This is a genomic window from Sinobaca sp. H24 (assembly GCF_023845525.1).
This window is the reverse complement of the sequence record NZ_JALBWT010000013.1, coordinates 57672-115342: the sequence shown is the minus strand read 5'-3', so window position 1 is coordinate 115342 and position 57671 is coordinate 57672. Positions and strand designations below refer to the sequence as shown.

At 45.4% G+C, this 57671-nt stretch carries 44 protein-coding genes and 19 pseudogenes (1 of these 63 only partly in view); 61 read left to right on the top strand and 2 right to left on the bottom strand.

The window, feature by feature from the left end; translation table 11 throughout:
* The 5 genes in view from rlmN to rpe are tightly spaced (at most 14 nt apart) and all read left to right on the top strand, a layout consistent with a single transcriptional unit that may run on beyond the window.
* Nucleotides 1–719, top strand: the 3' portion of a protein-coding gene (rlmN, locus tag MMY81_RS17385; protein WP_252313840.1) for a dual-specificity RNA methyltransferase RlmN. Its footprint begins 364 nt before the window's first position; the window shows 719 of its 1083 coding nt (coding positions 365–1083); its start codon lies beyond the left edge, outside the window; its stop codon occupies nucleotides 717–719.
* Nucleotides 720–733: 14 nt separating this feature from the next.
* Entirely contained in the window at nucleotides 734–1489 is a 756-nt protein-coding gene (locus MMY81_RS17380; protein WP_252313839.1) for a Stp1/IreP family PP2C-type Ser/Thr phosphatase, read from the top strand.
* Complete coding sequence (gene pknB / locus MMY81_RS17375; protein WP_252313838.1) at nucleotides 1489–2871, top strand: Stk1 family PASTA domain-containing Ser/Thr kinase; 1383 nt, start codon at nucleotides 1489–1491, stop codon at nucleotides 2869–2871. Before MMY81_RS17380 ends, pknB begins: the two co-directional genes overlap by 1 nt.
* An 11-nt stretch (nucleotides 2872–2882) precedes the next feature.
* On the top strand, nucleotides 2883–3761 hold the full coding sequence (rsgA, locus tag MMY81_RS17370; protein WP_252313837.1) for a ribosome small subunit-dependent GTPase A: 879 nt from the start codon (nucleotides 2883–2885) through the stop codon (nucleotides 3759–3761).
* Nucleotides 3762–3765: 4 nt separating this feature from the next.
* Complete coding sequence (gene rpe / locus MMY81_RS17365) at nucleotides 3766–4410, top strand: ribulose-phosphate 3-epimerase (RefSeq protein ID WP_252313836.1); 645 nt, start codon at nucleotides 3766–3768, stop codon at nucleotides 4408–4410.
* 94 nt (nucleotides 4411–4504) lie between these two features.
* Here the strand turns inward: rpe and rpmB are convergent.
* Nucleotides 4505–4691 (bottom strand): annotated as a pseudogene (rpmB, locus tag MMY81_RS17360) (50S ribosomal protein L28).
* 248 nt (nucleotides 4692–4939) lie between these two features.
* On the opposite strand from rpmB, the pseudogene MMY81_RS17355 reads away from it, so the two are divergent.
* The 9 genes and pseudogenes from MMY81_RS17355 (at nucleotide 4940) to rnc (ending at nucleotide 13919) form a co-directional block, all read left to right on the top strand.
* Nucleotides 4940–5301, top strand: a pseudogene (locus MMY81_RS17355) (Asp23/Gls24 family envelope stress response protein).
* A gap of 21 nt (nucleotides 5302–5322) precedes the next feature.
* The gene (locus tag MMY81_RS17350) at nucleotides 5323–6996 is read left to right on the top strand and encodes a DAK2 domain-containing protein (protein ID WP_374562207.1); all 1674 of its coding nucleotides are present in this window, start codon (nucleotides 5323–5325) and stop codon (nucleotides 6994–6996) included.
* 248 nt (nucleotides 6997–7244) lie between these two features.
* Nucleotides 7245–9292: pseudogene (gene recG / locus MMY81_RS17345) on the top strand (ATP-dependent DNA helicase RecG).
* 70 nt (nucleotides 9293–9362) lie between these two features.
* Nucleotides 9363–9917 carry a transcription factor FapR gene (fapR, locus tag MMY81_RS17340; RefSeq protein WP_252313835.1) on the top strand — a complete coding sequence of 185 codons (555 nt, stop codon included), beginning with the start codon at nucleotides 9363–9365 and terminating at the stop codon, nucleotides 9915–9917.
* Nucleotides 9918–9939: 22 nt separating this feature from the next.
* Nucleotides 9940–10938: a phosphate acyltransferase PlsX gene (gene plsX, locus MMY81_RS17335; protein WP_252313834.1), complete on the top strand. Its 999-nt coding sequence runs from the start codon at nucleotides 9940–9942 to the stop codon at nucleotides 10936–10938.
* Entirely contained in the window at nucleotides 10935–11876 is a 942-nt protein-coding gene (fabD, locus tag MMY81_RS17330) for an ACP S-malonyltransferase (RefSeq protein ID WP_252313833.1), read from the top strand. The genes plsX and fabD overlap by 4 nt, the downstream gene beginning before the upstream one ends.
* A pseudogene (gene fabG / locus MMY81_RS17325) lies at nucleotides 11876–12613 on the top strand (3-oxoacyl-[acyl-carrier-protein] reductase). The gene fabD and the pseudogene fabG overlap by 1 nt, the downstream one beginning before the upstream one ends.
* An 81-nt stretch (nucleotides 12614–12694) precedes the next feature.
* Nucleotides 12695–12950: pseudogene (gene acpP, locus MMY81_RS17320) on the top strand (acyl carrier protein).
* 165 nt (nucleotides 12951–13115) lie between these two features.
* The gene (gene rnc, locus MMY81_RS17315; RefSeq protein ID WP_252313832.1) at nucleotides 13116–13919 is read left to right on the top strand and encodes a ribonuclease III; all 804 of its coding nucleotides are present in this window, start codon (nucleotides 13116–13118) and stop codon (nucleotides 13917–13919) included.
* Between the two features lie 54 nt (nucleotides 13920–13973).
* Here rnc and MMY81_RS17310 read toward each other — a convergent pair whose 3' ends face one another.
* Complete coding sequence (locus MMY81_RS17310) at nucleotides 13974–14201, bottom strand: DUF1128 domain-containing protein (RefSeq protein WP_252313831.1); 228 nt, start codon at nucleotides 14199–14201, stop codon at nucleotides 13974–13976.
* Between the two features lie 203 nt (nucleotides 14202–14404).
* On the opposite strand from MMY81_RS17310, the pseudogene smc reads away from it, so the two are divergent.
* The 47 genes and pseudogenes from smc to flhA all read left to right on the top strand — a co-directional run bounded on the left by smc (nucleotide 14405) and on the right by flhA (nucleotide 57659).
* Nucleotides 14405–17966, top strand: a pseudogene (smc, locus tag MMY81_RS17305) (chromosome segregation protein SMC).
* Between the two features lie 20 nt (nucleotides 17967–17986).
* A pseudogene (gene ftsY, locus MMY81_RS17295) lies at nucleotides 17987–18963 on the top strand (signal recognition particle-docking protein FtsY).
* Nucleotides 18964–19072: 109 nt separating this feature from the next.
* Complete coding sequence (locus MMY81_RS17290; RefSeq protein WP_252313828.1) at nucleotides 19073–19417, top strand: putative DNA-binding protein; 345 nt, start codon at nucleotides 19073–19075, stop codon at nucleotides 19415–19417.
* Nucleotides 19399–20815, top strand: a pseudogene (ffh, locus tag MMY81_RS17285) (signal recognition particle protein). The gene MMY81_RS17290 and the pseudogene ffh overlap by 19 nt, the downstream one beginning before the upstream one ends.
* Nucleotides 20816–20828: 13 nt before the next feature.
* A complete protein-coding gene (gene rpsP / locus MMY81_RS17280) occupies nucleotides 20829–21113 on the top strand; it encodes a 30S ribosomal protein S16 (protein WP_120192278.1) in 285 nt (94 codons plus the stop codon).
* Between the two features lie 28 nt (nucleotides 21114–21141).
* The gene (locus tag MMY81_RS17275) at nucleotides 21142–21372 is read left to right on the top strand and encodes a KH domain-containing protein (protein ID WP_252313827.1); all 231 of its coding nucleotides are present in this window, start codon (nucleotides 21142–21144) and stop codon (nucleotides 21370–21372) included.
* A 103-nt stretch (nucleotides 21373–21475) separates the two neighbouring features.
* Nucleotides 21476–21892 carry a YlqD family protein gene (locus MMY81_RS17270; protein ID WP_252313826.1) on the top strand — a complete coding sequence of 139 codons (417 nt, stop codon included), beginning with the start codon at nucleotides 21476–21478 and terminating at the stop codon, nucleotides 21890–21892.
* Nucleotides 21879–22379, top strand: a complete 501-nt coding sequence (gene rimM / locus MMY81_RS17265) for a ribosome maturation factor RimM (RefSeq protein ID WP_252313825.1) — start codon at nucleotides 21879–21881, stop codon at nucleotides 22377–22379. The genes MMY81_RS17270 and rimM overlap by 14 nt, the downstream gene beginning before the upstream one ends.
* Nucleotides 22379–23089: a tRNA (guanosine(37)-N1)-methyltransferase TrmD gene (gene trmD, locus MMY81_RS17260; RefSeq protein ID WP_252313824.1), complete on the top strand. Its 711-nt coding sequence runs from the start codon at nucleotides 22379–22381 to the stop codon at nucleotides 23087–23089. Before rimM ends, trmD begins: the two co-directional genes overlap by 1 nt.
* A 115-nt stretch (nucleotides 23090–23204) precedes the next feature.
* The gene (gene rplS / locus MMY81_RS17255; RefSeq protein ID WP_120192273.1) at nucleotides 23205–23549 is read left to right on the top strand and encodes a 50S ribosomal protein L19; all 345 of its coding nucleotides are present in this window, start codon (nucleotides 23205–23207) and stop codon (nucleotides 23547–23549) included.
* A gap of 104 nt (nucleotides 23550–23653) precedes the next feature.
* Nucleotides 23654–24518, top strand: a pseudogene (gene ylqF / locus MMY81_RS17250) (ribosome biogenesis GTPase YlqF).
* 46 nt (nucleotides 24519–24564) lie between these two features.
* The gene (locus MMY81_RS17245) at nucleotides 24565–25329 is read left to right on the top strand and encodes a ribonuclease HII (protein WP_252313823.1); all 765 of its coding nucleotides are present in this window, start codon (nucleotides 24565–24567) and stop codon (nucleotides 25327–25329) included.
* Between the two features lie 21 nt (nucleotides 25330–25350).
* Nucleotides 25351–27057, top strand: coding sequence for a hypothetical protein (locus MMY81_RS17240; protein WP_252313822.1), 1707 nt, complete (start codon nucleotides 25351–25353; stop codon nucleotides 27055–27057).
* Nucleotides 27054–27344 carry an EscU/YscU/HrcU family type III secretion system export apparatus switch protein gene (locus tag MMY81_RS17235; RefSeq protein WP_252313821.1) on the top strand — a complete coding sequence of 97 codons (291 nt, stop codon included), beginning with the start codon at nucleotides 27054–27056 and terminating at the stop codon, nucleotides 27342–27344. Before MMY81_RS17240 ends, MMY81_RS17235 begins: the two co-directional genes overlap by 4 nt.
* Before the next feature lie 182 nt (nucleotides 27345–27526).
* Nucleotides 27527–28660: pseudogene (gene sucC, locus MMY81_RS17230) on the top strand (ADP-forming succinate--CoA ligase subunit beta).
* 18 nt (nucleotides 28661–28678) lie between these two features.
* Nucleotides 28679–29595 (top strand): annotated as a pseudogene (gene sucD, locus MMY81_RS17225) (succinate--CoA ligase subunit alpha).
* An 89-nt stretch (nucleotides 29596–29684) separates the two neighbouring features.
* Nucleotides 29685–30562 (top strand): annotated as a pseudogene (dprA, locus tag MMY81_RS17220) (DNA-processing protein DprA).
* Nucleotides 30563–30748: 186 nt separating this feature from the next.
* Nucleotides 30749–32825 (top strand): annotated as a pseudogene (gene topA, locus MMY81_RS17210) (type I DNA topoisomerase).
* 124 nt (nucleotides 32826–32949) lie between these two features.
* Nucleotides 32950–34257 carry an FADH(2)-oxidizing methylenetetrahydrofolate--tRNA-(uracil(54)-C(5))-methyltransferase TrmFO gene (gene trmFO, locus MMY81_RS17205; protein ID WP_252313818.1) on the top strand — a complete coding sequence of 436 codons (1308 nt, stop codon included), beginning with the start codon at nucleotides 32950–32952 and terminating at the stop codon, nucleotides 34255–34257.
* A gap of 69 nt (nucleotides 34258–34326) precedes the next feature.
* A complete protein-coding gene (xerC, locus tag MMY81_RS17200) occupies nucleotides 34327–35250 on the top strand; it encodes a tyrosine recombinase XerC (protein ID WP_252313817.1) in 924 nt (307 codons plus the stop codon).
* A 3-nt stretch (nucleotides 35251–35253) separates the two neighbouring features.
* Nucleotides 35254–35811, top strand: coding sequence for an ATP-dependent protease subunit HslV (gene hslV, locus MMY81_RS17195; RefSeq protein WP_252313816.1), 558 nt, complete (start codon nucleotides 35254–35256; stop codon nucleotides 35809–35811).
* A gap of 31 nt (nucleotides 35812–35842) precedes the next feature.
* Nucleotides 35843–37236 (top strand): annotated as a pseudogene (gene hslU, locus MMY81_RS17190) (HslU--HslV peptidase ATPase subunit).
* Between the two features lie 20 nt (nucleotides 37237–37256).
* Nucleotides 37257–38038, top strand: a pseudogene (codY, locus tag MMY81_RS17185) (GTP-sensing pleiotropic transcriptional regulator CodY).
* A 280-nt stretch (nucleotides 38039–38318) separates the two neighbouring features.
* A complete protein-coding gene (flgB, locus tag MMY81_RS17180) occupies nucleotides 38319–38717 on the top strand; it encodes a flagellar basal body rod protein FlgB (RefSeq protein ID WP_252313815.1) in 399 nt (132 codons plus the stop codon).
* A gap of 3 nt (nucleotides 38718–38720) precedes the next feature.
* Nucleotides 38721–39173 (top strand): flagellar basal body rod protein FlgC, encoded by a 453-nt coding sequence (flgC, locus tag MMY81_RS17175; protein WP_252313814.1) that lies wholly within the window; start codon nucleotides 38721–38723, stop codon nucleotides 39171–39173.
* Nucleotides 39174–39191: 18 nt separating this feature from the next.
* Nucleotides 39192–39494, top strand: coding sequence for a flagellar hook-basal body complex protein FliE (gene fliE / locus MMY81_RS17170; RefSeq protein WP_252313813.1), 303 nt, complete (start codon nucleotides 39192–39194; stop codon nucleotides 39492–39494).
* A 27-nt stretch (nucleotides 39495–39521) separates the two neighbouring features.
* Nucleotides 39522–41105, top strand: a complete 1584-nt coding sequence (fliF, locus tag MMY81_RS17165) for a flagellar basal-body MS-ring/collar protein FliF (RefSeq protein ID WP_252313812.1) — start codon at nucleotides 39522–39524, stop codon at nucleotides 41103–41105.
* 18 nt (nucleotides 41106–41123) lie between these two features.
* Nucleotides 41124–42140 (top strand): annotated as a pseudogene (fliG, locus tag MMY81_RS17160) (flagellar motor switch protein FliG).
* Nucleotides 42141–42239: 99 nt separating this feature from the next.
* A complete protein-coding gene (locus MMY81_RS17155; protein WP_252313811.1) occupies nucleotides 42240–42608 on the top strand; it encodes a FliH/SctL family protein in 369 nt (122 codons plus the stop codon).
* Complete coding sequence (locus tag MMY81_RS17150; protein WP_252313810.1) at nucleotides 42580–42726, top strand: hypothetical protein; 147 nt, start codon at nucleotides 42580–42582, stop codon at nucleotides 42724–42726. Before MMY81_RS17155 ends, MMY81_RS17150 begins: the two co-directional genes overlap by 29 nt.
* A 168-nt stretch (nucleotides 42727–42894) precedes the next feature.
* Nucleotides 42895–44214 carry a flagellar protein export ATPase FliI gene (fliI, locus tag MMY81_RS17145; protein ID WP_252313809.1) on the top strand — a complete coding sequence of 440 codons (1320 nt, stop codon included), beginning with the start codon at nucleotides 42895–42897 and terminating at the stop codon, nucleotides 44212–44214.
* Nucleotides 44211–44657, top strand: coding sequence for a flagellar export protein FliJ (fliJ, locus tag MMY81_RS17140; RefSeq protein WP_252313808.1), 447 nt, complete (start codon nucleotides 44211–44213; stop codon nucleotides 44655–44657). The genes fliI and fliJ overlap by 4 nt, the downstream gene beginning before the upstream one ends.
* 3 nt (nucleotides 44658–44660) lie before the next feature.
* A complete protein-coding gene (locus tag MMY81_RS17135) occupies nucleotides 44661–45263 on the top strand; it encodes a MotE family protein (RefSeq protein WP_252313807.1) in 603 nt (200 codons plus the stop codon).
* 33 nt (nucleotides 45264–45296) lie between these two features.
* Complete coding sequence (locus tag MMY81_RS34230; protein WP_252313806.1) at nucleotides 45297–47093, top strand: flagellar hook-length control protein FliK; 1797 nt, start codon at nucleotides 45297–45299, stop codon at nucleotides 47091–47093.
* A gap of 7 nt (nucleotides 47094–47100) precedes the next feature.
* On the top strand, nucleotides 47101–47580 hold the full coding sequence (gene flgD, locus MMY81_RS17125; RefSeq protein WP_252313805.1) for a flagellar hook assembly protein FlgD: 480 nt from the start codon (nucleotides 47101–47103) through the stop codon (nucleotides 47578–47580).
* 15 nt (nucleotides 47581–47595) lie between these two features.
* The gene (locus tag MMY81_RS17120; protein ID WP_252313804.1) at nucleotides 47596–47985 is read left to right on the top strand and encodes a TIGR02530 family flagellar biosynthesis protein; all 390 of its coding nucleotides are present in this window, start codon (nucleotides 47596–47598) and stop codon (nucleotides 47983–47985) included.
* 79 nt (nucleotides 47986–48064) lie between these two features.
* Nucleotides 48065–48856: a flagellar basal body rod protein FlgG gene (gene flgG, locus MMY81_RS17115; RefSeq protein WP_252313803.1), complete on the top strand. Its 792-nt coding sequence runs from the start codon at nucleotides 48065–48067 to the stop codon at nucleotides 48854–48856.
* A 57-nt stretch (nucleotides 48857–48913) separates the two neighbouring features.
* Nucleotides 48914–49129 (top strand): flagellar FlbD family protein, encoded by a 216-nt coding sequence (locus tag MMY81_RS17110; RefSeq protein ID WP_252313802.1) that lies wholly within the window; start codon nucleotides 48914–48916, stop codon nucleotides 49127–49129.
* Nucleotides 49130–49573: a flagellar basal body-associated protein FliL gene (fliL, locus tag MMY81_RS17105; RefSeq protein ID WP_252313801.1), complete on the top strand. Its 444-nt coding sequence runs from the start codon at nucleotides 49130–49132 to the stop codon at nucleotides 49571–49573. It begins immediately after the preceding gene.
* A 59-nt stretch (nucleotides 49574–49632) separates the two neighbouring features.
* Nucleotides 49633–50582 (top strand): annotated as a pseudogene (gene fliM, locus MMY81_RS17100) (flagellar motor switch protein FliM).
* Nucleotides 50575–51684, top strand: coding sequence for a flagellar motor switch phosphatase FliY (gene fliY, locus MMY81_RS17095; RefSeq protein ID WP_252313800.1), 1110 nt, complete (start codon nucleotides 50575–50577; stop codon nucleotides 51682–51684). The pseudogene fliM and the gene fliY overlap by 8 nt, the downstream one beginning before the upstream one ends.
* Nucleotides 51685–52192: 508 nt before the next feature.
* Complete coding sequence (gene fliO / locus MMY81_RS17090) at nucleotides 52193–52783, top strand: flagellar biosynthetic protein FliO (RefSeq protein ID WP_252313799.1); 591 nt, start codon at nucleotides 52193–52195, stop codon at nucleotides 52781–52783.
* Nucleotides 52780–53459: pseudogene (gene fliP / locus MMY81_RS17085) on the top strand (flagellar type III secretion system pore protein FliP). The gene fliO and the pseudogene fliP overlap by 4 nt, the downstream one beginning before the upstream one ends.
* Nucleotides 53460–53472: 13 nt before the next feature.
* Nucleotides 53473–53742: a flagellar biosynthesis protein FliQ gene (fliQ, locus tag MMY81_RS17080; RefSeq protein WP_120192242.1), complete on the top strand. Its 270-nt coding sequence runs from the start codon at nucleotides 53473–53475 to the stop codon at nucleotides 53740–53742.
* Between the two features lie 10 nt (nucleotides 53743–53752).
* Entirely contained in the window at nucleotides 53753–54526 is a 774-nt protein-coding gene (gene fliR / locus MMY81_RS17075; RefSeq protein WP_253076002.1) for a flagellar biosynthetic protein FliR, read from the top strand.
* A 1-nt stretch (nucleotide 54527) separates the two neighbouring features.
* On the top strand, nucleotides 54528–55607 hold the full coding sequence (flhB, locus tag MMY81_RS17070; RefSeq protein ID WP_252313798.1) for a flagellar biosynthesis protein FlhB: 1080 nt from the start codon (nucleotides 54528–54530) through the stop codon (nucleotides 55605–55607).
* 19 nt (nucleotides 55608–55626) lie between these two features.
* Nucleotides 55627–57659, top strand: a pseudogene (gene flhA, locus MMY81_RS17065) (flagellar biosynthesis protein FlhA).
* The last annotated feature ends 12 nt before the right edge of the window (nucleotides 57660–57671 follow it).

Here is a 57671-nt window from a genome sequence, read left to right as displayed (position 1 = left end):
AGGTAGGCTGCCGGCTGGGCTGTACGTTCTGTGCCTCCACGCTTGGCGGTTTGAAGCGTAATCTGGAAGCCGGGGAAATTACGGCACAGGTGCTTGCTTCCCAGCGTGCTCTTGACGAAAAAGGTGAACGGGTCAGCTCTGTTGTTGTTATGGGTATTGGAGAACCATTTGACAACTATAAAGAACTAATCGGCTTTTTAAAGGTTATTAACCACGACAAAGGCTTAAACATCGGCGCGCGTCATATTACGGTTTCCACCAGTGGTGTCGTGCCAAAAATTTACGATTTTGCAGATGAAAAACTGCAGATTAACTTTGCTGTTTCTCTTCATGCGCCGACAACAGAAATAAGAAGCCGTCTGATGCCTGTAAACCGTGCGTGGCCGCTTGATAAACTTATGGAGTCCATTAAATATTACCAGGAGACAACAAACCGCCGGGTGACGTTTGAATACGGCCTGTTCGGAGGAGTTAATGATCAGGTGGAACACGCAAAACAGCTCGCCGAACTCATTAAAGGCCTGAAGTGCCACGTGAACTTAATACCGGTCAACTACGTGCCAGAACGCGATTACGTACGGACAAAGCGTGAAGATATTTTTGCCTTTGAAAAAACGCTTAAAGAAGCAGGAGTCAATGTAACAATCCGCCGTGAGCAGGGCCATGATATTGATGCAGCATGCGGCCAGCTCCGTGCGAACGAAGGAAAAAAGAAGTGAGGTGAACCGCTCCCTTGAAGCAGGCGTATAAGACCATTACCGGCAGAGTGAGAAAACACAATGAAGATGCCGCAGGTATTTTTGAAAATCAAAGCGGCGAGTATTTGGCCGTCGTTTGTGATGGAATGGGCGGACACCAGGCAGGTGACACAGCAAGTGCAGCCGCTCTGGACATACTAAAACGGGAATGGGAGCATGAACCGCTTCCGATGTTCCCCGAACAAGCCAGAGCCTGGCTTGTCACCCGTATGGAAAAAGTGAATGCAGCTATCTTTGAACTGTCCCGACAGAACCCCTACCTGCAGGGAATGGGAACAACGGCCGTAGCTGCTATATGCACCCGGGGATTTATAGCTATCGGTCACGTAGGAGACAGCCGTGCTTATTTATTTGATGAGGTCGGTGTGTATCAGAAAACCGAGGATCACTCTCTTGTAAATGAGCTGCGTCTAAGGGGCGAATTGACGGAAGAAGAAGCAGAAAGCCATCCGAGAAAAAACGTGCTCACCCGCGCGCTCGGTACGGAAAAAACCGTTAAATGTGATGCTACGGTCATAGAATGGGAGAACGGGGAAGGCGTCTTTTTATGTTCAGACGGCCTTTCCAATAAAGTAACAAGCCTGGAAATCGCTGATTTTCTGCAGAATAAAGATTCTGTAGAAGAGGCGGTGGAAGGGATTGTACATAAAGCAAACGACCGGGGCGGAGAAGACAATATTACCATTGCTGCTGTTATTAATTCCTTTTCAATGGAAAGGAGGCCGCAGTAATGAATTTAATCGGCAAACGAATGAACGACCGTTATGAAATCCTCAGCCTTATCGGTGTAGGTGGAATGGCTCATGTGTATAAAGCCAACGATATCATTCTGGAACGATTTGTCGCTGTCAAAATTCTGCAGCCTCAATATAACGCAGATAATGACTTTATTAGACGTTTCCACCGGGAAGCACAGGCAGCCACAAGCCTGCATCATCCCCATATCGTAAATATTTATGATGTAGGCGAAGACGAGGACACCTATTACATCGTGATGGAATACGTAGAAGGTATGACCCTCAAGGAAAAAATAACGAAAGAAGGACCGCTTCCGATTGATGAGGCTGTGGATATTATGAAACAAGTCCTGGGCGCGATGGAGCAGGCCCATGCCAATAGAGTGGTCCATAGAGACCTGAAGCCGCAGAACATATTAATGAAAGGCCGGACGGCTAAAGTAGCTGATTTTGGAATTGCGAGGGCAGCTTCTTCTGCTACGATCACACACACTAATTCTGTACTCGGCTCCGTCCATTATTTATCACCGGAGCAGGCAAAAGGAAGCGTCATCACTCACCGGGCGGATATATATTCTCTTGGCATTCTTTTGTTTGAAATGGTCACAGGCAGCCTTCCATTTAAAGCGGAGTCTGCCGTAAGCATTGCGCTTATGCACATTCAGGAAAGCATACCGATGCCCTCAGACAGCCGGGCCGGCCTGCCTCAAAGCATAGAAAATATTATACTTCGTGCGGTGGAAAAAGATCCGGATGACCGTTATCAGACGGCGTTCTCCATGAAAGAAGATCTGCAGACATCGCTTCAGGAAGCCAGGAAAAATGAAGCTCCGTATATCGGATTTTATCAGACGCTGGCTATGGCTTCCGTGCATACTGGTTCTGCTGCGGAGAGTGAAGAAACCAAAATACTGCCGGTTCAGGCCGTCACAGGTCCAAGAGAGGACAGCGGCGGACGGCAGAAGAATCCGCCTAAAAAAAACAGCTGGTTTTTATCCTTTCTTATTGTAGCACTCCTGGTGTTCGCGTCGATTATTGCCGCATTTACGTTTGTTCCAGAAATACTTAGCGTGGAGGATGTCAATGTTCCTGAGGTAGAGGGGCTTCAGGCAGACGATGCACTGGAGCGGCTGGGGAATACAGGTCTTGCTGCGGTACCGGAAGAAGTTTCGATCGAAGATAGAGCCAGCGGCGAAACGACCGGTCAGCAGCCAGCAGCAGGTTCTTCTGTGAAAAAACACTCGGAAGTGACAATTTACGTTAATGATCTTTCTACAGTGGAACTGGCTGAAGAAGACGGCGCCGGACAGGAAAGCGGCTGGGGCTCTATTTGGACAGAGCTGCTGCTCCCGGGTATCGTGCAGGCAGAGGATTAAAAGGAGGAAGCATGCGAGAAGGACTTATTATTAAAGCACTCAGTGGGTTTTATTATGTGAAAAATGAAGATGGGGTGTTTCAGTGCAGGGGCAGAGGATTATTTCGAAAGCAGAAAATCTCTCCTCTTGTAGGGGATCGTGTGGAGTTTGACGCCGATAATGACAAGGAAGGCTACGTCCAGGAAATTAAAGAACGCAAAAATGAGCTCGTTCGCCCTTCAGTAGCCAATATTGATCAGGGAATTCTCGTTTTCTCAGCTGTTGAACCTGTATTTTCGACAATGCTGCTGGATCGGTTTCTCGTTCATTTGGAGGCCCACGACATAGAGCCCGTCATTGTCGTAACAAAAAAAGACCTGGCGTCTCCTGCCGAGCAGGAGAATATAGAGACGTTCGCCGATATGTACCGCGACATCGGCTACCCGGTTTACTTTCTAAGCGTCCAGGCGCCGGAAAGCCTCGAACAGATTTCCCATTTGTTTGCGGATAAGCTTTCTATCTTTGCAGGTCAGTCCGGAGTAGGCAAGTCTACGCTGCTTAATTATCTAAACCCAAAGCTGCAGCTGGAAACAGGCGTCATATCTGATCATTTAAAACGCGGGAAGCACACGACGCGCCACGTAGAGCTTGTAGAAGTATTTGACGGGCTGGTGGCAGATACACCGGGCTTCAGCTCTTTAGAGTTTACCGGACTACTCAAAGAGAACGTGGATATCTATTTTCCAGAAATGGCAGAGCGGATGCCGGACTGTAAGTTCAGGGGCTGTACGCACGTGAAAGAGCCGGGCTGTGCCGTGACGGCTGCCTGGAAAGAAGGCGCCATTGCCGACCACCGATATCAGCATTATTTACAATTTTATAAAGAAATTTCAGACATCCGGAGGTACTAAATCAATGACAAAAATAGCACCGTCTATTCTAGCGGCAGATTTTGCTCGTTTAAAAGAAGAAATTGAAGAAGTAGATAAAGGAGGAGCGGAATACATTCATATCGATGTAATGGACGGTCACTTCGTACCTAATATTACAATCGGTCCGCTGATTGTAGAAGCCGTGCGCCCTCATACAGATAAAGTACTGGACGTTCACTTAATGATCGCCCAGCCGGACCAGTACATTGAAGCATTTGCCAGTGCAGGAGCCGACATTATTTCCGTTCACGTAGAAGCCTGCGCTCACCTGCATCGTACGATCGAACTTATTAAGAAGTCCGGTAAAAAAGCAGGTGTCGTATTAAATCCGGCAACCCCGGTCCAAAGTATACTGCCTATTTTAAAAGAAGTAGATCTTGTATTATTTATGACAGTCAACCCCGGCTTCGGCGGTCAGGCCTTTATTCCGGAAGTAATGGATAAAGTAAAAGAGCTCCGCAGTATTATTGATGAAAAACAATACAAAGCGGAGATCGAAATTGATGGCGGTGTGAACGAAAAAACCGCAAAGCTCTGCGTAGAAGCAGGAGCAGACGTCCTTGTGGCAGGATCGGCCATTTACAGCCAAAAAGACCGTGCCGGGGCTATAGCAGCTATCCGCGGCTGATAACATGTAATAATATTATGTAAACTAAATGCAGACAAAAAAGAACAACGGCTGTTAGGCCGCTGTTCTTTTTTAATGCACAGGCAATATATGATTATACGCGCTGCACTTTGCCGGATTTAAGAGCACGAGCAGAAACGTATACACGTTTTGGTTTGCCATCTACTAGGATTCTAACTTTCTGAACGTTAGCATTCCAGCGTCTTTTCGTAGCATTATTAGCGGGAACGGTTGTGGCCGGATTTAGGACCTTTACCGGTAATAAAACATTTGCGAGCCATGAAACGCACCTCCTTTATGTTTCTCTGTACCAATTAATTCATACTAAATGATTTTAGCACAACCTTTTCTGCATTGCAATCCTTGTTAAGAAAAGATCTTGACAAGCTCAGCAGGGAACAGCAGGTCTCATCTATTTTACAGCCGTGTTTTGTAAAAATATTGTATCATTTAGCCAACGCTTTCAAAAACCGCGGGCCTATAGTAAACTATAAGGCAGAATGTTTTAAGAGACCGAGGAGGAATATGTATGGCAATAGAAGTTTCATCAAAGCTTGGAAAGATTGAAATATCGGATGATGCAATATCCACAGCTGCCGGCGGAGCTGCTGTTGACTGTTACGGTATTGTAGGCATGGCCTCTCAAAAGCATTTCAAAGATGGGATTTCCGATCTGCTCAAAAAAGAAAATGTAGAAAAAGGAATTGTTCTTCGGAGAGAAAAGAAGAAGTACATATTGATATGTACATTATAGTGAGCTACGGCATTAAAATATCCGAAGTGGCCTCGAATGTACAAAGTGCTGTGAAGTATCAGGTCAAGCACATGCTCGGAGTAGATGTGAAAGCTGTTAATGTATATGTACAGGGTGTTAGAGTGATTGATGCGTAACAGAAATGAGGAGGAAGCAGCGTGTTGGAAAATGAGTTAAAAGCTTCAAAGCTTGCAGACATGCTTGGAGAAGGAGCTGCAATGCTTCATAAGCATGCCCAGGAAGTAGATGCATTAAATGTGTTCCCGGTTCCTGACGGTGATACAGGAAAAAACATGAACCTTACCATATCTTCCGGAATAAAAGAAGTACTGGCAGCTGATAATAGTGAATCCGCTGGAAAAACGGCGAAGGCTTTCTCTAAAGGCCTCCTTATGGGAGCCCGGGGAAATTCGGGTGTCATTTTATCCCAGCTTTTCAGAGGGTTCAGCCAGGTCCTTGATAAAGAAACGAGCGTAACGGCTTCACAGCTTGCCGCTGCGTTTAATGAAGGAGTACATACCGCCTACAAGGCCGTTATGAAGCCGGTGGAGGGCACTATTCTAACCGTAGCCAGGGAAGGTGCAGCTTATGCCGAATCCCGTCTGGAAAGCAGTACAACGCCGGTTGAATACTTTCGTTACCTGGTGGAAGGTTCAGAGCAGTCGCTCGCCGGCACGCCTGAGCTGCTTCCAATTTTAAAAGAAGTAGGCGTAGTCGATTCAGGAGGCCAGGGTCTCGTTTATATTTACACAGGAATGTACAACGTCCTCGCTGGTCTGGCGTCTGCAGATTCAAGGGAAGAAGTGCCTTCTTTGGATGATCTCGTGAAGCTGGAGCATCATCAGCAGGCTCAGACCCAGCTCTCCACCGAGGACATGGAATATGGCTACTGTACGGAAGTGATGATCCGTTTTGAAGAAGATAAACTGAAAAAAACACCATATGATGAAACAGCCTTCAGGGAAGAACTTTCTGAGTGGGGTGATTCTTTATTAGTTGTGCACGATGAGGAGCTGCTGAAGATACATATTCACGCAGAATACCCGGGTGAAGTGATTAATAAAGCGCAGCGTTACGGCTCCCTTCGCCATATTAAAGCAGAGGATATGCGCGAACAGCATCAGGCTATCGTAGAAAAGGAAGCCGGACAAAAAGCCCGGCCCGTTAAGCCGAAAAGCCGGTACGGAGTAGTAGTTGTATCCGCAGGCCCGGGAATGGATGAGCTTTTTCAAGGCATGGGGGCCCACGAGATTATCAGCGGCGGACAAACCATGAACCCAAGCACGGAAGATTTCCTGCAGGCGATAGAACGGGTGAATGCCGAGCATATTTTCCTGCTTCCTAATAACGGAAACATCATTATGGCGGCAGGTCAGGCAGCAGAAGTGGCTGAAAAGCAGGCAACGGTTATTGAAACAAAAACGATACCGGAAGGGTTAAGCGCGCTTTTAGCTCTCGATGAATCAAAAGATGTATCAGTGAACAAACGCGCTATGACCGAGGCTAAGAGTCATGTAAAAAGTGGAGAGGTTACTTTCTCCGTTCGGGATACGGTTATTAATGGCCGTACGATCGCCAAAAATGACTATATGGGTATATGCGGCAAAGAAATTATCAGTGCAGGCCCCGATATACAAACAGTCGCAAATGAGCTTCTTGGAAGCATGATTGATGAGGATACTGAAATCGTTACTATTATTGAGGGAGAAGACAGCGATGAAGCAACATCGGATGCTCTTCAGGCTTTCATTGAAAGCCATTACGAAGATGCAGAAGTAGAGCGCCATCAAGGCGGACAGCCGCTCTATCCTTATATAATATCTATCGAGTAGAAAAAGAAATAATTACAGCGCCAGAGGAGAGCCTTTTCGTTAAAGAAAAGGCTTTTTTACTATGAACGGGTTTTCTCCTGTAAAACAGGGGATGTAGAATGCTATAATAAAGGCGAACGTACATTTCCACTTTTGTTTTCCGCAGTCCTCGAAAAGCAGGGAGGCAGACTTATGAATATGCAAATTCATTTATTATATAAAAATAAAATAGGCTGTACCGCCAACCAAAAAGAAAGCGGGTGGGTACAATGAGCACGATTCATTTAAATGATCCAACAGCTGTGCTGCATGGAGTGGGAAAAGAAAAAGAGCTGGAACTCCAGCAGATTGGAATTCATACTGTACAGCAGCTGATCGAGCACTTTCCATATAGATATGAAAATCATGAGATTGTTCCGATTCATGAGCTGGAACATGAGCAGAAAGCCACTATTACCGGTACGGTACAGGGAGAGCCGCTGCTACGTTATTTTGGCAGAAAAAAATCGAGGCTGACCGTGCGTCTCGTATGCGATGGTATTCTCGTGACAGCTACCTTTTTTAACCGGGCTTTTTTAAAAAACAAAATAAAGCAAGGAGAGGCTGTGACACTAACGGGCAAATGGGACAAGCACAGGCTGACAATGACTGTGCAGGGATTCCAGGAGGGAGAGCCGGATCCGTCCAAAAGTCTGGCTCCAGTTTATTCCATTGGCGGTAATCTCTCCATGTTTCAGTTAAAAAAATTTATTCAAACAGCGCTGAAGGAATACAGCAGCGGAATAACAGAAATCCTGCCGGAGGCGTACTTAAAAAAGTACAAGCTGCCTGGCAGGCAAAGTGCCTACTGGAGCATTCATCAGCCGGGCAGCCATGAAGAATTAAAGCATGCCAGGCGCCGAATTGTTTACGAGGAGCTGCTGTTATTCCAGCTTGGAATGCAGGCGTTAAAACGCTCTAAACGGATGGCAGCCCGGGGAAATAAACTAGATTACGATAAACAGAAGTTAAAGGATTTTATTCAGACCATCCCATTCTCTTTAACCGGTGCGCAGAAAAGATCTGTAAATGAAATAGTAACCGATATGCTGCAGCCGGGAAGAATGAATCGGCTTCTGCAGGGGGATGTGGGATCCGGAAAAACGGTAGTGGCTCTTATCGTTATGTATGCCCAGTATTTGGGCGGGAAGCAGTCTGCCCTGATGGTGCCGACTGAAATACTCGCCGAACAGCATTTTCAATCACTGCAGCCATTTTTTGAACATACCGGAGTAAAGGTCGGTCTTTTAACAGGTTCTGTTAAAGGGAAAAAGAGACAGGCAGTTTACGAAGCCATTCAAACCGGCGACGTTGATATTGTGGTAGGTACACATGCATTAATACAAGAAGGAGTCGAGTTTCAGCGGCTTGGTCTTGTTATTACCGATGAGCAGCACCGGTTTGGGGTCAATCAGAGGAGAACGCTGCAGAATAAAGGCGAAAAGCCGGATGTTCTCTTTATGACAGCGACGCCTATTCCTCGTACGATGGCTATTTCCGTATTTGGAGATATGGATGTTTCCGTCATCGACGAGATGCCGGCCGGCAGGAAGCCGATCCAGACATTTTCAGCGAAACATACAATGCTTGAACGTGTGCTCGGTTTTATGAAAAAGAGCTGGATCAAGGAAGGCAGGGATATGTGATCTGCCCATTGATCGAAGAGTCGGACATGCTGGATGTGCAGAATGCCATTGATGTGCATGCCCAGCTCAGTGCTTACTACAAGAATTACGAAGTAGGATTAATGCATGGACGGCTTTCAGCGGATGAAAAGGAATCTGTCATGGCCTCCTTTGCCGACGGACAGGTGTCGGTTCTCGTCTCGACAACGGTAGTTGAAGTAGGCGTGAACGTACCGAACGCTTCGGTAATGGTAATATATGATGCAGACCGGTTCGGGCTTGCCCAGCTCCATCAGCTGAGAGGAAGAGTCGGACGAGGGAAGGATCAGTCCTATTGTATCCTGCTCGCTGATCCTAAATCAGAAACTGGTAAAGAAAGAATGCGTATTATGGAAGATACAAATGATGGATTTGTCGTCTCGGAAAAGGACCTGGAGCTCAGAGGTCCTGGTGATTTTCTCGGCAGTAAGCAAAGCGGACTTCCGTATTTTAAACTGGCTGATGTGGTTCTTGATTACCGGGCGCTGGAAACGGCCAGACAGGATGCCCAGGACCTGATTAACAGCACCGCGTTCTGGGAGGAAAAAGAATACAGTCCGCTTCGTGATTATCTTCACAATAAGGGCGCCTTAAGTGGTGAAAAGCTCGACTAACGGTTGCAAAAACAAACCTGGAATTATATACTACCTTTATTACCTAGTCATAACATTGGATGGTGTCCTGATGAAATACACTAAAAAGCAGCGCCAGGAAAAATTAAAAAATAAAATTTTGGAAAATCCTTTTATTACGGATGAAGATCTGGCTGATTTTTTCAGCGTAAGCGTTCAGACCATCCGACTTGACCGGCTGGCTTTATCGATCCCTGAATTGAGGGAGCGTATTAAGCATGTTGCCAGGGAGCACCTTGATGATATTAAAGCACTTCCCGAAGAAGAAGTAATTGGGGAAATAATCGATCTTCAGCTTGATAAAGAGGCTATTTCCCTTCTTGATATAGGAAAAGAACATGTGTTTTCAAGAACCGGTATCGCACGCGGCCACTATTTGTTCGCTCAGGCGAATTCGCTGGCGGTTGCGATTATAGATGAAGAAATGGCTTTGACGGCTAAAGCCTCCGTTCTTTTTCACCGCCGGGTAAAAGAGGGAGAGCGTGTTATTGCAAAAGCTGAAGTAAAAGGTACAAAAGATGGAAAGACCATTGTACATGTAGTAAGTACAGTTAAAGAAGAAATGGTATTTTATGGAGAATTCTCCATGTACCGTTCTGGAAAATAAATCAATTAAAGGAGCCAGTACAATGAGAATTGCTATTGATGTGATGGGGGGCGACCATGCGCCAAAAGCGCAGATTGCCGGTGCCATGGCAGCCGTCCGCTCTTTTAAAGATATAGAGTTCACCCTCATTGGAGACGAAACAGAGATTTTGAAACATTTATCCGATAAAAAGCAAATGACGATTCTACATACAACAGAAATGATCGATGATGAAGATACGCCGACGAAAGCCGTACGTAAAAAGAAAGATTCGTCGATGGTGCTTGCTGTACGTGAAGTGAAAGAAGGACGGGCGGATGCGTGTATTTCTTCAGGAAATACTGGGGCACTGATGACGGCAGGCCTGCTCCATATAGGACGAATTCCAGGCATTGAGAGACCATCTCTGGCGCCGATGCTGCCAACCATAAGCGGCGAAGGTTTTCTGCTTTTGGATGTAGGAGCGAATATGGATGCAAAAGCTTCCCATTTGCTGCAAAACGCCATAATGGGAAGTATTTACATGGAAAAAGTAAAAAAAATGGACCGGCCGAGAGTCGGCCTTGTTAATGTAGGTACGGAGGAAGGGAAAGGAAATGAACTCACTAAACAGGCTCATCAGCTCTTATCCGCCGCTCCGATTAACTATATCGGAAGTGTGGAAACAAGAGGACTGCTTGAAGGCGGCTGCGATGTAGTAGTATGTGATGGTTTTTCCGGAAATCTGCTGTTAAAGTCTATCGAAGGCACGGCAAAAACGATTTTCAACCTTCTCAAACAGGAAATGAACTCCAGCCTGCCGAATAAATTGGCGGCTGGCGTGTTAAAAAACAGCTTCAAAAGTATCGGTGAAAAAATGAATTACGTTCACTACGGCGGCGCCGCATTGTTTGGGTTAAAAGCACCTGTTATTAAAGCGCACGGTTCTTCGGACCACGTGGCTATTTTTCACGCCATACGACAGGCAAGGCAGATGGTAGAGGAAAATGTAACATCAGTTATTCAAAAAGAAGTCCAGCAGCAACAGGAGGAATCACAATGAAAAAAACAGCCTTTTTATTTCCAGGTCAGGGATCCCAGTATGTAGGAATGGGAAAACAATTGTATGAAAGCTCGGCAGATGCGAAACGTCTTCTTGACCGCGCGGATGAAGTGCTCGGCTACTCGTTAACGGGTTTAATGTTTAACGGACCGGAAGAAGAATTGAAGCAGACACAGCACGCACAGCCGGCTCTTTTAGCAGCGAGCATTATCGCCTGGAAAGAGCTGGACAAGCTGGGGGTGACTGCTGATTTTACGGCAGGTCACAGCCTTGGGGAATATTCAGCAGCAGTTGCATCCGGGGTTCTTTCTTTTGATGATGCTGTTCAGGCTGTTCACCAGAGAGGTCTTTTCATGGAAGAGGCCGTGCCGGAAGGTAAAGGCGCAATGGCTGCTGTCATGGGAATGGAAAGACAGGCGCTTGAAGAGCTGACCCGCTCTATTACGGCAGGAAACGTGCAGCTGGCTAATATTAATGCTCCAGGGCAAATTGTCATTTCAGGTGATAAGGAAGCCGTAGAGCAGGCGGGAGAAGCCGCTAAAGAGCAGGGGGCCAAAAAGGTCATTCCTCTTTCTGTAAGCGGCCCATTTCATTCAAAAGGGATGGAACCTGCTAAAGAAAAGCTGACGGGTGTGCTGGCTGAGATTACATTTACTGATGCAGAGATTCCTCTCGTGTCAAACGTATCAGCAGATCCCGTAACAAATAAAGACCAAATAAAATCCCAGCTGATTGAGCAGGTCACATCTCCCGTACTCTGGGAAGATTCGATGAAAAAGCTTATAGAAGAAGGCACGGTTTCGTTTATTGAAGTAGGGCCGGGCAAAGTGTTGAGCGGTCTTATGCGCAGAATTCAACGCCGCGGTATCGAGGTTATGGCTGCAGAAGACACGGACACGATTAATAAAGCAGCCGATTCATGGAAGGGAGAGGTATAATGCTAAAAGGCCAGTCCGCCCTTGTAACCGGAGGGTCCAGAGGAATTGGAAAAGCCATCGCTATTGAACTTGCAAAGCAAGGTGTCAATGTAGCAGTAAACTATTCAGGAAACAGGGAAAAGGCAGAGGAAGTAGCTAATTCATGCCGAAAGTATAAGGTGGAAGCCTTCACCTGGAAAGCCGATATTTCCAAAGAAGACGAAGTAAAACCATGCTTAAGGAAGTAACCTCTGCTTTTGGAGGACTCGACATTCTCGTGAATAATGCAGGCATCACCAGAGACAATCTTATGATGCGAATGAAAGAGGATGATTGGGATGATGTCATGGACATTAATCTGAAGGTGTCTTTTTCTGTTCAAAGCTGCGGCGCGCACGATGTCGAAGCAGCGGAGCGGAAAGATTATTAATATCGCTTCTGTCGTGGGTCTTACGGGTAATCCGGGACAGGCGAATTATACAGCCGCAAAAGCGGGAGTTATCGGACTGACGAAAACAATGGCAAAAGAATTTGCCTCGCGGAATATTCAGGTGAATGCCGTAGCGCCAGGGTTTATTGCAACCGATATGACCGAACAGATGTCAGAGGAAGCGCGGGATGCTGTGCTGGCCCAAATCCCTGCAGCTCATCTTGGAAAACCAGATGACGTGGCAAATGCTGTGATGTTTTTAGCATCAAGCCAGGCAGGTTATATTACTGGACAGACCATCAACGTGGACGGCGGCATGGTTATGTAGAGTTTCTTTCTGTGCCTGCAGAAAAAGGGTGGTTTTTTCAAAGGACATCTTCTATAATGTCTAATAGTGTGTGAGAATAATATATTCTCACGAGGAGGTGAAAAGCATGGCAGATGTGAAGAACGCGTAAAAGGTATTGTAGTAGAACGCCTTGGTGTAGAAGAAACAGAAGTAACCAGAGAAGCAGATTCAAAGAAGATCTAGGCGCTGACTCATTGGACGTAGTCGAGCTTGTAATGGAGCTTGAAGATGAGTTTGATCTGGAAATTTCTGATGAAGATGCAGAAAAATTGTTACTGTGGCTGATGTAGTAGATTACATACAGGCTCAGCAATAATATCCCTTGTGATTATCCTTTTATTCATAAAAGGTATTTGGTATAATATATATGAATAAGCCAAGTTCTATAAAGAACTTGGCTGTTTCTATATAAGCCTGAAGAAAATGAAAAGGAAACATAGCTGATTATGGACGCTGTGTTTTCGCAGAGGAGAAAAGAGTGATGCCAAAAGATATGTCACGTTCATCAAACCAAAAACCGCCGGTATCAAAAAAAAGAAAAAAAACGGGTGCGCAAACGGTATTTCCCCCTGAACAAAAACAGCGTATTAAAGAGAAAATGGCGCAGCTCGGATTTACATTTGAAGCAGAACATTTATTATTGCAGGCTTTTACGCATTCATCCTATGTGAATGAGCATCGGATCCGGTCTGTACAGGATAATGAAAGACTGGAATTTCTAGGTGATGCAGTAGTCGAACTCGCTGTTTCCCGGTATTTATTTACACACTTTCCGGATATGAGTGAAGGGGAAATGACAAAGCTCAGAGCGGCCGCTGTATGTGAACCATCCTTATCGAAGCTTGCTAAGGAACAGGGATTTGGTGAGCTTGTCTTCATCGGAAAAGGGGAAGAAATGACGGGTGGACGGCTGCGTCCGGCTCTGCTTGCCGATGTATATGAATCGTTCCTGGGTGCTTTGTATCTTGATCAGGGAATGGAGCAGGCTCAGCTATTTCTAAATGAGTCGATGTTTACAAAGCTGAAAAACGGTGCTTTTTCGCATATGATGGATTTTAAAAGCCAGCTTCAGGAGACGATCCAAAAAGAAAACGGCGGGACCCTTCTCTATGAAATACAGGACGAGCGGGGGCCTGCTCACAGCAGGGAGTTTTTTGCTGTACTTAAACTCGACAATACGGTGCTTGGGGAAGGCACCGGCCGCTCTAAAAAAGAAGCAGAACAGCAGGCAGCTGAAAATGCACTGAAATACCTTGAACAGAATCAGGGAAACACCTCCGGGTAACAAAAGACCGCCGCTCTTTCCAACGAAAGAGCGGCGGTCTTCTATTAATAATAATTATTTGCTTTTGGTTAGTTTTCCGAGCTCCGATACGATAGCGTCCATTTCACTTACGCTGATCTTGCTTTTATTGCTCACCATATCATATAGTTCTTTGATTTCATCATAACGATTCAGATCAAAGTTCTCAGCGTCAAGCGCTGCCGGGTTTACAATTTGAAGCTTCATTCTCATTACGTCCATCATTTCATGAACATTTTCTGTTGTTGGTTCTTGTAAACTCACACTATCTCCTCCAGATTGTTCAATAATTATTTATTGTAGGGGTTTTTTGTGAAAAGAGCAAAGGTAAATTACAGGATGAATGCTTCTGAACCCTCAAAGATTATGATAAAATAAAGTGTTGAAGCGAAATATCAGCGCAGAATTGGACAAAGATCCATCATATGCCGGCTGAAATAAAATAAGAATAATAGAGGGGGAATTGGATGTTCCTCAAACGATTGGAAATTCAAGGATTTAAATCCTTTGCTGAAGAGATGGACATAGAATTTACGCCGGGAATGACAACTGTAGTCGGTCCCAATGGAAGCGGAAAGAGTAATATTGCAGATGGAATACGCTGGGTGCTCGGAGAGCAGTCGCCCCGGTCGCTGCGCGGTGCAAAAATGGAAGATGTTATTTTTGCAGGAAGTGATACGAGAGCGCCGCTGAATATGGCAGAAGTAACGCTTGTACTTGATAATGAGCAGGAAGAGCTCGGTATGGAATGGAGAGAGATCAGCATTACCCGGAAGCTTTACCGCTCCGGGGAGAGTGAATACTTAATGAACCGGCAGCCCTGCCGGCGCAGAGATATTGTTGATTTATTTATGGACTCCGGGATGGGAAGAGAAGCTTTCTCTATTATCGGCCAGGGCAGAGTAGAAGAAGTACTTTCAAGCCGCCCGGAGGAACGGCGCTCTATATTTGAAGAAGCGGCCGGTGTTCTTAAGTACAAACAAAGAAAACAGCAGGCCGGCAGAAAACTTGAAGACACAGTAGAGAACCTGCAGAGAGTGGAGGATATTCTCCACGAACTCGAAAGTCAGATTGAGCCTTTAAAAGAACAGGCATCGCTGGCTAAAGAATACCTGGAAAAGTCTGAAGAGCTCGAACAGCAGGAAGCAGCTTTGACAGTGTATGAAATAGAAGAACGTCACGCGATGTGGGAAACGCAGACAGCCAGAGCAGAAGAACTGGAAAAAAAGTATAAACAAACAGAAAAAGAATGGGCCGGGCTGCAGGAAGAACGTGAGCGGTTAACGGGCAGAATAAAAAAACACGCTATTGAACTGGAAAAAAATCAGCAGAAATATATGATGCACCGGGAGCAGCTTGAAAAAGAAGAAGGAAGACGCCTGCTTTTTCAGGAAAAAGAGAAAAATATTGAAGAAAAAAAGGCAGAGCTGCAGCAAAGAATAGAGCAGCTTTATATACAGGTTGACTCGAGCCAAAAAGCATGGGAAAACGCAAAGGAAGAACTGGATCAGCTGAAAGGTAAAGAGGAGCAGGTAAAAGAGTCGCTCCTGCTTATTCAAAAGCAGATTACCGAAAATACCAGCTCCCTGCAGCCGCAGATAGAAGATATGAAATCGGATTATATCGAAAAACTCAATGCCCGAGCGGCGATTCGCAATGAAGAAAAATACCTTCAGGATCAGCAGGCAGGAATGCGCCGCAAGGCAGGTTCGGCTGATGCAGAAAATGAAGCTTTCCTAAACGAACGTAAAGAAGCAGAAGCGGCATTTGCAGAAAAGCAGAAAGAAAGCAGTGAGTGGAGCACTCAGGATCTTGTCTGCAAAGAAGCGGAGGAACAGGCTGAAACGAACAGCAGGCTGACAAGCGCGGAAGCCTCAGAAAAAGAAAAACAAATGTATAAAGCCTACCGCTATCTGGATGAGGCTAAATCAAGACTGTCGCTGTTAAAAGAAATGGAAACCGATTATTCCGGTTTTAATCAGGGTGTAAAGGAAATATTAAAAGCACGCAGTTCAAAACTCAAAGGCATTATTGGCGCCGTGGCAGAACTAATAACCGTGCCGGAGAAATATGTAACAGCTGTTGAAACCTCCCTTGGGGCTGCTATGCAGCATATTGTTGTAGAAGAGGAAGCGGACGCACGTGGAGCGATAACTCATTTGAAACAGCAGAAAAAAGGAAGAGCGACTTTTCTTCCGATAACATCCATCCGACGTAAAGAAGTACCGGCTCATATAAAAAAACAGCTTGAACAAATGACCGGCTACGAAGGAGTGGCAGCAGAACATATTTCTGCCGAGTCCACATATCGTGAGATCGTCCATTCCCTTCTCGGACACGTCATTTTAGCGTCGGATCTGGAGGCTGCCAACCAAATGGCCAGGCAGTCAGGGTTCCGGGTGAGGATAGTAACGCTCGAAGGAGATGTAGTAAACCCGGGAGGCTCTATGACCGGTGGTGCTGTGCAGCGTCAGGGGTCAGCTCTTCTCGGCAGAAAACAGGAAAGAATCAAGCTGGAAGAATCATTAAAAGAGATGCAGGAAAAAACCATTCAGCTTGAAAAAGAAGCAGAGCAGGCAAAGCAGGAAGCAGCAAAACAATACGAAGACTGGCAGGATGCAAAGGCAAAACGGGAACAAGCCCGACTGAAAGCTGAAGAGGCAAGAGAGGCTGCCCATGAAGCCAAAGCAAAGCTGGACAGCGTCACTTCCAAGCTTTCTCATTATGATCGGGAAGCCCTTTCCCTGCAGGCGGAGCTGAACCGGATCCAGGAGAGAGAAGCACTGCTTCAGGAAAATAAAGAGTCGGTGCAGGCGGCAATCGAAAAGCTGGATGAAGACATTTCAGCCGCTGAGAAGAAAGAAGAAGTCCGAACAGCCGCAGTCAGCGAAGCAAAAGAAAAAGAAACAGCCTGGAAAATGGAATGGTCGGCTCTTCACGAAACAGTCGTCAACCAGGAAAGAGAAGTCAGCCGTCTCCAAAAGGAATATGAGCAAAAGAAAATAGAACTGGAGCGCTCGGCAGATGATCTGGAGTACTTCACTAATGATATTGTTTCGATGCAGGGCGGCGAAAAGCAGCTGCAGTCCGACATAAATCAGGTAAAAGAAGCAATTGAAGAGCTTTCTGCCAAAATAGAAGCCGAGCGGATGGACCAGCAGCGCAGGTCGGAAAAAAGCGAAGAAATCGAACAAACACAGATAAGGCTTCAAAAAAAGCAGGCAGAGGAACAGAACAGCCACCACGAAGCAAAAGTACAGGTGAATCGTCTGGATGCTGAATTAGAAACGAGGCTTCAGTTCATTCAGGATCATTTGTCCATGAGCTTTGAACGGGCGAAAGAAACGTACACACTCGACGGTGAGCCGGAAGCGGTTCGTGATCGGATCCACCTGTTGAAATTGGATATTTCCGAGCTTGGAACGGTGAACCTGGGCGCTGCGAAGAGTATGAACGGTGCATGAACGCTTTACCTTTCTCTCCAGTCAAAAGCAGGACTTAACCGGGGCCAAAGAATCGCTTGATGAAGTAATGGCGGAAATGGATGAGGAAGTAACCCGCAGGTTCAGCGAAACATTTACAGCTATTAAAAAAGAGTTCCACCAGATTTATGCAGAATTATTCGGAGGCGGGGAGGCTGATCTGTACCTGACCAATCCAGATGAACTGCTGACAACAGGAGTAGATATCATGGCCCGTCCGCCGGGTAAAAAGAGACAGCATTTATCACTGCTCTCCGGGGGCGAAAAGGCACTGACCGCTATTGCGTTGTTATTTGCCATTGTAAAAGTGAAGCCGGCTCCATTCTGTGTGCTTGATGAAGTAGAGGCGGCTCTTGATGAAGCAAACGTAACGAGGTTTGCGAGGTATCTCCGGACATTCAGTGAAACGACCCAGTTTATTGTGATCAGCCACCGCAAAGGAACGATGGAAGAAGCGGATGTGCTTTACGGTGTTACAATGCAGGAGTCCGGCGTCTCGAGGATGGTTTCTGTCAAACTCGAAGAGGCAATGAAAGCAACGGTATAAGACAAAAGAGGAGGCAGACGATGAGCTTTTTTGATAAATTAAAAAATAAATTTACCAATCAGTCAGACGGTGTAACGTCCAAATTTAAAGACGGCCTGACTAAAACAAGAGATAATTTCACCGGCCGCATGAATGAATTATTTGCTCAATACCGCACAGTAGATGAAGACTTTTTTGAAGAACTGGAAGAGATTCTAATCGGAGCTGACGTAGGGGTAACCACTGTAATGGAGCTTGTTGAAGAGCTCGAGCATGAAGCACGTATCCAGAACATTACCGATACGAGAAAGCTGGCACCGGTTATCAGCGAAAAGCTGGCTGCAAAGCTGGAGAAACGGGAAGACGACACCCGTCTTAACGTGCAGAAAGAGGGACTTACCGTCTTTTTTTTGTAGGAGTAAACGGTGTGGGCAAAACGACCACGATTGGGAAAGTCGCCCATTCCTTTAAGAAGGAAGGGAAAAAAGTCATGCTTGCTGCAGGCGATACGTTTCGTGCCGGAGCAATTGAACAGCTTGAAGTCTGGGGAGAGCGGGTCGGCGTCGATGTCGTAAAGCAGCAGGCGGGCTCTGATCCTGCAGCGGTAATGTATGACGCGATCCAGTCTGCCCGTTCAAAGAATGCAGATATTCTTCTCTGCGACACAGCCGGACGTCTGCAGAACAAAGTAAATTTAATGAATGAGCTGGAAAAAGTTAAACGGGTAATCAGCAAAGAAATTCCGGATGCTCCGCATGAAGTACTGCTCGTGCTGGATGCTACGACCGGGCAGAACGCATTGAGCCAGACGAAAACGTTCAAGCAGGTAACCAATATCACTGGTATTGTCCTTACAAAGCTGGATGGAACGGCGAAAGGCGGTATTGTTCTCGCTATTCGAAACGAGCTTGATGTACCGGTGAAATTAATCGGTCTCGGAGAAAAAATGGAGGATCTGCAGCCGTTTGACGCCGAGCAGTTTGTATACGGGCTTTTCAAAGAACTGGTGGAGGCATAGGCTGTTAAGTTTTTAACTTGACGGAATAAATAGGATACGTTAAAATAAAATCGTCCTTTCCATCCAAAAGCTTAAAGTGATAGATATTTTGCAGAAGAAGGTGGAGACCATGTTAGAAAAAACGGTCCGAATTAATGCCCTGTTTGATTTTTACCAGCTTCTTTTAACCGACAAACAACAAAAATATGTAGAACTTTACTTTTTAGATGACTACTCACTAGGTGAAATTGCAGAATGGTTTAAAGTGAGCCGTCAGGCTGTTTTTGATAATATCAAGCGCACAGAGGCGATGCTTGAAGAATACGAACAGAAACTTGGATTATACAGTAAATATATAGCAAGGTCTGAACTGTATGAAAAGATCAAAACAGACAGCTCACGCGTCCTGCATTATGTAGAACAGCTGGAATCAATGGAAGAGGGGGGAATAAGCGAATGGCATTTGAAGGATTAGCTGAACGACTCCAGGGAACCTTTGACAAAATAAAAAGCCGCGGCGTCGTGACCGAAGCAGATGTAAAAGAAATGATGCGCGAAGTAAGGCTTGCTCTTCTTGAAGCCGATGTTAACTTTAAAGTCGTTAAAAAGTTTGTTAATGACGTGAAAGAGCGGGCAACGGGCCAGGAAGTGATGAAAAGCCTCACGCCGGGTCAGCAGGTTATTAAAGTAGTTAACGAAGAGCTGACCAACCTGATGGGGAAAGAGCAGAGTAAAATTGCGGTTTCCTCCAAGTCACCAACCGTTGTTATGATGGTCGGCCTGCAGGGTGCGGGTAAGACGACGACGACGGCAAAGCTTGCTCAGTTCCTCCGCAAAAAGAATAACCGCAATCCGCTGATGGCTGCAGCCGACATTTACCGTCCGGCTGCCATTAAGCAGCTTGAGACGCTCGGCACCCAGCTCAGCATGCCGGTGTTTTCGATGGGAGACCAGGTAAGCCCGGTTGAAATTGCCAAACGTTCTGTGGAACAGGCCAAGGAAGATCATCAGGACTATGTGCTGATTGATACAGCCGGCCGGCTGCATTTGGATGAAACGCTGATGGATGAGCTGGTAAACATCAAAGAAGCAGTAAATCCGGATGAAATTCTTCTTGTTGTCGATGCGATGACGGGCCAGGATGCAGTGAACGTTGCTGAAAGTTTCAATGAACAGCTCGGCATTACGGGCGTTGTGTTAACGAAACTGGACGGCGATACACGTGGCGGTGCAGCGATCTCGGTTAAAGCTGTTACCGATAAACCGATTAAGTTTGCCGGTACCGGGGAGAAGATTGATGCCCTTGAAGCGTTTCACCCTGAACGAATGGCATCCAGGATTTTAGGAATGGGGGACGTGCTGTCTCTTATTGAAAAAGCAGAGTTCTCGGTGGACGAAGAAAAAGCCAAAGAAATGGAACGGAAGATGCGTACCGCTGATCTCACGTTCGATGATTTTCTTGAGCAGCTCGAGCAGGTCAGAGGCATGGGGCCGCTTGATGAATTGTTAAATATGATTCCGGGCGCCGGCAAAATGAAAGGTCTTAAAAATGCACAGGTGGATGAAAGCCAGATCGGCCGAGTAGAAGCGATTGTGCGTTCTATGACCAAAAAGAAAAATCCGAGCCTTCCATCATTAACGCAAGCCGGAAACGGCGTATTGCAAAGGCAGCGGTACGACGATCCAGGACGTGAATCGTCTGCTCAAACAGTTCGAAGATATGAAGAAAATGATGAAGCAGATGAGCACGATGAACAAAGGAAAGAAAAAGGAAAAGGCAATATGTCCTTCCCTTTTATGTAGTGAAAAGGAAAACCCCTTTACAGCGTTACAATTTTTTATTATAATAAGCAAATGTGCGAAAATAATCTAGGAGGTGCCTATATATGGCAGTTAAAATCAGACTTAAAAGAATGGGTTCAAAAAAGAGACCTTTTTACCGTGTAGTAGTGGCGGATTCCCGCGCTCCGCGTGATGGACGTTTTATCGAAGAAATCGGAACGTACAATCCTTTGGAGAAGCCGGCAGCTGTAAAGCTTGACGAAGACAAAGCTCTTGCATGGATGCAGGATGGTGCAAAACCTTCTGACACTGTAAGAAACTTGTTCTCCCGTGAAGGCCTTATGCAGAAGCTTCATGAAGCAAAAAGCGAAGCAAAAAAAGCTAAATAGTTTATGAAGATAGAAAGGCGGTAACAGGATGAAAGAACTTGTGGAAACAATTGCGCGAGCTTTAGTTGACCACCCTGAACATGTAAATGTGAGCGAAGAGCAGCAGCGCCAGACCAGAGTGATTACCCTGTCTGTACACAAAGAGGATATGGGGAAAGTAATCGGAAAGCAAGGCAAAGTAGCTACCGCGATAAGGTCTGTCGTGTATGCTGCAGCGTCGCAGCAGCATCAGCATGTCCGTCTTGAAATTGCGGATTAAACGAAACGACTGAAAAAGAGCGGGGGAGACTCCGCTCTTTTTTTGTATTTACATAGAAACAATAGAGAAAAACCTATATAATTTTAATAGAAGAGGTGAGCTAATGAATATAATCAAAAAAGTAACAGTCAAACATGTTTTAACGGAATCGCTCCGGGAAAAAATGCTGGCCGATTTTGGGAAGCAGAAAAAAAAGCTCCAGACAGAAATCGAACAGCTGCGTTTTCAGCTGCAGAAATATAAAAAATCAAACGGCCAGTCCAACCAACAGGCGGTAGATCGTCTTGGCCAGGAAGCAAAAAAGCGGGAAGATAAAAACGATAAGCTGGATAAGCAGATCACAAGGCTTCAGGACCTGGGTCTTGGCACGGAAATATCTTTCGGCCAGGTGGACCAGGTGAAAGATGTTCAGGTTGGGGATGCGTGGATCGGCGGAAGCCGCGAGGAAATTATCGTAAAAGATCAGCGCGTGATAGAGATCAGGGCAGTGGAGGCAGAAGATACGAATGGAATGGTTTAATGTAGGCAGAATTGTTAATACGCACGGCGTAAGAGGCGAAGTGCGGGTGATACCAGTAACTGACTTTGAAGAAGAACGATTTCGTACCGGCAATGTCCTGTATGTCGGAGACCGTCCCCTTACTATTAAGGCGGTACGGCCCCACAAACAGTTTCAGCTGTTAACATTTGAAGAGGTCACTTCACTGGATCAGGCACAGGAAATTAAAGACACGGTGCTCCAGATTCCGGAGACAGAACGCGGCGAGCTTGAAGACGGGGAGTTTTACTACAGTGATATTATCGGATGCGAGGTATGGAGCGACGAAGGAGACTACTTAGGGAAAATCAAAGAAATTCTTTCTCCTGGTGCGAATGATGTATGGGTTTTGTCTGCCGGCCAGAATAAAAAAGACATTCTGCTTCCTTACATTGACGACGTCGTCAAAAAAATAGACATTGAATCTAAACGAATTGAAGTTCATGTGTTAGAGGGGCTGCTTTCCTGATGCGGATTGATTTTCTTACGTTATTTCCGGAAATGTTCGAAGGTGTTCTGCATTCTTCCATGCTCAAGAAAGCACAGGAAAAAAACGCCGTTCAATATGGTCTTCATAATTTCAGGGAGTACACTGAAAATAAACACAATCGCGTAGATGACTATCCATACGGCGGCGGGGCTGGAATGGTGCTTTCAGCCCAGCCTGTCTATGATGCCCTGGAAGCTGTTAAAAAGGCAGCAGGAGATACAAAGCCCAGGGTCGTTCTCTTGTGTCCACAGGGAGCCCGCTATACGCAGGGAAAAGCAAGAGAGCTTGCCGGAGAACAGCATCTGATTCTCATCTGCGGTCATTACGAAGGCTATGACGAGCGGATCCGGGAACATATGGTAACAGACGAAATATCGATCGGCGATTTTGTTCTTACCGGAGGAGAGCTCGGCGCAATGGTTATTGCAGACAGCGTCACCCGCCTTCTTCCTGAAGTACTGGGCAATGAGGAGTCCGCGAAGAAAGATTCATTTGAAGAAAACAGGCTTGAACATCCCCACTATACAAGACCTGCGGAATTCAAGGGCTGGAAGGTGCCGGATGTGCTGTTATCCGGCCATCATAAAAATATTGAAGCGTGGCGGCAGAAAGAATCGTTAAAGCGCACGCAGGAACGGCGTCCGGATTTACTGGCTGATGAAACAGGCAGCGAAAATAATAAAAAATAGCATTGAAGTCAAGCTTCCGCTGTGCTATGATGTAATTTGTGGCGAAAGCCGATTGAATACGATGTTCCGCTGCCGATGAACGGGCAAGAGCATGGGGAAAAGGAGGCGAATACAAATGCAAGAACTTATTCGCGAAATTACAAAAGACCAAATTAAAACGGATTTACCAGAATTTCGTGCGGGTGATACGGTTGTCGTACACGTGAAAGTAGTTGAGGGAACGCGTGAGCGTATCCAGCTATTTGAAGGTGTCGTTATCAAAAGACGCGGCGGCGGAATCAGCGAAACGTTTACAGTTCGTAAGATCTCTTACGGTACTGGCGTAGAGCGTACATTCCCAGTCCATTCACCACGTATTGATAAGATCGAGCGTAAACGCCGTGGTAAGGTTCGTCAAGCGAAACTATTCTACTTGCGCAAACTACGCGGAAAAGCAGCCCGTATTAAAGAAATTCGTTAATAGGATGCATGTAAAGACTGCAGCGGTATACCGCTGCAGTCTTTTTTCCAATAGGCACATATACATAGAAAACCAAACGTAAGTTAAAGAGAGTAGGAATACAGATGCACATTCAATGGTATCCCGGCCATATGGCGAAAGCAAAACGAGAAGTAACCGAGCAGTTGAAAAAAGTAGATATTATTATCGAGCTGGCTGACGCAAGAATTCCATTTTCATCAAGAAACCCTATGCTGGATTCGATCACGCAGCATAAACCACGGCTCATTATTTTAACAAAAAGCGATAAGGCAGATCCTAAGCTGACATTAAAGTGGACAGAACTGTGGAAGAACGACCACACAGAAGTGCTGTCAATGAATGCACTCGAACAGAGAGGTGTAAAAGAGCTGACCGAATGCCGCACAGCGTCTGGCAGCACCTATGTTTGAAAAGATGAGAAAAAAGGGCATCAGGCCCCGTGCGATTCGTGCCATGATTATCGGTATCCCTAATGTGGGGAAGTCGACGTTAATTAACCGGCTTGTCGGCAGAAAGACAGCAAAAACGGGTGATCGTCCCGGCGTAACGAAAGCCCAGCAGTGGCTGAAAGTAGGAAATGACCTGGAACTGCTTGATACACCCGGTATTCTCTGGCCTAAATTTGATGATCAGCGCGTAGGCTACCATTTGGCCGCGACAGGGGCTATTAAAGATGAGCTGCTCGATTTTCAGGATATTGCCCTATTTATTATTAAGGAATTAAGAATAAAGTACCCGGATGCCCTTCAGAGCCGCTACAACCTTATAGAAGAGCTCCCGGAGGAAAATACGGAGCTGTTTGAGATGATCGGCCGAAAGCGGGGCTGCCTGCTTCAGGGAGGCTTTGTGGACTATGATAAAGCGGCGGAGCTGATTATTAACGATCTGCGGAAAGACAAACTCGGAGCGATTACGATGGAGCATCCTGAAGATCTTCCCGAAGCCTAAATAAAAGTTAACATTATAAATACAAAGTCGATATAAGGAGTAGAGAATGTCAGAATCCACGATAGCGCAGATAAAAGAACTACTGGATACAAACAAAGCGACGAATGAACAGCTCCAGACCTGGAAGCACGATACCCGAGCAGGTGTACGCCGCGCATTGAACAGCTACGAAAAAAAGCAGCAGCTCATAAAAAAGGAGCTGCAAATGTATGCAGATATGAGTCAATTTGAAAAAGAATACTATCAGCAGGGCATACAGTTCGTTGCAGGCGTGGATGAAGTAGGTAGAGGGCCTTTGGCCGGACCGGTGACAGCAGCCGCGGTAATTCTTCCGGAATCGCTCATTCTTCCAGGGCTGACAGATTCTAAAAAATTGTCAGAAACGAAGCGGAACTACTATAGTGAAATAATAAAAGAAAAGGCATTGGCCTACTGTATTCGTCATGTTGGAGCTGCGGATATCGATAAATATAACATCTATCAAGCCTCTAAAATGGCAATGACCTGGGCAGTCGAAGGGTTGGAGACCAAGGCAGAAGCACTGCTGGTTGATGCGATGAAGCTCCCGGTATCCCTTCCGCAGCAGTCTTTAATTAAAGGAGATTCGAGAAGCGTATCTATTGCAGCGGCTTCTGTTATTGCTAAAGTGGAACGGGACGAAGCCATGAAGAAAATGGCTGAAGCTTATCCGGAGTATTCTTTTGAAGACCATAAGGGGTATGGGACAAAGGCTCATTTAGAAGCATTAAAAACACATGGCCTGACAAGACATCATAGGAAAAGTTTCAAACCGGTCAGCGATTTATTATAAAAAGAGGAGGGCAGGGATGGCATGGTTGTACAACACATTAAAGGAAGCGGTTTACAAAACCAGCCTGCCGCCTCAGGTCTTCCGTCTCTGCAGAAAGGAGACTTATTTCAGGCCAAAGCTGCGAAACTTCTCCCTAATCAGCAGGTAATACTTCAAATTGGAAAAAATAGTATATCGGGAAAGTTATCCGCGCCGCTGAGTGTGAATGTTCATTACTTGTTCCGGGTGGAAAAAAATCAAGAAACGCTGCACCTAAAAGTAATAGGTCCCCTGCCTGCCGAAGGCCGCGGAAAAACCCCGGAGGTGCTGACCTCGATTCTGCAGAAAGCGGGCATGACCGGTCCGAAAACAACGCAGATGCTTGTGCAGTCTTTATTACAAAAAAACATTCCTTTTTCCCAGACGTTTATCGAACAAAGCACCAGGCTTTTAAAAGAAACCGGAGGGGCTGCTTTGGAAAAAAGCGTAGAGGCATTGACCGCCATGGCAGCCCAAAAAATCATGCCGGATAGATCGCTTTTGGCTTCTGCCATAACCCCAAAAAATACAGCGTCTGTTTTCCAGGATACGCAGCAGGCGCTGCAGAACATACAAAACCAGGCCTCATCAGACAGCCGCCCTGCCGGCGCTCTTCAACAACAGCTCAGGGAAGTGGAAGCCCTTCTGCAGGTAAATAAAAGTCAGGTTCCTGTTTCTCCAGGTCTTATCGATGCCGCAAAAGCGGTCCTCGCTAAAGAATCCGGTCCAGATCTAAAAGCAGGCGCTCTTTCTCTGCTTGTGAAAGCAGGAGCGGCCTCCCCGGGACAGACCCCTGCAGGATGGACAGCCGCTTTATACCGTGCAGTGGTGCCCGAATCTTCCGCTCCTGCCCAGTCTCCTGCTGTCCAGCAGCAGTTTTTACATACATTTCTCAAATCGCTTGAATCCCTGCCTGCAGAAGTACAGTCGGCAAGGGCGGAAAGGCTTTTTTCAGCGCTTACCTCCGGTGAGGCAAGGCCGCTGACTTCCCTTATCCAGCCGGGAGGTTCTGTACTGCAGCCGATAGAACAGGAAGCAATGGCACGGCTGTTTCATGCAAAAGCAGTGGCGGATATGTTTTGGAATCCGTCGTTTGAGTCGCTTTCCAAACAATGGATGCAGCTCCAGCAGAAGCTGGGGTTATTTCATGAATCCGCACTAACCAGGACACCGGCCCAGCTGCGGGAGGGATCTGCAGAAGGTGAAGCGAAACAGTGGCTGCTGCAGGCACAGACCGAACTCAGCTCTTCGGGCAGACAGCAGCTGGACCCTCTGCTTGGACGAATTACTTCCCAGCAGCTCCAGGCTTTGGAGCAGCCCGGCATTCTTCAGCAGCTTCAGACACAGATTCCTTTATTTCTCGGAGCGTTTGCGACAGATTTAATGATCGACTGGGAAGCCAAAAAAACACCGGATGGTACGCTCGATCCCGATCACTGTCGAATGCTTCTGCACGTAACCTTGGAAAGACTTGGGGAGACCGCGGCGGATATTACGATACAAAATCGAAAGCTGCAGCTGACGATTTTCAACGGGCAGGCAAAGCCCGAAGGCCTGTTTGAAATGCTTAAACCATTTCTGGAGACGCAGCTTGGTAAAATGAACTACGAGCTGTATGCGATAAACTGGAAGCAGACAGAAGAAATAAAAAAACAAATTCAGCCTTCTGTTACGCGGCTTGATAATAAAGGAGTGGATGTTAGAGTATGAACGGCAGAAAACCGGAAACTAAAAAGATGGCAGCGGCTTTAAAGTATGATCCGGCGCTCTGGCAGTCCCCAGTTATTAAAGCAAAAGGCAGAGGACAGACAGCTGATGAAATTCTGGCACTGGCCGAAGCGAACGGAATTCCTATCCAAAAGGATCCAATGCTTGTTGAAATGCTGGCGCAGCTGGAGATCAATCAGACGATCCCGGAAGAGCTGTACGAGGTGGTTGCCGAGGTGTTTTCTTTTCTGTACCGGCTTGATCGGCAGTCCTATACAAATAATGAATAAACATTCATAAAAAGAAAATAAATAAAGTTTTGACGAATTGTTGAATTTGTTGCGTTTTTTTTATACGATAATACATGTGTGCGAGATGTTGTTTGTATAACTCAATGTTTCCGCCCATCCTTGCCCACAGGATAAATGAATGTGGTACTTCGTACAGAATCGTTAAGGAGGATGGAGAATACATGAATATTCATGAGTATCAGGGAAAAGATCTCCTCAGAAAATACGGCGTCGCTGTACCTAACGGAAAAGGCTTTCTCAGTGGAAGAAGCTGTAGAAGCTGCAAAAGAATTAGGAACAGAAGTCAGCGTAGTGAAAGCCCAGATCACGCGGGCGGCAGAGGAAAAGCGGTGGAGTAAAAGTAGCTAAAAATCTGGATGAAGTTCGTGAATATGCGAATGAAATTCTTGGCAAAACGCTTGTTACACATCAAACGGGACCAGAAGGCAAAGAAGTAAAGCGCTTACTTATTGAAGAAGGCTGCGATATTAAAAAAGAATATTATGTAGGCCTTGTCCTTGACCGCGAAACATCTAAAGTCGTTATGATGGCTTCAGAAGAAGGCGGCACGGAAATTGAAGAAGTGGCGGAAAAAACGCCCGAGAAAATTTCAGGGAATATATTGATCCTGCTGTCGGCATGCAGGCTTTTCAGGCACGCCGTTTAGCTTTTAATATTAACATTCCTAAAGAGCAGCTTGGACAGGCAGTTAATTTATGCTTGGTCTTACCAGGTATTTGTTGAAAAAGACTGCTCGATTGCTGAAATAACCCTCGTTACAACAGGAGACGGAACGTTATGGCACTTGACCAAATGAACTTTGATTCCAACGCATTATACCGTCAAAGGATATTGTGGAATACAGAGACCTTGATGAAGAGGATCTAAAGAAATTGAAGCATCCAAGCACGATTTAAGCTATTGCGCTTGATGGAAATATCGGTTGCATGGTAAATGGTGCCGGCCTTGCTATGGCTACAATGGATATATCAAGCACTATCACGGCGATCCCGCCAACTTCCTTGACGTTGGGGGCGGTGCAACTGCTGAAAAAGTAACGGAAGCCTTTAAAATCATCTTTCCGATGAGCAGGTAAAAGGTATTATGTAAACATTTTCGGCGGCATCATGAATGTGACATATTGCTGATGGTGTTGTGGAAGCAACTAACAATTGGACTTGAAATTCCGCTCGTTGTCCGCCTGAAGGTACAAACGTGGAACGTGGAAAAGAAATTCTTAAAGAATCAGGTCTTAACATTACCGCGGCTGATTCATGGCTGATGGCGCACAAAAAATTGTATCTCTAGTAAAATAGAAAGGCGGGTCAATAATCATGAGTATTTTTATCAATAAAGATACAAAGGTAATTGTTCAGGGTATTACAGGCGCAACCGGCTTGTTTCATACCAAACAGGCTGTTGAATATGGCACGCAGATCGTAGGCGGAGTAACCCCTAAAAAAGGCGGTACGGAAGTAGAAGGCATCCCTGTTTTTGATACAGTGACAGATGCAGTCAATGCTACCGGCGCTACTGCCTCGGTTATTTATGTGCCGCCGGGTTTTGCAGCGGACGCTATTATGGAAGCGGTCGATGCTGAGCTTGATCTGGCAATCTGCATCACAGAAGGTATTCCTGTATTGGATATGACAAAAGTGAAACGCTATATGGAAGGCAAAAAAACCCGTCTCGTCGGGCCGAACTGCCCGGGTGTTATTACGCCTGAAGAATGTAAGATTGGTATTATGCCGGGATACATTCACAAAAAAGGCCATGTAGGTGTTGTTTCCAGATCAGGGACCCTCACGTATGAAGCGGTTCATCAGCTTTCTACAGCAGGTGTTGGACAGTCTACAGCTGTTGGAATCGGCGGAGACCCTGTGAACGGCACGGACTTCATTGATGTGCTTAACGCCTTTAACGAAGATGATGATACAGAAGCTGTAATCATGATTGGTGAGATCGGCGGTACAGCAGAAGAAGAAGCGGCCGAGTGGATCAAAGCAAACATGAAAAAGCCGGTTGTTGGCTTTATTGGCGGCGCAACAGCCCCTCCAGGTAAAAGAATGGGTCACGCAGGCGCCATTATTTCCGGAGGAAAAGGAACAGCTGCAGAAAAAATTAAAACGCTTGAAGCGTGTGGTGTTCATGTAGCGGCAACGCCATCAGATATGGGCGATACGCTTTTAAAAGCACTTAAAAAAACAATTTGTACGATAAGTGTCTGACTCATGAACCTACAGCAAAATAAATAATAAAAAGCGGCGCTGTTTCGACAGCGCCGCCTTATTTCATTATTAACCCCCGCACGTCCATCCCCTGATAAGAAAGGAACACACTATGACACACACTCCCTCCGAACGACTGCTTCATTTACACGCGGCTCCATTTATCACATGGCACAGGCTGCGTACTTTGTATTACATAGATTCATCTTTTTCTTCCGTCTATACGTTCAGTCCCGACCAACTGCAGGAAGCACTTAAGCTTTCCTTTAGTCAGGCCTTGGGTCTTTATAAGTACATTCAACATACAGCGCCGCATGAAACGGCAGCCTACTACACTTCTCGTACTATTCAAACAGTAACCTGTCTTGATCAAGCCTATCCGGAGCGCCTGTTATCAGCATATGATCCTCCCTGGGTGCTGTATTTTTTAGGAGACAAAGAGCTGTTCTATTCATCGAAAATGCTGGCGATCGTCGGATCACGCACCCCAACCGCCTATGGAAAAGAAGTCATCGCACAGTTTATGCCAAAGTTGAGCAAAGACAATATCACGATTATCAGCGGACTCGCAGCAGGAGTAGACGGTGCCGCCCATAAAGAGTGCATAGCAAACGGAGGCTGGACGATAGCCGTTCTCGTTCCGGATTTGAGCATATTTATCCAAAGCAGCACGTGGAACTTGCCAGACAGATAAAAAGCGGCCATTTACTTGTCAGTGAATACCCTCCGGCTGTTCCTCCGCAAAAATGGCAGTTCCCGATGAGAAATCGCATTATCAGCGCGTTATCAGATGCGGTGTTTGTCGTTGAGGCTAAACAAAGGAGCGGTTCATTGATCACCGCCTACCAGGGACTGGAACAGGGAAAGGATATCAAGGCGCTTCCAGGTTCGATTTTGTCAAAAGAAAGTGCAGGAACGAATCAGCTGATTGCAGATGGAGCAGAGCCGGTTTTGAAATATGAAGATTTAATGGCGTCCGGCTGGAAGTAATCCCGCCGGTTGAAAGTAAATAGCTAGACAGCTTTTAATAACTGTGCAAAAATGATGATACTTTGTAAACCTCCATTGTATAAATAGAAGAAACACGATTTTTAAAAAAGATGTTTGACAAAGATATCGAAAGTGTTTGATAATGGTGAAGATTTTAAAAGGGAAAAGGGGGAGGAAACTCCAACTATGGCAGATTATCTAGTAATCGTTGAATCTCCCGCTAAAGCGAAAACAATCGGGAAATATCTTGGCAAAAAGTATACAGTGAAAGCTTCCATGGGACACATTCGTGACCTGCCGAAAAGTCAAATGGGAGTAGATACAGAAAACCGCTATGAGCCCAAGTATATAACGATACGCGGGAAAGGGCCTGTGTTAAAAGAATTAAAAACAGCCGCAAAAAAAGTGAAGAAAGTGTATCTCGCAGCTGACCCCGATAGAGAAGGGGAAGCTATCGCGTGGCATCTAGCCCACAGCTTGAACATTGATGAAAAGTCACCTTGCCGGGTTGTTTTTAACGAAATAACAAAAACGGCCATTAAAGACGCATTTAAAGATCCAAAACCAATTAATATGGATTTAGTGGATGCACAGCAGGCAAGGCGATTCTTGATCGCCTGGTCGGGTACAACATCAGTCCTCTTTTATGGAAAAAAGTAAAAAAAGGACTTAGTGCCGGCCGCGTTCAGTCTATTGCCGTTAAAATGATTATTGACAGAGAAAAAGAAATTCAAGCGTTCATTCCGGAAGAATACTGGAGTATTGAAGGAACATTCAGCACGGGAGAAGAATCCTTTGATGCCAAGTTTCATCAGCTGGATGGTAAAAAGCAAGCCTTCAAACGCAGGAAGACGTTAACGAAGTTACCGGCCGGATGAAAGGCGACAATTTCACTATCCAAACAGTAACCAAAAAGGAAAGAAAACGAAATCCCGTTCAGCCTTTTACCACTTCTTCCCTGCAGCAGGAAGCCGCAAGAAAGCTTAACTTCCGTGCAAAGAAGACCATGATGATTGCCCAGCAGCTCTATGAGGGAATCGATCTGGGGAAAAAAGAAGGAACGGTCGGTTTAATTACCTATATGAGAACGGATTCAACAAGAGTATCCGAGACTGCAAAAACGGAAGTGAAGTCGTTTATTGAAGAAAAATACGGCGAAGAATACACCCGTAAAGATAAACAGCAGCCGGCTAAAAAGAAAAACAATACGCAGGATGCCCATGAGGCTGTTCGACCGACTTCTGTTATGTATGAGCCTAAAAATGTAAAAGCAAGCCTATCGAGAGACCAGTACCGCCTGTACAAACTAATCTGGGAGCGCCTTGTAGCCAGTGAGATGGCACCCGCTGTTATGGATACGATGAGCGTCGATCTGGAAAACAACGGTGTGATGTTTAGAGCGACTGGTTCGAAGATTAAGTTTGCCGGCTTTATGAAGGTATATGTTGAAGGCAGAGACGATGGCAAAAAAGAAGAAGACCGGCTGCTTCCGGACTTAAAAGAAGGTCAGGAAGTACAAAAAGTCGAAATAGAAGAAAATCAGCACTTTACACAGCCGCCTCCACGTTATACAGAGGCAAGACTTGTAAAAACAATGGAGGAATTGGGGATAGGGCGTCCGTCCACCTATGCACCAACATTGGATACTATCCAGCGAAGAAACTACGTTTCTCTGCAGGATAAGCGTTTTGTTCCTACAGAGCTTGGAGAAATTGTCCTGGAGCTCGTTGTGGAATTTTTCCCTGAAATTCTGGATGTTGCCTTTACTGCGAAAATGGAAAGTGACCTCGACTTTGTTGAAGAGGGCAGTGAGAACTGGATTGAAATTATCGATGCCTTCTACCAGGGATTCGATAAGCGCTTAAAGGTAGCAGAGGAAGAAATGCGTGAAGTGGAAATTAAAGACGAACCGGCAGGAGAAGACTGCGAGCTCTGCGGAAACGCGATGGTTTACAAAATGGGCCGCTATGGAAAATTTATGGCCTGTTCCAATTTTCCGGACTGCCGTAATACAAAAGCGATCGTTAAAGATATCGGTGTGAAGTGTCCAACCTGTAAAACGGGAAATGTGGTTGAAAGAAAAAGTAAAAAACAGCGCACATTTTATGGATGCGACCGCTATCCGGAATGCGAATTTGTATCGTGGGACAAGCCGATCTCCAGAGAATGTCCGAAAGGCGATCACCTGCTTGTTGAAAAGAAAACGAAAAAAGGAGTACATGTTGAATGTACTGTATGTGATTATAAAGAAGAGCCAAACTAAACTTTAACTGCACGACCACACAAGAGCAGACACCCCTTTGAAAAAAGGGGTTTTGCTATGCAGTATGTACAATGGAAGAAACACGGCAATAATAAAAAATGAAACGAAGAAAGGAATGGGGCGTATGAATAAAGAGCACGCCGTTACGGTAATAGGAGCAGGTCTGGCTGGAAGTGAAGCAGCCTGGCAGCTGGCCAACAGAGGCATAAACGTAACATTATATGAAATGAGACCGGTTAAGCAGACGCCGGCACACCACACGGATAAGTTTGCTGAGCTGGTCTGCAGCAATTCGCTTCGCGGAAACAGTCTTGCTAACGCTGTAGGAGTATTAAAAGAAGAAATGCGACAGCTTGATTCGGTCATTATAAAAGCAGCCGATCACTGCGCCGTGCCGGCAGGAGGTGCTCTTGCAGTGGACCGGCATGAGTTTGCCGCGAAAGTAACCGAACTTGTCAAAGAGCACGAGCTTGTAGAAGTCCGCCATGAAGAAATTACGGAGATTCCTGAAGGACCGGTCATTATTGCTACAGGGCCGCTTACTACCGAGAAGCTTTCTAAGCAGATTCAGGAATTAAGCGGACAGGAGCATTTGTATTTTTATGATGCAGCGGCTCCTATTATTGAAACAGATAGTATCGATATGAATAAAGCGTATTTGAAATCCCGTTATGATAAAGGAGAAGCGGCCTACATTAACTGTCCCATGACAGAAGAAGAATTTGACCGGTTTCACCAGGCGCTTACGGAAGCAGAAACAGTTCCTTTAAAAGAGTTTGAAAAAGAAATTTTCTTTGAAGGATGTATGCCGGTGGAAGTAATGGCAAACCGCGGTAAAAAAACGCTTTTGTTTGGACCGATGAAGCCAGTAGGGCTTGAGCATCCTGAGACAGGGAAACGGCCGTATGCGGTAGTTCAGCTGCGTCAGGACAATCAGTCGGGAACACTTTATAATATAGTAGGCTTTCAAACTCATTTAAAATGGGGTCCGCAAAAAGAGGTACTGCGCCTGATTCCAGGTTTGGAAAACGCTGAAGTGGTTCGCTATGGCGTAATGCACCGGAATACATTTATCAACTCACCTAATTTGATGGAGCCTACGTATCAGACTAAAGCGAGAAAAGACTTGTTTTTTGCCGGCCAGATTACAGGTGTAGAAGGATATGTGGAATCTGCAGCGGCAGGTTTGATAGCCGGCAGAAATGCAGCGCATCTAGTTAAAGGCGAAGAGCCGGACATTCTTCCTCATGAAACGGTCATTGGAGCACTGGCTCATTATATTACGACCGCAGACCCGAAAAACTTCCAGCCGATGAATGCTAACTTTGGCCTGTTGTCCCCACTGGAGCCAAGGATCCGTAAAAAACAAGAACGCAATGAAAAGCTGGCTGAACGGGCACTGGAATCCATTCAGAATTTTATGAAAAAATAATATATTGGGTTGCGGGTACATTCTCTCCTGTGATAAGATTTAATAGCTTTTGTCAATGAGGTGACGTGAATGCAGGACTCGGCAGCACACCAGGATGTCCAATCTTTTATTCGATATTTGCAGATAGAAAAAAATGCTTCTTCTTTAACGATCAAAGCGTATAAAGAAGATATTGCGGCTTTTTTTGCATTTCTACAGCAGGAAGGCTGTGATTATGGCGATCAGATAGATACCGCTGTGGTCAGGCAGTACTATACGCATTTGTTTTCCAAAAATTATGAAAGAGCTACGCTCGCCCGTAAAATTTCTGCGCTTCGGACGTTTTACAAATATTTAAAGCGTGAAGAAAAAGTAGCGGTCAATCCTTTTCAGGCAGCGGTGCTTCCTAAGAAACAGCAGAAGCTGCCGCGGTTCCTGTATACAAAAGAGCTGGAAAAGCTGTTTCAGTCTTTTGATACATCCAAACCCGCCGGTCAAAGAGATCTTGCCTTATTTGAACTGCTCTACTCGACCGGCATGCGTATCAGCGAATGCACGTCGCTTACGGAAGCGGATGTGGATAACGCGACGCAGATGGTGCTGGTAGAAGGAAAGGGGCAGAAGCAGCGGTATATTCCCGTTGGCTCTTTTGCTCTGGAAGCAGTGCTTATGTATCGGGAGCAGGGCAGAAAGCAGCTCGCTTCTAAAAACGGCGGGAAAGATCCGGCACTGTTTTTAAATAACAGAGGAAAAGCTTTGACGGACAGAGGCTGCCGCTACATTGTGGAAAAAAGAGTAAAAGACGTATCTAATACCCTGAAACTTTCCCCCCATGATTTAAGGCATACGTTTGCCACCCATATGCTTGATAATGGAGCAGATTTGAGAAGTGTTCAGGATCTGCTTGGTCATGAACATTTATCAACAACGCAGATATACACACATGTAACGAAAGATCGTTTGAAGCAGGTATATGACAAAGCTCATCCAAGAGCGGAGAAAAGAGAGGACTGACATATGGATCAATCTTTTCATGCGACGACTATTTTTGCAGTCCGGCACAACGGCCGCAGTGCCATGGCCGGCGACGGCCAGGTAACATTCGGCCAGTCGGTAGTGATGAAGCATACGGCAAAGAAAGTGAGAAAAATTTATAACGGTCAGGTACTGGCAGGATTTGCCGGTTCAGTCGCAGACGCATTTACTTTGTTTGATATGTTTGAAGGCAAGCTCGAACAGTGGAAGGGAAACCTGCAGCGCGCTGCGGTAGAGGTTGCCAAAGAATGGCGCAGTGATAAAGCGCTTAGAAGACTCGAAGCTATGTTAATTGTTATGGATAAAGACACCCTGCTTCTTGTTGCCGGTACCGGGGAAGTCATCGAACCGGATGACGACATGATCGCCATTGGTTCGGGCGGAAATTATGCCTTGGCCGCCGGGCGCGCTTTAAAGAAGTATGCTTCCAACATGGAAGCAAAAGCTATTGCAGAAGCGGCGCTCCGCACAGCTGGAGAAATCTGCGTATTTACAAATGACCAGCTGACAATGGAAGAAATTAACGAAGCTTCTGAATAAGAACGAGATCAGGCTGAAGGGAGAAAAGAGCATGAGCATATCGCTTACCCCCAAAGAAATAGTCGAAAAACTGGATCAATATATAGTAGGACAGCACTCAGCTAAACGCTCTGTTGCAGTAGCCCTGCGTAATCGTTACCGAAGAAGCAGGCTGACTGAATCAGTCCAGGAAGAAATCACTCCCAAAAATATTTTAATGATTGGACCTACGGGCGTAGGTAAAACGGAAATTGCCCGCAGGCTTGCTAAACTGGCAGGTGCGCCATTTGCGAAAGTGGAGGCAACAAAATTCACAGAAGTCGGCTATGTCGGACGGGACGTAGAATCGATGGTCCGTGACCTGGTGGAAACATCGGTCCGGCTTGTGAAAGAAGAAAAGGTAGCGAGTGTACAGGGTGAGGCAGAGCGCGAGGCTGATAAGAGACTCGTTAAACTGCTTGTACCGGAGAAAAAGAATAAACAATCCTCTGTAAAAAACCCATTCGAAATGTTTTTTCAACAGCAGAATGAAGAAGAGGAAGAGCCGGAGCAGGAAGACCAGACGATCGCCCAGCAGAGACGGCAGACCGAGCATAAACTCCGGATGGGCGAGCTCGAAGACCACATCGTGCAAGTGGACGTAGAGCAGCAGTCCTCTTCCATGGCAGACATGTTTCAAGGTGCCGGCATGGATCAAATGGGTATGAACATGCAGGAAATGATGAGCAGCATGCTCCCTAAGAAAAAAACAACACGGAAGCTTACCGTCAGAGAAGCGAGAAAAGTAATAACAGAACAAGAAGCCCAAAAGCTTGTAGATATGGATGAAATAGGTCAAGATGCTATATTTAAAGCAGAACAGCTCGGCATTATCTTTATAGATGAAATGGATAAAGTGGCAGGAAAACAGCAGAACAGCAGCGCAGATGTGTCGCGCGAAGGCGTTCAGCGTGACATTCTTCCCATTGTGGAAGGATCAACCGTGACGACGAAATACGGTCCTGTAAAGACAGATCACATTTTATTTATTGCAGCCGGGGCTTTTCATATGTCAAAGCCTTCCGATCTAATTCCGGAGCTGCAGGGGCGCTTTCCTATCCGTGTCGAACTGGATAGTTTAAATATAGAGGACTTTGTTAAAATTTTAAAAGAACCCGATCATGCGCTGTTAAAACAGTACCAGGCACTATTAGCAACAGAAGATATCAAAGTGGAGTTCAGTGATGCAGCCATTAGAAAGATCGCAGAGCTTGCTCTGGAAGTAAATCAACAGACAGAGGATATTGGAGCAAGAAGACTTCATACGCTTCTGGAGCGGCTCCTGGAGGACCTTTCCTTTGAAGCCTCAAGTATTACAATGGATAAAATAACAATAACCCCGGAATATGTAGAAGAAAATTAGACTCTATAGCTAAAAACAGAGATATGAGCCGATATATTTTATAGGGGACAAGGAGGATTCATTAATGGATTTATTAACGAAAAGCAGGAAAATTAACGAAATGCTTCAAAAAACAACAGGGATCATGTGAATTTCAAGGATATGGCAGAAACCCTTCAGGATGTTATTGGAGCCAACGTATTTGTAGTGAGCCGCCGCGGTAAGCTTCTCGGGTTCTCTATCAAACAGGAAATTGAAAATGAAAGAATGAAAAAAATGCTTGAAGAGAGACAATTCCCGGAAGAATACACAACCGGTCTTTTCAAATTGGAAGAAACATCTCCAAACCTTGATGTCGACAGTGAGTACACGGCTTTCCCGGTTGAAAATAAGGAACTGTTTAAATCAGGACTTACTACTGTTGTACCAATCAGCGGCGGCGGCCAGCGTCTTGGCACGCTCGTACTGGCTAGATTAAATGAATCATTTAATGATGATGACCTGATTCTGGCTGAATACGGCGCTACCGTTGTAGGGATGGAAATACTGCATGAGAAAACACAGGAAATAGAAGAAGAGGCAAGAAGCAAAGCTGTTGTTCAAATGGCTATCAGCTCCTTATCATACAGTGAACTAGAAGCCGTTGAGCATATTTTCGAAGAATTGGATGGCAAAGAGGGACTTCTGGTTGCAAGTAAAATTGCAGATCGTGTAGGAATTACAAGATCTGTTATCGTCAACGCACTTAGAAAGCTGGAAAGTGCAGGAGTTATTGAATCAAGATCGCTTGGTATGAAAGGCACCTATATCAAAGTGCTTAACGATAAATTCCTAATCGAATTAGATAAAATTAAATCAAGTAATTAATTATTTCCAACCCTGCCTGAATACGGCAGGGCTTTTTTTATGTTTAAGGAACAATCTATTTCAAAAAACATAGTACTAAAGGATGGTGAATAGGACTATATATTTAAACTGGGTATTTATTCTCGACTTTATAAATAACTAAAACTCTGTTAGACAAACGTCCTATTTTTTTATACAATTTGAATAGTTATCCTAGTTAAATGTAATTATTTGGAATAAATACTGTCAAAACGTCTTGATATAAAAGTTTGTATTAGAATGAAACAGGAGGGGGATAAGCATGGGATTATTTGATTCTACTACGATACAGCAGCTGGAACGCGGCCTGTCTGGAGCGGCAAATGAACAGAAAGCTATTTCACAGAACATAGCAAATGCTGATACACCAGGATATAAAGAGAGAAGAGCATCGTTTAAGCAAAGTTTGGAACAGGCTTCTGCTGAGCAGGGTCTTCAGGCTCATAAAACTAATAATAAACACATAAACTTTAGTAATGGGGATAAAGATTCATACATAAACGAAAAGACCCAGGAAATGTATCATGCTAACGGAAACGGAGTAGATATTGATAAGGAAATGTCCGAGCTGGCTAAAAACCAGCTTTACTTTAATGCCGTGACAGATCGTCTCAGTGGAAAATTCGGCAGCCTAAAAACAGCTGTACGGGGAGGGTCCTGATAAATGGGATTATTTGATGGAATTAATGCATCAGCAAGTGCACTAACGGCTCAGCGGCTTCGTATGGATGTGACTTCTGCCAATGTGGCAAACGCAGATTCCACCCGTGGGAGGCTCGTAGATGGTGAATGGGAGCCCTATAGAAGGAAAATGGTTTCTTTTGAACCACAGGAAAACTTTTCATCCCATCTTTCCCAGGCAATGAAAGAAGGCGGGACAGACCAGGGCGGCGTTAATGTCCGCACAATTCAGGACGATACAACTCCGTTCCGCGAGGTGTATCAGCCGGAACATCCGGAGGCTGATGAGGAAGGGTATGTGCAGCTGCCAAACGTTGATCCATTAAAAGAAATGGTAAACATGATGGGAGCTACAAGATCATATGAAGCGAACGTTACTGCAATGAATGCGACAAAAAATATGATGTTAAAAGCACTTGAGATTGGAAGAAACTAATAAAAAGGAGGCAAAAAGATGAATATAGAGTCGGTTATGCCGAATAGTGCTTCCGGTGCACTCCAGCAAAAGCCTGCTGAAAATACTCCGGCAGAAGCAATGAATTCATTCAAAGACGTACTAAATGATGCTGTATCAAATGTAAATAAAGCCTCCCTGCATTCAGATGAAATGACAACAAAGCTGGCAACGGGAGAAACCGATAATCTGCATGAAGTTATGGTAGCGGCCGAAAAATCAAGCGTGATGCTGCAGACTACGGTAGAAGTAAGGAATAAAGTTATTGAAGCCTATCAAGAAATTATGCGCATGCAGGTGTAAGAAAGCAGGGCGAGAGCTGGAGGAGCTATGAAAGAACAATTTTCAACATTAAGAGCGAGATGGAAAGAGTATTGGTCTGCTAAAACAAAAAAGCAGCAGGTAATATTAATAAGCGGCCTTCTTGCTATTATCCTATTTTTCTTTTTGCTGCTTTTCTTCACGATGAGAACCAATTACGTTACTTTGTATTCTGATCTTCCTGCAGCAGAAGCAGGGCAGATTAAAGAAAGTCTGGATGCCAAAGGCGTAAAGTCGGAAATCACAAATGATGGAACAAGCATCAGTGTCCCTAAAGAGCAGGCGGATGCCCTGAAAGTAGAGCTTGCCTCAGAAGGTATTCCGGAAAGCGGTGCAATCGATTATACATTCATAGAAGACCAGATGGGATTTGGTATGACAGATAATGAATTTTCTGTCATGGAGCGGGCTGCTATGCAGACTGAACTCCAAGGACTTATCCAAAACATAAACGGAGTGGAAGCGGCGAGCGTCATGATTACACTTCCGGAAGAATCAACCTGGCTTGCTGATGAAGCAGGAACAGCCACAGCTTCTATTGTTGTGGAAATGGGAACAGCGACGCTCGAGGAGTCAGAGGTTAAAGCACTTTACCATCTGGTATCCAAAAGTGTACCGAATCTTCCCGTTGAGAATGTGGTCATCATGAATCAAAATTCGGAGCAGTTTGATTATGACAGCGGCGGTTCCGGGGGTACGATGAGTGCTTTTACAGAACAAAACGAAATCCAGAAACAAATTGAAAAAGACCTTCAACAGCAGCTGCACCAAATGCTGGGTACGATGATGGGGAACGATAAAGTGGTCGTTTCTGTCACTACCGATATTGACTTTACGCAGGAAAATCGGGAAGAAGCACTTGTTGAACCTGTAGATGAAGAAAATATGGAAGGGCTGGAAGTGAGTGCGGAGCGAATCACTGAGACATTTGAAGGAGCCGATCTTGAAGAGGGCGGTGTTGTTGGAGCCGGAGAAGAAGACATCGCTAATTATCCAGCGGGAGCTTTTGGGGCAGCCGGCGATTCTGAACGAACCGAAGAAAGAATTAACACAGAAGTAAATCGGATTCATAAAGAAATTGCAGAAAGTCCTTACAAAATAAGAGATCTTGGCATACAAGTCATGGTAGAGCCGCCGGATCCGGAAGATCCTAATTCGCTCCCTGCTCAAAGCATAGCTGATATTGAGGATATTCTAACGACCGCAGTAAGCACCAGCATCGATGAAGAATACCTGAATGAAGAAAATGCGGGAGATATAGAAGATAAAATCTTTGTTTCCTCCCAGGCATTCAATGGAAAAGCAGAAATAGAAGAAGCAGGAAACGGCCTGCCATGGTGGGTATACGTAGTTGGCGGAGTTCTTGCAGCAGCAGTAGTGGTTCTTGTTATTATTCTGGTCCGCCGCAGAAAAGCGGAAGAAGAAGAGGACATTGATGAACTAGAAGCAGCTGCAGTGCCTGAAGCTGGTTTACCGATTGAAGAGCCGCAGGAATCGCCGGAAAAGGTTAAAAGAAAACAGCTGGAGGCACTCGCTAAAGAAAATCCGGATGAATTTACAAAGTTATTAAGAACGTGGCTTTCTGATGATTAAAAGAGAGGAGGCAGTGCAATGGCGAAAACAAAAGATAAACTAAACGGCCGGCAGAAAGCGGCCATTCTTCTCATATCAATGGGACCGGATGTCAGTGCCGGCGTGTATAAACACTTAACAGAACAGGAAATAGAAAAATTAACACTGGAAATTGCCAACGTACGCCGGGTGGAAAACGATGTGAAAGACACCATAATGGACGAATTCCATCACATTGCCATGGCCCAGGAATATATTACGCAGGGTGGTATCGGCTACGCTAAGAACGTTCTTGAAAAAGCACTCGGAGAAGATCACGCGATGAAGATGATTGAAAGGCTCACCTCAACCCTGCATGTTAAACCTTTTGACTTTGCCAGGAAAGCGGATGCGGGCCAGATTCTTAATTTTATTCAAAATGAACATCCGCAGACCATTGCGCTTATTCTCTCTTATCTTCAATCTGAGCAGGCGGGACAGGTTTTATCGGCTCTGCCTGAAAAAACTGCAGGCGGATGTAGCAAAGCGTATTGCAACAATGGATAGTACGTCGCCTGAGATTGTCAGCCAGGTGGAACATATTCTCGAGCAGAAGCTTTCCGCTACCGTGACGCAGGATTACACAGAAGCCGGAGGCATTGAGTCGGTGGTGGAAGTGTTAAACAGTGTAGACCGGGCAACGGAGCGAACCATTTTGGAAGCATTGGAAGCAGAGGATTCCGAGCTGGCTGAAGAAATTAAGAAGCGTATGTTTGTATTTGAAGATATTGTAACGCTTGATAAACGTTTCTATACAGCGTGTCATCCGTGACGTGGAAAATGAAGACCTGCAGCTGAGGCCTGAAAGTAGCCAGCGAAGAAGTAAAGGCGATTATTTTTCAGAATATGTCAGATCGTATGGCAGAGTCTTTTTAAAGAAGAAATGAATTTATGGGTCCTGTACGTGTAAAAAGCGTAGAGGAAGCACAAACGCGTATCGTAAATACGGTACGACGCCTGGAAGAAAACGGTGAAATTGTTATTACAAGAGGGGGAGGGGACGATATCGTTGTCTAGAGTGATAAAAGAAACGCATGCGCTTTACGAGACACCGAACGGTCTATCGCTATTCACGCCTCTTTTATCCCGGAGAAACAAGCAGTACAAGGTTCTGAAATGCCGGACATTTACCGGAAAAAACTTCGTGCACGTCAAATTGAGGCAGACGCCCGGGCCAAACTGGAACAGGCAGAGCGTGAACTCGAGCAGGTACGCTTTCAAATAAGCCAGGAGGAAGAAGACTCCAAAGCAAGAATTCAGCAGGCATTTGAAGAAGCGAAACAGGCCGGCACAGCAGAAGGCTTTGCAGAAGGATTTGAAGATGGAAGAAAAAGCTGGAGTGAAGAGGTGGAAAAAGCAGCACTTCTGGTTCATTCATCCCGTCAGGAAAAAGAAGCCTATCTGGAAGCTTCAGAAGGAACCATCCTCACACTTGCCATGGCGGTTGCAGAGGCGAATGCTCGGACATTCCATTCTGCAGGATGAAACACTGTGGGTGGATCTGGTAAAACAGGCGCTTCAGGAAGTAAAAGAAGAAAAGGAAATAACCATCTATGTAGCACCTGATCAGTATAATGTTACGGTCAGCCGCAAAAAGAAATAGAAACCGTTCTTTATCAAAACCAACAGCTCTGGATTGTACCGAGCCATCAGCTTGAATGGAATCAATGTTCTATAGAGACGCCGTTTGGAAGAGTGAATGCTTCTTTTGATACGCAGCTTGCTGAAATAAAACAGCAGCTGGAACAGCTTCTGGCAGAAGGAGCAGCTGATGAAAGCCATTCAACTGCTTCCTAGCATTGAAAAAATAAATCCGTACATCCGCTATGGAAAAGTGACGAAAGTGGTTGGTTTAACGATCGAGTCCAAAGGACCGAAAACATCGATAGGAGATCTCTGCTATATTCATCATTCAGATCATTCAACGCCAATCACAGCAGAAGTAGTCGGATTTAAAGAGGAAAATGTGCTGTTGATGCCATTAAAAAAAGGTACCGATATCAGTCCGGGAAGCCTTGTGGAAACGACACGCAAACCTCTGCAGGTTCTGGCAGGTCCAGGGCTTATCGGCAGAGTGATTGACGGTATGGGACAGCCCATGGACGGAAGGCCGCTTCCTTCAGGCCTGATAAAAGTAAATACGTCAAAAGAACCGCCCAATCCGTTATCAAGACCCAGAATTAAAGCGCCTATGTCGCTTGGGATTAAAGTGATAGACGGACTTTTGACGGTAGGAGAAGGGCAGCGCGTCGGAATATTTGCAGGAAGTGGAGTCGGAAAAAGCACGCTGCTATCAATGATTACACGTTATTCCGAAGCAGATATTAATGTTATAGCACTTATCGGAGAGCGTGGGCGTGAAGTAAAAGATTTCATTGAAAGAGATCTTGGAGAAGAAGGAATGAAGAAATCAATTGTCGTAGCTGCCACCTCAGATCAAACAGCTTTAATGAGAATAAAAGGGGCGATGACCGCTACGGCCGTAGCTGAATATTTCAGAGATCAGGGAAAAAAAGTGAATTTAATGATGGATTCGGTTACCCGTTTTGCGATGGCCCAGCGGGAAATAGGGCTTGCAGTCGGAGAGCCTCCGACAACAAAAGGCTATACGCCTTCTGTGTTCGCCATGCTCCCAAGTCTGCTGGAGCGGTCTGGTACCAGTAATGAGGGATCAATTACCGCCTTTTACACGGTTCTGGTTGATGGGGACGATTTTAATGAACCGATCGCAGATGCAGTTAGAGGGATTCTGGATGGCCACTTTGTACTCGACCGCAGCCTTGCTGACAAAGCCCATTACCCATCGATTAACGTATTAAAAAGCGTCAGCCGGGTGATGAATGAGGTGGTTTCTCCAAATCACGCGAAAGCCGCCAGAAAACTGCGGGAAATGCTGGCAACCTATACGGAAGCAGAAGATTTAATTCAAATTGGTGCCTACAAAAGAGGTTCTTCGCAGAAAATTGATGAAGCTGTTTCTATGAGGGAACAGACATTGAGTTTCGTTCAGCAGGGGGAAACAGAACGCTTCAGCCTTATGGAAGCAGAAGAGCAGCTATTAAAAGATTTTGGTGAAGGAGAGCGGCAATGAGTAAAACAAGAGATGTCTTTGAAAAAATGCTCAAGTGGCATGAACAGGAAAAACAGGCAAAAACAAAAGAATATCAGCAGGCTCTTACTTTTTTTGAAGAAACGGCTACAAAATTGTACGATCTTCTCCGAAAGAAAGAAGAGCAGGAAGGAAAAGATACGGAAGCGCTGATGGCAGGAGTGCCGGTCCGTCATTTACAGCATCATGGGAAAGTGATGAAATTCATGCATCAGGATATACATACACTCACGTTGGAAACAAATAAAGCCAGGTTCAAAATGGATACCGCCAAAGATGAGCTGGCTGCTTCCTTTCAGGAGTTCAAGAAATACGAAAAGCTGCTGGAAAAAAAGAAAGAAGAGGAAGCGAAGCTTATCAAACAAGCCGATGCAAAATTAATGGATGAACTTTCTGCACGGTCCTTTGCTTTTAATGGGGGATAACCCATGGCGAAAAATAAAAAAATACCAGTAGAAGAAAAAGAGAAAGAAAAAAAAGGCGGTATGATGCAGTGGTTCATACTGATTGTTCTCGTACCGGTTACCTTTGCGATCATCATCGGCGTTGTCATTTTATCAATGATGGGCGTCCCGCTCGCGGAAATGGGTAAAAATGCGGCTGCCGGGATACCCGGGGTCTCCGCGCTGATGGAAAACGAATCCGAAGAAGCAGTTGGAGGATCGCCGGAGGATGCAGATACTATTGCCGCACTGGAAGAGGAAATACAATCGATGGAACAGCAGCTGATTGAAAGGGATGAGGAAATCATCTCCTTACAGGAAGAAGCGGAAGCTGCCGGCGAGGAAGCAGATGTGGATGAAGAAGATATCGAAGCAAACCCTGAACTCGCCGAACTGGCTTCCATGTATGAAGAAATGTCTGCCAAAAACGCAGCAGCCATTCTAAATGAAATGGAAGATGCACAGGTAATACGGCATATGCAGGAAATGAATACAGAGAACCGCTCTGCTATATTGGAAAAAATGGAAGTGGAGAAAGCGGCCGTGATCATGGGCGCGTTCGAAGAGCCGACAGCAGAAGCCGGATGAGCAGCAGTGGCTGCCGGGAAAGGAGGTGAACTAGTGCAGGTCATTCAGCAATTGCTAAGCAGTACCCCAGTTCATTCAACAGGAGATGTTCAACGGACGAAAGGAACCGGTACAGGTTTCATGGAAATGCTGGGAAAAGCCGGGGAAAATTATGATGAGCTGCAAACAGCCGGTCAGGACAGTCTGGAAGAAGGAACAGAAGACAATAGCGCAGAAGCGGAAGCGTCGCTGGAACATATTCTGGATAGTCTCAAAGAAGTATTTGCTTCAAATCCGGACGCTGCTTTTTCCTCATCCGCTGTTTCCGAGCTGCAGGCACGTCTGGCGAAACTTTCTTCTCCTCATTCCGGCATGTCCGACAAAGAGCGCATCGAGGAAATAGATGTCCTGTTTCAAACATATGATGCGGAGCTGCTGGAAAACGTGCTCCATGTGTTCTTTGAACAGCAGTGGAAGCAATTAGAATCAGAGGAAACGGACTGGGGAAAAGTAGACTCCGCAGCGATTCAAGAACAGGAGAAGCACATATCTTCTGCATTGGAGGCTGGTGTACTATCCAACGAGGTAAAAACAGAAATTACTGTCTCTGCGTTAGCTGCTTTAGCGGCTCGAACTGCCCCAGCAGAGAATACTCTTTCTACTCTTGAAAAGGAATCGGAAGAAGCCGCTTACGAGAGACTGACCGAACTTCATAAAGAAGTGCAGGCATTGTCAGCAGCAGAAGAAATGACAGCTGACACTGAGGGGAAACTGATGGTGGAATACTTATCGACAGCCCTTCCTTTGTTAAAAATTCAGGAAGAAAGTAACGAGCCGGGTTTGATTCCAGCAGCTCTGGAGAAAGCGGCTTCTAATCTGGTGAAAGCAGTAGAATCTTTCGCCGAACCTATTACTGTAAAAAAGGCATTTTCTGAGCTGGAAAAACAGCTGGAGATGGTAAAAACCTCTTTAGGCGATACGATTAAAAAACCAGCTGATCCAGCATTGCAGGAATTCACAAGAAATCAAAAACCAATCCCGGATCGCCTGCCTGACTTTCTAAAAAGCAGTACAGCTGGAACTCCGGTTATCTCTTCAGAAGAAAAGCGGGCATATGCCGGAAATTCAATGCCTGTTCTTTTGAAACAGGCGGAGCCGGAAGCAAATAGAAGAATGACGGAAGGTTATAAAGTAATTACAGACCCGATCCGGTTCGTGCAGTTGTTAGCTGACAGGCAAAGCAGTGCCATTCTTTCTTCTGGAGAGCAGGAAGGAAAACTGGTCGAAGGAAGTGCGCCCCCGCCCCAGACGTCTAGAGTAGAAATGGGAGCAGAACCAATACAGGTATTGTCAAAGCCTGTCGTGGATACTGGAACGCTTCCCCAGGTGCAGCAGGCATTAATCCAGCTTGGCGAATCAAAAACAGCGCATGGACGCCAGCAGGAATTTATAAAACAGTTTCAGGACATATTAAATAGATCTTCTCTTCAAGCCTTTAAAAATGGCACCCAGCAGCTCACTCTCATATTAAGGCCTGCCCATCTAGGACGCATTGACATGAAAATCAGTATAAAAGACGGAGTGATGACGGCACAGCTTACGGCATCTTCCAAAGGGGCCAGAGATGTAATAGAGCAGAATCTTCCATCGTTAAGGCAGAGTTTCGCTGCTCAGCAGCTGCAGGTGGAACGCATTGAAATTACCGAGCAGCAGGAGAACCTTTTAAAAGAAAAAGAGGAACAGCAGGAACAGAGGCGGCAGATAATGGAACAGGCCGAGCCTGAAGCTGACTCTGAAGAAGCGGCGTTTTCGGATGTGCTGGAAAACATAATCTTTAACGAGAAAGTGTAGGGATAACATGAATAGTGTAGATATGAATCACCTGCTTCCCAAGGATAATAAAGTAGCAGTGACAAATGCAAAAGACGGGGCACTCGGAAAAGACGAATTTTTAAAAATACTTATCGCCCAGCTGCAAAATCAAGATCCGATGAATCCGATGGAAGACAAAGAATTTATTGCACAGATGGCTTCTTTTTCCTCGCTCGAGCAGATGACCAACATGAACCAATCGCTGCAGAAGTTTACGGAGCAGCAGGAAAGCGGATCGCTCGTGCAGCACAGTCAGCTGATCAATAAAGAAATTACCTGGCAGTCTAAAGAAGACGAAGTGAATGGCCTTGCGAAAACAAAAGATCATCAAAATACGGTAACCTCCGTTCAAAAGGATAATAAAGGGGCCATTCGTTATCTGCTTGATAATAACAGCTGGATTGACAGTTCACAGCTTGTTCAGGTTAGAGCGGATAAAGAAAATACGGAACCGACAACCTTATAGAGAGGATCCCAACGTATGATTCAGGATATTGGAAAGCAGGGATGGAACCGGCTTCCACATCCGGCGGGAACAGCCGGCCAGCCCGCAGATAAAGTGCGTACGGCTTCATTTGCTGACCTGCTTCATTCGCAGCAGACCAAACCTCTGAAAATCAGCAGACACGCTGAAAAAAGAATCGCAGAGCGGAATGTGCGCGTCTCAGATGGCGAGTGGAAGGCAATCGAAGAAAAAATGCCGGAGGCAAAGCGGCAGGGTGTTAAAGATTCTGTCGTATGGACGAGCCGTGCCGCGCTCGTGGTGAGTGCAGAAAACCATACTGTTATTACAGCTATGACCCATCAGGAAGCAACCAATCACGTGTTCACAAATATTAACGGAACGATGTTCGTCAATGATGAAGCCTGACCTTACGAGGAAGCTTCAAGCATCAGGCTGACGCTTCTGATGCTGTCAAACTAAAACATAAAAACCAGGAGGAATTATTATGATTAAATCCATGTATTCAAGTATTGCAGGTATGAAGAACTTTCAGCAGAAGCTCGACGTTACGAGTAACAACATCGCAAACGTTAACACGTTCGGCTTCAAAAAAGGCAGAGCTACATTCCAGGATATGGTCAGCCAGCAGATGGGCGCAGCGCAGGGGGCAGCGAACGGACAGGGCGGCATTAATGGTAAGCAGGTAGGATCGGGTTCAAAAGTAGGAAGTATTGATACTGTTCATACGCAAGGGAGCCTGCAGAACACGGGACGCCAGCTCGATCTCGGTATTTCCGGAGAAGGATTTTTCCAAGTTAATAACGGTCAGGAAGACCTGTATACAAGATCAGGTAACTTTTATTTAGATGAGGGTGGCACGCTTGTTAATGCAGAAGGAATGATTTTACAGGCGCAGGGCGGCGGAGCGATTAACATACCAGCTGATGCTCAAAGCTTTAGTATCAGCACGGACGGAGCCGTTAATATTACAAACGCAGCCGGTCAGCAGCAGAATGTGGGCCAAATTGGGCTTACGACGTTTAATAACCCGGAAGGTCTGGAAAAAGCCGGGGGCAGCACGTATAGAGCAACCGATAACTCTGGAGCAGGAGCCCAGGATATTCCGGGAGCAGACGGCAGAGGAGACCTTATTTCCGGTACGCTTGAAATGTCCAACGTGGACCTGGCGGACGAGTTTACTGAAATGATCGTAGCCCAGCGTGGTTTTCAGGCCAATACCCGCGGTATTACTACAGCAGATGAAATTTTGCAGGAACTGATGAGCCTGAAGCGTTAATTCTAAGAAAAGGAGAGCGGGCTGGATCCATCAGGTTTCCTGCCCGCTATATTACATATGATCACATTGACGAGGTTGACCGGAGATACATTTTTATTAAATGTTCCCTTTATTGAACAAATTGAAGCCCGGCCCGACACCACGATAACCCTGTGGAGCGGGAAGAAAATTTTTGTTAAAGAGTCCCTGACGGAAGTCAAGCAGCTGTGCGAGGAAGCATACCGTAAAATTGGACTTGTGGGATCGATTATAAACCCGGAAAGGGAGAGCTAAGTGAAGAACAAAAAAGTGATGGGGATGCTGCTGATTTTTTTGGTGACCGTAGGCGTTATTGGAGCTGGGGCATTTTACTTTGTGGAAAATACAAGTTCGACAGCAGAAGCAGATGAGGCCGAAGCAGAAGCTTTATCCGCAGAAGAAATGGCGGAAAACTCCTGGGAATTGGAAGAATTAACGACAAACCTTGCAGATGACCATTTTATTAAAGCTTCCTTTAAAATTCAGCTCGATTCGACAAAAGGGAAAGAAGAGCTGGAAAAAAGAGACTATCAGGTAAAAAACGCAATCATTATGGATTTGTCCTCGCGCTCTGCGGAATCACTGCAGACGACGGAAGGACTGAAAGAAATGGAGCAGGCGCTTCAGGAAACTATTAATAAAGAAATGACAAAAGGCAAAGTAGTCAAAGTGTACATCACCCAGCGCCTAATTCAATAGAAATAAAAGGGGGGGAGCAAGTGGCTGATGTATTATCCCAGGGAGAAATAGATGCCCTGATGTCTGCGCTTTCCACAGGAGAAATGAGTGCAGATCAACTCAAGCAGGAAGAACATGATAAAAAAGTGCGCACGTATGATTTTAAACGGGCCCTTCGCTTTTCTAAAGATCAGATCCGAAGTCTTTCCAGGATTCATGAAAATTTTGCCCGCCTGCTGACAACGGCTCTGTCCGCTCAGCTGCGGACGTTCGTTCAGATCTCCGTTTCGACGGTTGATCAGCTGCCCTACGATGAATTTATTATTTCGATCCCGAAAATGACGCTTCTGAATGTATTTGAAGCTCAGCCTATGGAAGGCCGCCTTTTGATGGAAGTGAATCCAAACATTGCCTATGCGATGATGGACCGGCTGCTGGGGGGACGGGGCAGCAGTGTGAACAAATCGATAACTTAACTGAAATTGAAACGATTATCATGACCAGGCTTTTTCAAACAATGCTTGATTCTTTTCAAGGGGCGTGGGAGTCGGTTATGGAGATAGATCCGGTAGCGGAAGAAATGGAAGTTAATCCACAGTTTCTGCAGATGGTATCTCCTAATGAAACGGTTGTCGTGATTTCATTGTCAACAACAATAGGAGAAACAACCGGTATGATTAACATTTGTCTGCCCCATGTAGTCATGGAAGAGATACTTCCGGATATTTCCGGTCATTACTGGATGCAGACAGCGAAAAAAGAGACCAATCAGGACGAGTATCTGAAGCTATCCAATCAAATAAAAACAGCCCCTCTTAATCTTCAGGCAGTGCTCGGTCATTCCAGCATTACAATCGAAGAATTTCTGCAGCTTTATCAAGGAGATGTTATTGAGCTTGATCAGAAAATTACAGATCCGCTCACTATATTAACAGAGGGCGTTCCAAAATATAAAGCACAGCCGGGCAGACGCGGAAAGAAGCTGGCCGTGCAGATTATAGAAGACATAAAGGAGGAAAAAAATGAGTGATGAGATGCTTTCCCAGGATGAAATCAATAAATTGTTACAACGTGTAGCGGAAGAAGAAGGGAACGGCGAAGAAGAATCGGAAGCACTGCTTGATTCCATTGAAAAAGATGCACTTGGAGAAATAGGGAATATTTCTTTTGGCAGTGCAGCTACGGCACTGTCCACCCTGCTGAATCAAAAAGTAGAGATTACGACACCGGAAATTTCTGTTATTGACAGCTCAGAGCTCAATGAAGAGTTTCCTGTGCCCCATGTCGCCGTTAATGTTGACTACACAGTAGGGTTTGAAGGCACTAATTTATTAGTTATTAACTCCACGGATGCTGCAATTATTGCTGATCTAATGATGGGGAATGACGGTACTTCTCCGGAAGTAATTTTAAGTGAAATGTATTTAAGCGCCATGCAGGAAGCAATGAACCAGATGATGGGATCAGCTTCTACGTCGATGTCGACTATTTTTAATAAAAAAGTAGATATTTCTCCTCCCGGCATTGAAGTAATGGATGTAGGAAACCAGGAAGGTACCACTCATATTCCTAAAGATAAAAAACTAGTAAAAATTGCATTTAATATGAAAATTGGTACATTAATTGATTCATACTTAATGCAGATTGTTACCATTCCATTCGCTAAAAAAATGGTAGAAGAGTTGATGGGAACTTCAGAGGACGAAACGACTCCTGAAAGTCATATGGAGGAAGAAGCGGCTTCGTCCGCTCCTCCTGTTGAGGAAAAATCAGCCGGCCCTGTTTCTGAACCGGAGAGAAATACCGTATCCAATCGTGTTGAAAATGCAGCTTTCTCTCCATTTGAAGAAATAGAGCGCGATGCCTCGGAGCCGAAGAATCTTGATATGCTTCTTGATATTCCGCTCGAAGTTACCGTAGAGCTTGGACGTACGAAAAAATCGATCAAAGATATCCTCCATTTTTCACAGGGGTCTATAATAGAATTAGATAAGCTGGCCGGAGAGCCGGTGGACATTTTGGTGAATCAAAAGCTGGTAGCACGCGGAGAAGTAGTTGTGATTGACGAAAATTTCGGTGTGCGTGTAACAGATATTGCAAGCCGGGAAGACCGTATCCGCCACATTCAATAGAATACCCATTGAATTGGTACACGTTATCTCTATAAAGAGGTAGCGTGTTTTTTGGGTAGGGAGCAGCAGACAATCTGAACTAGTCCTTTGTCCTCTCAATGAAATAAGAATACCGGGAATATTGAGCAGAGGAATAAATAATGGATGTTATTATCCCCTGCAGTTTTGCTGTTATATAAAGAACTATAGAAATAAACTGGGCATTTATTACTAACATATCCAAAAACGAAAAGACTATTAGACAAACGTCCTAAATTTTTGTACAATTTTATTAGTTGTCCTGATACTTTGTCATAATTTGGAATAAATATTGTTAAAAAGTCTTAAATAATTATCGAAAAGGAGGAATTTTGAAAAAATAGAGGAGCCTTTGACCCACTAATAAAAAGTATTTGAATATAAATGCCTATACGGTGAACACAGATCCACATATGAAATTAGAAGCCATTCTGCATAACATACGAAATCAGATAACTATTTTACATACATAAAGATAAGAGGCGAAGCAATGATTAAAAAAACATGCAGCGCATGGCTGATTGTTCTACTATTTTTTCTTGGAATGGCCACTGTTGTTCAGGCGGAGGAAAATCGAACATTAAACGATGCGCTTGAAGAGGGAACGCCGCCGGCTGAAGAGACGGATGCTGCAGAAGAGGAAATTGCTCTTGTAGAAGAAAGAAGCGCAGTAATGATCTTCGGACAGATGATTCTTGCACTGGCTGCGGTTATTACTATTATGTATCTGCTGCTGAAGTTCATTAATAAACGAACCAAAAAATATTCCTCCACCCAGACGATGCAGAATCTTGGCGGTGTGCCTCTAGGTCAGAACAAATCCGTTCAGCTTGTGAAAGTGGGGGACAGGCTTTTAGTTGTAGGTGTGGGGGAATCCATTCAGCTCTTGAAAGAAATAGAAGACGAAGAAGAGAAGGAACACTTATTGGAACAGCCGGAACCGGAGTCATCTTTCTTCTTTAAGAAAAAAAATAAAAAAGAAGATCATGAAGGCTTTCAATTTAAGTCCATTCTCGATAAAAGACTCGAAGAAATAGAGAAAAACCGTAAGCCGGGAAGCGGAAGGGACGAAGGCTCATGATACTGATGTTTCCAAGTATTGATTTTGGTGCCTTTACAAGCGATGATCCGGAAAACATGGCAACGACGCTGCAGCTTGTAGCGCTTATGACGGTCTTATCGTTAGCACCCGCTATTCTTATTCTTATGACGAGTTTCACCCGTATTGTCATCGTACTCAGCTTTGTACGAATGGGTCTGGCTACCCAGCAGATGCCGCCGAACCAGGTTCTTATCAGCCTGGCATTATTTATGACCTTTTTCATTATGGCCCCGGTGTTCTCAGATATAAACGAATCGGCACTCACGCCGATGCTGGACGGGGAAATGACCCAGGAAGAAGCCTTTACCGAAGGAACGGAACCGTTAAAAGAATTCATGTCGCAGCACACGAGGGAAAAGACCTGGCCTTGTTTATGGGGTATGCCGGATTGGAACGGCCGGAAACACTTGAAGATGTTCCTCTCTCCGCTCTGATTCCTGCTTTTGCGATAAGTGAGCTGAAAACAGCCTTTCAAATAGGGTTTCTTATATTCATTCCGTTTCTGGTTATTGACATGATTGTTGCGAGTATTCTTATGTCCATGGGTATGATGATGCTTCCGCCGGTCATGATTTCCCTGCCGTTTAAAATTTTGTTATTCGTACTCGTGGATGGCTGGTATTTGATTGTAGAATCGCTTTTATTAAGTTATTAGAGGGTGGAGCGTTATGACGCCGGAAACGGTCATTAATATAGCAGAAAGCGGCGTTTGGATGGTATTCATTATTGCCGGTCCGCTGCTGGTAGTTGCTTTAGTCCTGGGATTTGGCGTAGCTATTTTCCAGGCTACAACACAGATTCAGGAACAGACACTGGCATTTATACCGAAAATTTTTGGAGTGTTGATCTGCCTGATATTGTTCGGGCCGTGGATGCTCTCACAGATGGTGCATTTTACATACCAGCTGCTTAGTAATTTAAACGACTTTATTGGATAGGGAGAACATTATGGAATGGATAGAGCAGCTGCCTGCATACTTATTGGTCCTGGCGAGAGTCCTGGCTTTTTTTACAACGATGCCTCTATTCTCTTATCGGAATGTTCCCTCCTATTTTAAAGTTGGACTTGGTATTTTCTTTGCTTTTTTTATTCTCTTCAGCATCGATGCACCGGTAATGGAAGTGGACAGCACATTCATACTTATTCTATTTAAAGAGATACTCGTAGGCCTTAGTATCGGCCTGCTGGCAGGCATGCTTTTATACGCGGTCCAGACAGCGGGGATGTTTCTGGACACGTCGCTTGGATTTTTAATGGCCAATGTAATTGATCCGCAGACCGGCGCTCAGACGCCGCTTACTGGAGGGTACCTTTACACGTTTACGCTCCTGCTGCTTTTGGCGCTGGACGGTCATCACATGATGCTCGATGGAATGTTTTACAGCTATAACTTTATTCCGATGGATCAGGTAACACTTCCCTTCGGAGATGAGGAAGTCGTAAGGCACGTAGCGAAATCGTTTGCGTTAATGTTTATGATTGCCTTCCAAATGGCCTTTCCGGTTATGGGTGCTCTGTTTTTAGTGGATATAGCGCTTGGCATGATGGCGCGGGCGGTTCCGCAGATGAACGTATTCGTCGTGGGACTGCCGCTTAAAATATTTGCAGGAATGCCGCTTTTGGCTATCGGCCTTCCCAGCTTTTACTTAGTAGTAGAAAATCTTTTCGACCACACCTATGAGGCGATGCGTGTGTTAATGACTTTGCTGGGGAGTGCATAATATGAAGCTTCGTCTGGATCTGCAGTTTTTCTCAGGAGAAAAAACGGAAAAAGCGACACCAAAGAAAAAAGAAGAATCAAGAAACAAAGGCCAGGTGGCTAAAAGTAATGATGTGAATACGGCGCTGATGATGCTTGGCTTCTTCCTGTTTCTGTTTTTTTATGCCGGCACGGTGGGAGAATACCTTCTGAACATGATGAGCCATGTTTTTACGGAATATCTGCTTCGTGACATTACGATTGCAAGCGTGGAAGACATTATGTTTGAAATGACGGTGGAATCGTCCATCGTTCTGCTGCCGCTGATGGCTGTAGCCGTCGTTATCGGCACAGGGGCCGCTGCTATGCAGGTCGGGCTGAAGTATACACCGGAAGCAATTAAAATGAAGCTGGAAAAAATTGATCCATTAAAAGGCTTCAAGCGGATCTTTTCGGCCCGGGCGATAGTCGAGCTGTTTAAGTCCTTATTTAAAATAACGCTCGTCGGGGCTGTCGTGTTTACGATCATTTATATACACCTGGATGATCTTCTGATGATGTACCAGAAGCATCCGCTTGATGGATTTTACTTAATAGCCAGACTCACCGGCCTGATCGGGGTTGCAAGTGCGATCCTGCTCGTTATTCTGTCAGTGCCGGACTACATCTATCAGAAATATGATCATGAAAAACAAATGAGAATGTCTAAGCATGACGTAAAAGAAGAGCACAAAAAAATGGAAGGAGATCCGCGTATTAAATCGAAACGCCGCCAAAAGCAGATGGACATGGCGATGAACCGGATGATGCAGGAAGTACCCAAAGCGGATGTCGTTATTACAAATCCAACCCACTTTGCTATTGTGCTCAAATACGAAGAGGGCTCTATGGCAGCTCCAATCATTACTGCTAAAGGAGCCGATTTTGTCGCTAAAAAGATTAAAGAGCTGGCGCGGGACAATCATATTCCGACAGTAGAAAATAAACCCCTCGCCCGGGCATTGTTCAGCCAGGCGGAAATCGGGGACGAAGTACCGGAAGATTTATTCAAAGCCGTGGCGGAAGTGCTCGCGTATATTTACCGGCTTAAGCACAAAATATAAATAGGAGAGGAGGAAGTAAATGAAGATTAGAGAGTTTTCCGTATTATTCGGCGTCATCATGATTGTAGTTATGCTGATTATTCCTCTTCCCACCCTGATATTGGACTTATTAATCATTTTAAATATTTCCCTGGCCCTTCTTATTATTCTTGTTGCGATGAATACGAAAGTGCCTCTGGAATTTTCTATATTTCCCACCCTTCTCCTGCTGGTTACTCTTTTCAGGCTGGGGCTCAACGTATCCACCACTCGTTCGATATTAAGCAATGCCGACGCGGGAAACGTTATTGAAACATTTGGTAATTTCGTTATATCCGGAAGTGCGTTAGTCGGTTTTGTTGTATTTCTTATCTTAATTATCATTCAGTTTGTCGTCATCGTAAAAGGTGCCGAGCGGGTCTCGGAAGTAGGGGCCAGATTTACGCTCGATGCGATGCCGGGTAAGCAGATGAGTATTGATGCCGATTTAAATGCAGGCATGATCTCAGACTTGGAAGCCAAGCAGCGCCGCGAAAAGATTGAGCGTGAAGCTGATTTTTACGGCTCTATGGATGGTGCGAGTAAATTTGTAAAAGGGATGCCATTGCAGGTATCGTCATCGTCATCATTAATATGATCTTTGGTATTGTCATCGGCATGACCGAGCACAGTATGGATGTGGGTACCGCAGCGAACACGTTTACGCTTTTAACCGTAGGGGACGGGCTTGTCAGTCAGATACCTGCGCTTCTTATCTCGACTGCCACCGGTATTATCGTAACGAGAGCCGTATCGGAAGGGAATCTTGGGTCTGACGTGACCCGTCAGCTTCTGGCTTTCCCTACAATGCTCTATATTGCAGCCGCTTCTATTTTTTCTCTCGGGGTATTTACACGATTAATTTCTTTCTAACCTTTTCCATTGCTTCGCTGCTCTTTGTACTGGCCTGGTTTGCCAACAAAACGCTCAAATCCGAAGCGCTTGAAGCAGAAGAGGCGGCGGCCGCAGGCCAGAAGGAAGAGGAAGTAGACATGAAATCCCCGGAAAATGTTGTTCATCTACTTACAGTTGATCCCATTGAATTTGAGTTTGGATATGGCCTGATTCCACTGGCCGACACGAACCAGGGAGGCGATCTGCTTGACCGGATTGTGATGATCCGCCGCCAGCTGGCGCTCGAAATGGGAATGATCGTGCCGGTTATCCGTATTAGGGATAATATTCAGCTGCAGCCCAACGAATACGTAATAAAAATGAAGGGCAATGAAGTAGCAGGAGGCGAAATGCTTCTCGATCACTATCTGGCTATGAGTCCCGGGATAGAAGACCCTGCAGTGCAGGGGATTGATACGGTGGAACCTGCATTTGGCCTCGCGGCTCTCTGGATAACAGAAGACATGAAAGATACGGCAGAAGGCTCCGGCTATACAGTCGTTGACCCGCCTTCGGTCGTGTCCACCCATTTAACGGAAGTCGTTAAAGCCCACGCTCATGAACTGCTTGGACGTGAAGAAACGAAACAATTAGTGGACCATCTAAAAGAAACCTATCCTACGCTCGTGGAGGAAGTAACTCCGTCTCCGCTTCAGCTTGGGGAAATACAAAAAGTTCTTTCCAATCTTTTGAAAGAAAAAATATCGATACGCAACCTGCCGACGATATTTGAGATTCTTGCAGAATACGGACAGATGACAAAAGATATGGATCTTATTACAGCGCCAGGGACTTTCCAGGCAGATAACAAAACAATTCGCTCAGGAAGGGGCGGCGATGCAGGTGATTACGATCAGCGGGGGCATCGAAAAGCAGATTGCGGATAATATTCAGCAGACAGAACACGGTAACTATCTCGCAATGGATCCAGCTGTAAGTCAGCAGATATTAGAATCCATCAGCCGGGAAACGGAACGCGCGGCAGCAGGCGGCCAGCAGGCAGTGCTGCTCTGCTCTCCGGCGGTTCGAATGCATCTGCGTCAACTGATTGAACGCTATCTGCCGCAGGTGCCGGTTCTTTCCTACAACGAATTGGAACCGAGCCAGGAAGTCCAAAGCATTGGCATCGTTCAACTATAGAAAAGGGAGGCT

Excerpts from the sequence above, each read along its gene's own strand:
- pknB (WP_252313838.1), top strand. The coding sequence starts at position 1,489 with ATGAATTTAATCGGCAAACGAATGAACGACCGTTATGAAATCCTCAGC.
- rsgA (WP_252313837.1), top strand. The coding sequence starts at position 2,883 with ATGCGAGAAGGACTTATTATTAAAGCACTCAGTGGGTTTTATTATGTG.
- rpe (WP_252313836.1), top strand. The coding sequence starts at position 3,766 with ATGACAAAAATAGCACCGTCTATTCTAGCGGCAGATTTTGCTCGTTTA.
- fapR (WP_252313835.1), top strand. The coding sequence starts at position 9,363 with ATGAAATACACTAAAAAGCAGCGCCAGGAAAAATTAAAAAATAAAATT.
- plsX (WP_252313834.1), top strand. The coding sequence starts at position 9,940 with ATGAGAATTGCTATTGATGTGATGGGGGGCGACCATGCGCCAAAAGCG.
- fabD (WP_252313833.1), top strand. The coding sequence starts at position 10,935 with ATGAAAAAAACAGCCTTTTTATTTCCAGGTCAGGGATCCCAGTATGTA.
- rnc (WP_252313832.1), top strand. The coding sequence starts at position 13,116 with ATGCCAAAAGATATGTCACGTTCATCAAACCAAAAACCGCCGGTATCA.
- MMY81_RS17290 (WP_252313828.1), top strand. The coding sequence starts at position 19,073 with ATGTTAGAAAAAACGGTCCGAATTAATGCCCTGTTTGATTTTTACCAG.
- rpsP (WP_120192278.1), top strand. The coding sequence starts at position 20,829 with ATGGCAGTTAAAATCAGACTTAAAAGAATGGGTTCAAAAAAGAGACCT.
- MMY81_RS17275 (WP_252313827.1), top strand. The coding sequence starts at position 21,142 with ATGAAAGAACTTGTGGAAACAATTGCGCGAGCTTTAGTTGACCACCCT.
- MMY81_RS17270 (WP_252313826.1), top strand. The coding sequence starts at position 21,476 with ATGAATATAATCAAAAAAGTAACAGTCAAACATGTTTTAACGGAATCG.
- rimM (WP_252313825.1), top strand. The coding sequence starts at position 21,879 with ATGGAATGGTTTAATGTAGGCAGAATTGTTAATACGCACGGCGTAAGA.
- trmD (WP_252313824.1), top strand. The coding sequence starts at position 22,379 with ATGCGGATTGATTTTCTTACGTTATTTCCGGAAATGTTCGAAGGTGTT.
- rplS (WP_120192273.1), top strand. The coding sequence starts at position 23,205 with ATGCAAGAACTTATTCGCGAAATTACAAAAGACCAAATTAAAACGGAT.
- MMY81_RS17245 (WP_252313823.1), top strand. The coding sequence starts at position 24,565 with ATGTCAGAATCCACGATAGCGCAGATAAAAGAACTACTGGATACAAAC.
- MMY81_RS17240 (WP_252313822.1), top strand. The coding sequence starts at position 25,351 with ATGGTTGTACAACACATTAAAGGAAGCGGTTTACAAAACCAGCCTGCC.
- MMY81_RS17235 (WP_252313821.1), top strand. The coding sequence starts at position 27,054 with ATGAACGGCAGAAAACCGGAAACTAAAAAGATGGCAGCGGCTTTAAAG.
- trmFO (WP_252313818.1), top strand. The coding sequence starts at position 32,950 with ATGAATAAAGAGCACGCCGTTACGGTAATAGGAGCAGGTCTGGCTGGA.
- xerC (WP_252313817.1), top strand. The coding sequence starts at position 34,327 with ATGCAGGACTCGGCAGCACACCAGGATGTCCAATCTTTTATTCGATAT.
- hslV (WP_252313816.1), top strand. The coding sequence starts at position 35,254 with ATGGATCAATCTTTTCATGCGACGACTATTTTTGCAGTCCGGCACAAC.
- flgB (WP_252313815.1), top strand. The coding sequence starts at position 38,319 with ATGGGATTATTTGATTCTACTACGATACAGCAGCTGGAACGCGGCCTG.
- flgC (WP_252313814.1), top strand. The coding sequence starts at position 38,721 with ATGGGATTATTTGATGGAATTAATGCATCAGCAAGTGCACTAACGGCT.
- fliE (WP_252313813.1), top strand. The coding sequence starts at position 39,192 with ATGAATATAGAGTCGGTTATGCCGAATAGTGCTTCCGGTGCACTCCAG.
- fliF (WP_252313812.1), top strand. The coding sequence starts at position 39,522 with ATGAAAGAACAATTTTCAACATTAAGAGCGAGATGGAAAGAGTATTGG.
- MMY81_RS17155 (WP_252313811.1), top strand. The coding sequence starts at position 42,240 with ATGCCGGACATTTACCGGAAAAAACTTCGTGCACGTCAAATTGAGGCA.
- MMY81_RS17150 (WP_252313810.1), top strand. The coding sequence starts at position 42,580 with ATGCTCGGACATTCCATTCTGCAGGATGAAACACTGTGGGTGGATCTG.
- fliI (WP_252313809.1), top strand. The coding sequence starts at position 42,895 with ATGAAAGCCATTCAACTGCTTCCTAGCATTGAAAAAATAAATCCGTAC.
- fliJ (WP_252313808.1), top strand. The coding sequence starts at position 44,211 with ATGAGTAAAACAAGAGATGTCTTTGAAAAAATGCTCAAGTGGCATGAA.
- MMY81_RS17135 (WP_252313807.1), top strand. The coding sequence starts at position 44,661 with ATGGCGAAAAATAAAAAAATACCAGTAGAAGAAAAAGAGAAAGAAAAA.
- flgD (WP_252313805.1), top strand. The coding sequence starts at position 47,101 with ATGAATAGTGTAGATATGAATCACCTGCTTCCCAAGGATAATAAAGTA.
- MMY81_RS17120 (WP_252313804.1), top strand. The coding sequence starts at position 47,596 with ATGATTCAGGATATTGGAAAGCAGGGATGGAACCGGCTTCCACATCCG.
- flgG (WP_252313803.1), top strand. The coding sequence starts at position 48,065 with ATGATTAAATCCATGTATTCAAGTATTGCAGGTATGAAGAACTTTCAG.
- MMY81_RS17110 (WP_252313802.1), top strand. The coding sequence starts at position 48,914 with ATGATCACATTGACGAGGTTGACCGGAGATACATTTTTATTAAATGTT.
- fliY (WP_252313800.1), top strand. The coding sequence starts at position 50,575 with ATGAGTGATGAGATGCTTTCCCAGGATGAAATCAATAAATTGTTACAA.
- fliO (WP_252313799.1), top strand. The coding sequence starts at position 52,193 with ATGATTAAAAAAACATGCAGCGCATGGCTGATTGTTCTACTATTTTTT.
- fliQ (WP_120192242.1), top strand. The coding sequence starts at position 53,473 with ATGACGCCGGAAACGGTCATTAATATAGCAGAAAGCGGCGTTTGGATG.
- fliR (WP_253076002.1), top strand. The coding sequence starts at position 53,753 with ATGGAATGGATAGAGCAGCTGCCTGCATACTTATTGGTCCTGGCGAGA.
- flhB (WP_252313798.1), top strand. The coding sequence starts at position 54,528 with ATGAAGCTTCGTCTGGATCTGCAGTTTTTCTCAGGAGAAAAAACGGAA.